The sequence below is a fragment of the Castellaniella sp. genome, assembly GCF_041675725.1.
In the GTDB taxonomy this organism is placed as follows: Bacteria; Pseudomonadota; Gammaproteobacteria; order Burkholderiales; family Burkholderiaceae_B; genus Castellaniella.
Window position 1 is genome coordinate 1 of sequence record NZ_JBAYTI010000006.1, and the last position, 56307, is coordinate 56307.

53 protein-coding genes (1 of these 53 only partly in view) are annotated in these 56307 nt (G+C 64.9%); 31 read left to right on the forward strand and 22 right to left on the reverse strand.

Translation table 11 applies throughout. The features are described from left to right. From WCZ84_RS01990 to recO, 7 genes are all read left to right on the forward strand, one after another. On the forward strand, nt 1-1017 hold a 1017-nt coding region (locus WCZ84_RS01990; protein ID WP_372684580.1), incomplete at its 5' end, for a MucB/RseB C-terminal domain-containing protein. Between the two features lie 24 nt (nt 1018-1041). Further along, on the forward strand, nt 1042-2514 hold the full coding sequence (locus WCZ84_RS01995; protein ID WP_372684581.1) for a DegQ family serine endoprotease: 1473 nt from the start codon (nt 1042-1044) through the stop codon (nt 2512-2514). A gap of 99 nt (nt 2515-2613) precedes the next feature. After that, entirely contained in the window at nt 2614-4407 is a 1794-nt protein-coding gene (gene lepA, locus WCZ84_RS02000) for a translation elongation factor 4 (protein ID WP_372684582.1), read from the forward strand. Next, nucleotides 4404-5291: a signal peptidase I gene (gene lepB, locus WCZ84_RS02005; RefSeq protein ID WP_372684583.1), complete on the forward strand. Its 888-nt coding sequence runs from the start codon at nt 4404-4406 to the stop codon at nt 5289-5291. Before lepA ends, lepB begins: the two co-directional genes overlap by 4 nt. Beyond that, nucleotides 5291-6040 carry a ribonuclease III gene (rnc, locus tag WCZ84_RS02010; protein ID WP_372684584.1) on the forward strand — a complete coding sequence of 250 codons (750 nt, stop codon included), beginning with the start codon at nt 5291-5293 and terminating at the stop codon, nt 6038-6040. The genes lepB and rnc overlap by 1 nt, the downstream gene beginning before the upstream one ends. Beyond that, nucleotides 6033-6926, forward strand: coding sequence for a GTPase Era (gene era, locus WCZ84_RS02015; RefSeq protein WP_372684585.1), 894 nt, complete (start codon nt 6033-6035; stop codon nt 6924-6926). The genes rnc and era overlap by 8 nt, the downstream gene beginning before the upstream one ends. Continuing rightward, nucleotides 6919-7518 (forward strand): DNA repair protein RecO, encoded by a 600-nt coding sequence (gene recO / locus WCZ84_RS02020; protein ID WP_372684586.1) that lies wholly within the window; start codon nt 6919-6921, stop codon nt 7516-7518. The genes era and recO overlap by 8 nt, the downstream gene beginning before the upstream one ends. A gap of 6 nt (nt 7519-7524) precedes the next feature. Here the strand turns inward: recO and WCZ84_RS02025 are convergent, their stop codons facing one another. From WCZ84_RS02025 to WCZ84_RS02035, 3 genes are all read right to left on the reverse strand, one after another. Further along, complete coding sequence (locus WCZ84_RS02025) at nt 7525-8226, reverse strand: Bax inhibitor-1/YccA family protein (RefSeq protein WP_372684587.1); 702 nt, start codon at nt 8224-8226, stop codon at nt 7525-7527. A gap of 126 nt (nt 8227-8352) precedes the next feature. Continuing rightward, nucleotides 8353-8790: a DNA polymerase III subunit chi gene (locus WCZ84_RS02030; protein ID WP_372684588.1), complete on the reverse strand. Its 438-nt coding sequence runs from the start codon at nt 8788-8790 to the stop codon at nt 8353-8355. Beyond that, nucleotides 8787-10277: a leucyl aminopeptidase gene (locus tag WCZ84_RS02035; RefSeq protein ID WP_372684589.1), complete on the reverse strand. Its 1491-nt coding sequence runs from the start codon at nt 10275-10277 to the stop codon at nt 8787-8789. Before WCZ84_RS02035 ends, WCZ84_RS02030 begins: the two co-directional genes overlap by 4 nt. 79 nt (nt 10278-10356) lie before the next feature. Between WCZ84_RS02035 and lptF the strand changes: the two genes are divergently transcribed. Continuing rightward, nucleotides 10357-11466: an LPS export ABC transporter permease LptF gene (gene lptF / locus WCZ84_RS02040; protein WP_372684590.1), complete on the forward strand. Its 1110-nt coding sequence runs from the start codon at nt 10357-10359 to the stop codon at nt 11464-11466. Here the strand turns inward: lptF and WCZ84_RS02045 are convergent. Next, the gene (locus tag WCZ84_RS02045) at nt 11360-12376 is read right to left on the reverse strand and encodes a LysR family transcriptional regulator (RefSeq protein WP_372684591.1); all 1017 of its coding nucleotides are present in this window, start codon (nt 12374-12376) and stop codon (nt 11360-11362) included. The two genes, lptF and WCZ84_RS02045, sit on opposite strands and share 107 nt — an antisense overlap. A gap of 116 nt (nt 12377-12492) precedes the next feature. Between WCZ84_RS02045 and WCZ84_RS02050 the strand changes: the two genes are divergently transcribed. Further along, entirely contained in the window at nt 12493-13986 is a 1494-nt protein-coding gene (locus WCZ84_RS02050) for a CoA-acylating methylmalonate-semialdehyde dehydrogenase (protein ID WP_372684592.1), read from the forward strand. A gap of 139 nt (nt 13987-14125) precedes the next feature. Beyond that, entirely contained in the window at nt 14126-15076 is a 951-nt protein-coding gene (locus WCZ84_RS02055; RefSeq protein WP_372684593.1) for a CysB family HTH-type transcriptional regulator, read from the forward strand. On the opposite strand, the gene WCZ84_RS02060 is transcribed toward WCZ84_RS02055, so the two are convergent. Then, the gene (locus WCZ84_RS02060; RefSeq protein WP_372684594.1) at nt 15073-15699 is read right to left on the reverse strand and encodes a C40 family peptidase; all 627 of its coding nucleotides are present in this window, start codon (nt 15697-15699) and stop codon (nt 15073-15075) included. The genes WCZ84_RS02055 and WCZ84_RS02060 overlap by 4 nt on opposite strands. 196 nt (nt 15700-15895) lie before the next feature. On the opposite strand from WCZ84_RS02060, the gene WCZ84_RS02065 reads away from it, so the two are divergent. After that, nucleotides 15896-17782, forward strand: coding sequence for a propionate--CoA ligase (locus WCZ84_RS02065; protein WP_372684595.1), 1887 nt, complete (start codon nt 15896-15898; stop codon nt 17780-17782). A gap of 119 nt (nt 17783-17901) precedes the next feature. After that, nucleotides 17902-19881 (forward strand): acetate--CoA ligase, encoded by a 1980-nt coding sequence (gene acs, locus WCZ84_RS02070; RefSeq protein WP_372684596.1) that lies wholly within the window; start codon nt 17902-17904, stop codon nt 19879-19881. 69 nt (nt 19882-19950) lie between these two features. Here acs and WCZ84_RS02075 read toward each other — a convergent pair whose 3' ends face one another. After that, nucleotides 19951-21597, reverse strand: a complete 1647-nt coding sequence (locus WCZ84_RS02075; protein ID WP_372684597.1) for a 4Fe-4S dicluster domain-containing protein — start codon at nt 21595-21597, stop codon at nt 19951-19953. A 124-nt stretch (nt 21598-21721) separates the two neighbouring features. Between WCZ84_RS02075 and WCZ84_RS02080 the strand changes: the two genes are divergently transcribed. From WCZ84_RS02080 to ftsB, 8 genes are all read left to right on the forward strand, one after another. Further along, complete coding sequence (locus WCZ84_RS02080) at nt 21722-22156, forward strand: acyl-CoA thioesterase (RefSeq protein WP_372684598.1); 435 nt, start codon at nt 21722-21724, stop codon at nt 22154-22156. 54 nt (nt 22157-22210) lie between these two features. Continuing rightward, nucleotides 22211-22909 (forward strand): CoA transferase subunit A, encoded by a 699-nt coding sequence (locus tag WCZ84_RS02085; protein WP_372684599.1) that lies wholly within the window; start codon nt 22211-22213, stop codon nt 22907-22909. A 14-nt stretch (nt 22910-22923) separates the two neighbouring features. Next, a complete protein-coding gene (locus tag WCZ84_RS02090; RefSeq protein ID WP_372684600.1) occupies nt 22924-23580 on the forward strand; it encodes a CoA transferase subunit B in 657 nt (218 codons plus the stop codon). 27 nt (nt 23581-23607) lie between these two features. Further along, entirely contained in the window at nt 23608-25401 is a 1794-nt protein-coding gene (locus tag WCZ84_RS02095; protein WP_372684601.1) for a M24 family metallopeptidase, read from the forward strand. Between the two features lie 42 nt (nt 25402-25443). Then, the gene (locus WCZ84_RS02100; protein WP_372684602.1) at nt 25444-27108 is read left to right on the forward strand and encodes a CTP synthase; all 1665 of its coding nucleotides are present in this window, start codon (nt 25444-25446) and stop codon (nt 27106-27108) included. Further along, nucleotides 27105-27956 carry a 3-deoxy-8-phosphooctulonate synthase gene (gene kdsA, locus WCZ84_RS02105; protein ID WP_372684603.1) on the forward strand — a complete coding sequence of 284 codons (852 nt, stop codon included), beginning with the start codon at nt 27105-27107 and terminating at the stop codon, nt 27954-27956. The genes WCZ84_RS02100 and kdsA overlap by 4 nt, the downstream gene beginning before the upstream one ends. Before the next feature lie 93 nt (nt 27957-28049). After that, the gene (gene eno / locus WCZ84_RS02110) at nt 28050-29336 is read left to right on the forward strand and encodes a phosphopyruvate hydratase (protein WP_372684604.1); all 1287 of its coding nucleotides are present in this window, start codon (nt 28050-28052) and stop codon (nt 29334-29336) included. A gap of 20 nt (nt 29337-29356) precedes the next feature. Next, nucleotides 29357-29647, forward strand: coding sequence for a cell division protein FtsB (gene ftsB, locus WCZ84_RS02115; RefSeq protein WP_372684605.1), 291 nt, complete (start codon nt 29357-29359; stop codon nt 29645-29647). A 103-nt stretch (nt 29648-29750) separates the two neighbouring features. Here ftsB and WCZ84_RS02120 read toward each other — a convergent pair whose 3' ends face one another. The 13 genes from WCZ84_RS02120 to WCZ84_RS02180 all read right to left on the reverse strand — a co-directional run bounded on the left by WCZ84_RS02120 (nt 29751) and on the right by WCZ84_RS02180 (nt 42065). Continuing rightward, on the reverse strand, nt 29751-30716 hold the full coding sequence (locus WCZ84_RS02120; RefSeq protein ID WP_372684606.1) for a TadE/TadG family type IV pilus assembly protein: 966 nt from the start codon (nt 30714-30716) through the stop codon (nt 29751-29753). Nucleotides 30717-30865: 149 nt separating this feature from the next. Further along, nucleotides 30866-31789, reverse strand: coding sequence for an Hsp33 family molecular chaperone HslO (locus tag WCZ84_RS02125; RefSeq protein ID WP_372684607.1), 924 nt, complete (start codon nt 31787-31789; stop codon nt 30866-30868). Then, nucleotides 31786-32334 carry an RDD family protein gene (locus WCZ84_RS02130; RefSeq protein WP_372684608.1) on the reverse strand — a complete coding sequence of 183 codons (549 nt, stop codon included), beginning with the start codon at nt 32332-32334 and terminating at the stop codon, nt 31786-31788. The genes WCZ84_RS02125 and WCZ84_RS02130 overlap by 4 nt, the downstream gene beginning before the upstream one ends. 79 nt (nt 32335-32413) lie before the next feature. Further along, nucleotides 32414-32602 (reverse strand): hypothetical protein, encoded by a 189-nt coding sequence (locus tag WCZ84_RS02135; RefSeq protein ID WP_372684609.1) that lies wholly within the window; start codon nt 32600-32602, stop codon nt 32414-32416. A 102-nt stretch (nt 32603-32704) separates the two neighbouring features. Then, nucleotides 32705-34171: a THUMP domain-containing protein gene (locus tag WCZ84_RS02140; protein ID WP_372684610.1), complete on the reverse strand. Its 1467-nt coding sequence runs from the start codon at nt 34169-34171 to the stop codon at nt 32705-32707. Nucleotides 34172-34175: 4 nt separating this feature from the next. Next, nucleotides 34176-34592 carry a CopD family protein gene (locus tag WCZ84_RS02145; protein WP_372684611.1) on the reverse strand — a complete coding sequence of 139 codons (417 nt, stop codon included), beginning with the start codon at nt 34590-34592 and terminating at the stop codon, nt 34176-34178. A gap of 3 nt (nt 34593-34595) precedes the next feature. Then, nucleotides 34596-35864, reverse strand: a complete 1269-nt coding sequence (locus WCZ84_RS02150; protein WP_372684612.1) for a glutamate-5-semialdehyde dehydrogenase — start codon at nt 35862-35864, stop codon at nt 34596-34598. Continuing rightward, the gene (holA, locus tag WCZ84_RS02155) at nt 35861-36934 is read right to left on the reverse strand and encodes a DNA polymerase III subunit delta (protein ID WP_372684613.1); all 1074 of its coding nucleotides are present in this window, start codon (nt 36932-36934) and stop codon (nt 35861-35863) included. Before holA ends, WCZ84_RS02150 begins: the two co-directional genes overlap by 4 nt. Before the next feature lie 4 nt (nt 36935-36938). Further along, complete coding sequence (gene lptE, locus WCZ84_RS02160) at nt 36939-37544, reverse strand: LPS assembly lipoprotein LptE (RefSeq protein WP_372684614.1); 606 nt, start codon at nt 37542-37544, stop codon at nt 36939-36941. 4 nt (nt 37545-37548) lie between these two features. After that, on the reverse strand, nt 37549-40203 hold the full coding sequence (leuS, locus tag WCZ84_RS02165) for a leucine--tRNA ligase (RefSeq protein WP_372684615.1): 2655 nt from the start codon (nt 40201-40203) through the stop codon (nt 37549-37551). 141 nt (nt 40204-40344) lie between these two features. Then, the gene (rpmG, locus tag WCZ84_RS02170) at nt 40345-40512 is read right to left on the reverse strand and encodes a 50S ribosomal protein L33 (protein ID WP_003810296.1); all 168 of its coding nucleotides are present in this window, start codon (nt 40510-40512) and stop codon (nt 40345-40347) included. 23 nt (nt 40513-40535) lie between these two features. Continuing rightward, nucleotides 40536-40772 carry a 50S ribosomal protein L28 gene (gene rpmB, locus WCZ84_RS02175; protein ID WP_372684616.1) on the reverse strand — a complete coding sequence of 79 codons (237 nt, stop codon included), beginning with the start codon at nt 40770-40772 and terminating at the stop codon, nt 40536-40538. Nucleotides 40773-40838: 66 nt separating this feature from the next. Next, a complete protein-coding gene (locus WCZ84_RS02180) occupies nt 40839-42065 on the reverse strand; it encodes a Bcr/CflA family multidrug efflux MFS transporter (RefSeq protein ID WP_372684617.1) in 1227 nt (408 codons plus the stop codon). A 179-nt stretch (nt 42066-42244) separates the two neighbouring features. On the opposite strand from WCZ84_RS02180, the gene WCZ84_RS02185 reads away from it, so the two are divergent. The 4 genes from WCZ84_RS02185 (at nt 42245) to WCZ84_RS02200 (ending at nt 46951) form a co-directional block, all read left to right on the forward strand. Continuing rightward, the gene (locus WCZ84_RS02185; protein WP_372684637.1) at nt 42245-43444 is read left to right on the forward strand and encodes a class I SAM-dependent methyltransferase; all 1200 of its coding nucleotides are present in this window, start codon (nt 42245-42247) and stop codon (nt 43442-43444) included. Between the two features lie 413 nt (nt 43445-43857). Further along, nucleotides 43858-44811: an ABC transporter substrate-binding protein gene (locus WCZ84_RS02190; RefSeq protein WP_372684638.1), complete on the forward strand. Its 954-nt coding sequence runs from the start codon at nt 43858-43860 to the stop codon at nt 44809-44811. Between the two features lie 9 nt (nt 44812-44820). After that, nucleotides 44821-45675: an ABC transporter permease gene (locus tag WCZ84_RS02195; protein ID WP_372684618.1), complete on the forward strand. Its 855-nt coding sequence runs from the start codon at nt 44821-44823 to the stop codon at nt 45673-45675. 1 nt (nt 45676) lies between these two features. Next, on the forward strand, nt 45677-46951 hold the full coding sequence (locus tag WCZ84_RS02200; protein WP_372684619.1) for a glycine betaine/L-proline ABC transporter ATP-binding protein: 1275 nt from the start codon (nt 45677-45679) through the stop codon (nt 46949-46951). Between the two features lie 66 nt (nt 46952-47017). On the opposite strand, the gene WCZ84_RS02205 is transcribed toward WCZ84_RS02200, so the two are convergent. The 3 genes from WCZ84_RS02205 to radC form a co-directional block, all read right to left on the reverse strand. After that, nucleotides 47018-48769: a glycosyltransferase gene (locus tag WCZ84_RS02205; protein WP_372684620.1), complete on the reverse strand. Its 1752-nt coding sequence runs from the start codon at nt 48767-48769 to the stop codon at nt 47018-47020. 146 nt (nt 48770-48915) lie between these two features. Next, entirely contained in the window at nt 48916-49176 is a 261-nt protein-coding gene (locus tag WCZ84_RS02210; RefSeq protein WP_372684621.1) for a type B 50S ribosomal protein L31, read from the reverse strand. A 38-nt stretch (nt 49177-49214) separates the two neighbouring features. After that, a complete protein-coding gene (radC, locus tag WCZ84_RS02215) occupies nt 49215-49892 on the reverse strand; it encodes a DNA repair protein RadC (protein WP_372684622.1) in 678 nt (225 codons plus the stop codon). Between the two features lie 47 nt (nt 49893-49939). Here radC and WCZ84_RS02220 point away from each other — a divergent pair, with 47 nt between their 5' ends. The 7 genes from WCZ84_RS02220 to WCZ84_RS02250 all read left to right on the forward strand — a co-directional run. After that, nucleotides 49940-50413 (forward strand): peptidylprolyl isomerase, encoded by a 474-nt coding sequence (locus WCZ84_RS02220; protein WP_372684639.1) that lies wholly within the window; start codon nt 49940-49942, stop codon nt 50411-50413. Beyond that, on the forward strand, nt 50410-51393 hold the full coding sequence (ispH, locus tag WCZ84_RS02225; protein WP_372684623.1) for a 4-hydroxy-3-methylbut-2-enyl diphosphate reductase: 984 nt from the start codon (nt 50410-50412) through the stop codon (nt 51391-51393). Before WCZ84_RS02220 ends, ispH begins: the two co-directional genes overlap by 4 nt. Then, on the forward strand, nt 51390-52787 hold the full coding sequence (locus tag WCZ84_RS02230; RefSeq protein WP_372684624.1) for a YdgA family protein: 1398 nt from the start codon (nt 51390-51392) through the stop codon (nt 52785-52787). Before ispH ends, WCZ84_RS02230 begins: the two co-directional genes overlap by 4 nt. A gap of 27 nt (nt 52788-52814) precedes the next feature. Next, entirely contained in the window at nt 52815-53225 is a 411-nt protein-coding gene (locus tag WCZ84_RS02235; RefSeq protein WP_372684625.1) for an HIT family protein, read from the forward strand. A gap of 425 nt (nt 53226-53650) precedes the next feature. Further along, nucleotides 53651-55012: a substrate-binding protein gene (locus WCZ84_RS02240; RefSeq protein WP_372684626.1), complete on the forward strand. Its 1362-nt coding sequence runs from the start codon at nt 53651-53653 to the stop codon at nt 55010-55012. A gap of 78 nt (nt 55013-55090) precedes the next feature. Next, entirely contained in the window at nt 55091-55957 is an 867-nt protein-coding gene (locus WCZ84_RS02245; protein ID WP_372684627.1) for a branched-chain amino acid ABC transporter permease, read from the forward strand. Continuing rightward, nucleotides 55954-56307, forward strand: the 5' portion of a protein-coding gene (locus WCZ84_RS02250) for an ATP-binding cassette domain-containing protein (protein WP_372684628.1). The gene runs 1542 nt beyond the window's last position; the window shows 354 of its 1896 coding nt (coding positions 1-354); the start codon lies at nt 55954-55956; the stop codon falls past the right edge of the window. Before WCZ84_RS02245 ends, WCZ84_RS02250 begins: the two co-directional genes overlap by 4 nt.

Genomic DNA, 56307 nt, shown 5'->3' on the forward strand with positions numbered 1-56307 from the left:
CGACCCCATGGGGCGTCGCTGATGCTGGGTATCTTTTGGGTTCGTCGTCTGGGGATGCTGTTTTGGCTCGGCAGCCTGGTGCCGCTCGCGGCGGCCCAGGATACCCTGCCGGCCGATCATCCATACAGCGCCCTCGTCCAGATCCAGAACGCCGCGCGCACCCTCGATTATTCGGGCATCACGGTCTACCAGCAGGGCCGCAGCCTGCAGGCTGCGCTGCTGGTGCACTGGGTCGACGGTTCGGGCGAGCGCGAGCGCTTCGAAACACTGGATGGCCTGCCGCGCGAATGCCTGCGCGAGAACCGCAAAGAACAGTGCCTGTACCCGGACCAGCGCCTGGTGATTCGCCGCACGGTGGGTCCCGATCATTTTCCGGCGCTGCTGCAGGCGGATCCGGGCCTGATCGCGCAGCATTATGAATGGCGCCCGGCCCTGGGCACGTATCGGGTCGCCGGGCGCGATTGCATGGTGTCCGAACTGGCGGCGCGCGACACCCTGCGCTACAGCTACCGGCTGTGCACCGATCTCGAAAATCACCTGCTGCTCAAGACGCAGACGTTCGACGAACATGGCCACCTGATCGACCAGATGGCCTTCAGCCGGCTCAAGCTCAGCCCGGACGTCGGGCCCGCAGACATGGCCTCCCGGTATGATGCCAAGGATTGGGCCGTGCGCGAGGAAAACAGCCGCAGCGTCGACCTGCTGGGCGAGGGCTGGCGCTTTGCGCTGCCGCCCGGCTTCAGGCCCCAGGCCGAGATCACGTACCAGGTGGGCCCCGAGCAGGCGGTGAATCAGCTGGTCATATCCGACGGGCTGGCCGCTATTTCCATTTTTATTGAAACCTTTGACGCCCAAAGGGATCAAAACCTCCAGGAAGGCAGTTTGCGCCAGGGCGCCATCAACATCTACCGCACGCGCCTGGCGGCATACTGGCTCACGGCCATGGGCGAAGTACCGGCGCAAACGGTGCACGACGTGGTTCATGCAGCCCAGTACACCCCCGGAACTGCCCGTTGATCATTCCATTGCAAGGAGAATCGCATGATTCTGTCTTTTTCAGGTAAACCACGCTCATCCGCACTGGCCCGATGGGCGGCCGGTACGGCCGCCAGCCTGGCCCTGGCGCTGAGCGTGCCCGTCGGGCTGGCTCATGCCCAGGACCACGCAGTGCAAGTGGCGCTGCCCGACTTCACCCAGATCATCGCCGAAACCGAAGGCTCGGTGGTCAACATCCGGACCACGGAAACCATTCCGGTGCGGGGCGGCGCGCGGGGTCCGGGGGGCGATCCTTCCGACCTGTTTCGCTGGTTCTTCGGCCCCGACTTCAATCCGCCCGGCTTTGGCCAGACGCCCCGCGCGCCCGGCCAGCCCCAACAGCCGCGCGAGCGCACGGTGCCGCGCGGCATCGGCTCGGGCTTCATCATCTCCAAAGACGGCTACGTCCTGACCAACAATCACGTGGTCAACAACGCCAATGACATCTTCGTCACCATGACCGACGGCACCGAGTACAAGGCCAAGGTGGTCGGTACGGATGCGCGCACCGACATCGCCTTGCTGAAGATCGATGCAAACGACCTGAAACCCCTGCCTATCGGGGATTCGGATGATCTCAAGAAAGGTCAGTGGGTGTTGGCGATCGGCTCGCCCTTTGGCCTGGATTCGACCGTCACGGCCGGCATCATCAGCGCCATCAACCGGGATACCGGCGACTACCTGCCGTTCATCCAGACCGACGTCGCGGTCAATCCGGGCAATTCGGGCGGGCCGCTGATCAACCTGGAGGGCCAGGTCGTGGGCATCAATTCGCAGATCGTCTCGCGCAGCGGCGGCTTCATGGGGATTTCACTGGCCATTCCCATCGACGAGGCCTTGCGCGTGGTCGATCAGCTCAAGGCGCATGGCAAGGTGACCCGTGGCCGTATCGGCGTGCAGATCACCGAGGTCGCGGATGACGTGGCCAAGGCGCTGGGCCTGGACAAGGCGAAAGGGGCCATGGTCAGCAGTGTGGACCCCGATGGGCCTGCGGCCAAGGCCGGCGTGCATGCCGGCGACGTGATCCTGAACTTCCACGGTCACGATATCGATCACATGGCCGATTTGCCGCGCCTGGTGGGGGCCACGCAGCCCGACACCAAGACCTCGCTCAAGGTCTGGCGCAAGGGCAAGGTGGTCGAGCTCAAGGTCAAGGTGGGTGAACTCACCGAAGAGCAGTCCAGCCGGTTCAGCCAGGACGAAGGCCCCACGACGGACAGCACGGTAGACCGCCTGGGCCTGCGCGTGCAGCCGGTGCCCGACGGCGATGCGCCGGGTGTGCTGGTAGACGTGTCCGAAGGGGCGGCGGCCGAATCCGGCATCGAGCCGGGGGATATCATCCTGCGCATCAACGACACCGACATCCGCAGCCCCAAGCAATATGCCGAGGTCGTGGGCAAGCTCGATGAATCGCGCCCGGTCGTGGTTCTGGTCAGCCGCGACCAGCAATCCCAGTGGGTGATCGTCAAGCCCGAATGAGTCCGGTACGATCCTGCGACCAAAACGGCTAAAATGTAAGACGAACGAGAAGGGGGCGCCCGCGGCGTTCCCTTCTCTTTTTTCTTTTTTGAGTCACGTATGGACCACATCCGCAATTTTTCCATCATTGCGCACATCGACCACGGCAAGTCCACCCTGGCCGATCGCCTGATCCAGCGTTGCGGGGGTCTGCAAGATCGCGAGATGTCTTCGCAGGTGCTCGATTCGATGGACATCGAGCGCGAGCGCGGCATCACCATCAAGGCGCAGACGGCCGCGCTGCAGTATCAGGCTGCCGACGGCCGGCGCTACCACCTGAACCTCATCGACACCCCAGGCCACGTCGACTTCTCCTACGAGGTCAGCCGCTCGCTGTCCGCCTGCGAGGGCGCCTTGCTGGTGGTCGATTCGACGCAGGGGGTCGAAGCCCAGACTGTCGCAAATTGTTACACCGCCATCGATCTCGGGGTCGAGGTGGTGCCGGTGATCAACAAAATGGATCTCCCGTCGGCCGACCCCGAGGCGGCGGCGTCCGAAATCGAAGACGTCATCGGCCTGGACGCCTCGGGTGCCATCCGGGCCAGCGCCAAGACGGGGCAGGGGATCGACGACATCCTCGAAGCCATCGTGCAGCGCATCCCGGCACCGCAAGGGGATCCCGGGGGCGCCCTGCAGGCGCTGATCATCGATTCCTGGTTCGACAATTACGTGGGCGTGGTGATGCTGGTGCGCATCGTCAACGGGGTTCTGCGCCCCCGCGACAAAATCCTGCTGATGGCCACCGGCGCCACGCATCTGTGCGAACAGCTGGGTGTGTTCACGCCCAAATCCGAGCCCCGGGAGCAGCTGTCCGCAGGGCAGGTGGGCTTTGTGATCGCCGGGATCAAAGAGCTCGAGCACGCCAAGGTGGGCGACACGATCACCCTGGCGGCCAAGCCGGCTGCGCAGGCCCTGCCGGGCTTCAAAGAGGTCAAGCCCCAGGTCTTCGCCGGCGTGTATCCGGTCGAGTCCAGCGCGTATGACCAGCTGCGCGATTCACTCGAAAAGCTCAAGCTCAACGACGCCTCGCTGCTGTTCGAGCCCGAAGTCTCCCAGGCCCTGGGCTTTGGCTTTCGTTGCGGCTTTCTGGGCCTGCTGCACATGGACATCGTGCAAGAGCGCCTCGAGCGCGAGTTCGACATGGACATCATCACCACCGCGCCGTCGGTGGTCTACGAAGTCCTGGTGCGCGACGGTTCGGTGGTGATGGTCGACAGCCCGGCCCGCATGCCCGAACTGGGGCACATCGTCGAGATCCGCGAGCCCATCATGACCGTCACCCTGTTCATGCCGCAGGAATACGTGGGGCCGGTGATGTCTCTGTGCAACAATCGCCGCGGCGTGCAGCTGAATCTCAGCTACCATGGGCGGCAGGTGCACCTTGCCTACGAGATCCCGCTGGCCGAGATCGTGCTCGATTTCTTCGATCGCCTCAAGTCGGTATCGCGTGGGTACGCATCCATGGATTACGAATTCAAAGAATATCGCGTCGCCGATGTCGTGCGCGTCGATCTGCTCATCAACGGCGAACGGGTCGATGCGTTGTCCATGATCGTGCATCGGGCCAATGCGCGCCCGCGTGGCCGCGAAGTGGTCACCCGCATGCGCGGCCTGATTCCCCGGCAGATGTTCGACATCGCCATCCAGGCGGCCATCGGCGCCGAAGTGGTGGCCCGTGAAAACGTCAAGGCCCTGCGCAAGAACGTGCTGGCCAAGTGTTACGGGGGCGACATCTCGCGCAAGAAGAAACTGCTCGAAAAACAAAAGGCGGGCAAGAAACGCATGAAACAGGTGGGCAACGTGGAAATCCCCCAAGAGGCCTTTCTGGCCGTTTTGCAGGTCGACGACAAATGAACTGGGACTTCGCTCTGCTGCTGTTCGTGGCCTTGCTGGTCACGGGCGCCGTGTGGCTGCTCGACCGGCTGGTGCTGCGGGCCCGAAGACAGCAGCGGGCCGAGGCCGCCGCGCAGGCGTGCCGCAACAATGCGGCGGGCCTGGAGCCCGCCGCACTCGAGGCCGAATGCAGGCAGGTGCGCGAGCGCGTGGGCAAGGCGCCCTGGTGGGTCGAATACGCCATCAGCTTCTTTCCGGTGATCCTGTTCGTCTTCGTGCTGCGCTCATTCGTGGTCGAGCCGTTTCGCATCCCGTCGGGTTCCATGCTGCCCACACTCGAAAACGGCGACCTGATCCTGGTCAACAAGTATGAATACGGCATTCGCCTGCCGGTGCTCAACCGCAAGATCATCGACCTGGGCTCGCCGCAGCGCGGCGACGTCGTCGTGTTCCGCTATCCGGTCGACCCGGCGGTGGATTACATCAAGCGGGTGGTGGGCCTGCCGGGCGACGTGGTCGAGTACCGTCACAAGCAGCTGTATCTCAACGGTTCGCCCGTACCACGCACCCGGGATGGCGACTACTACGAGCCAGACCGTGCCAACTATGTGGCCCAGTATCTCGAGCAGCTCGGTACGGTGTCGCACCGCATCCTGCTCAACCCCCAGGCCCCTCAGGGCCTCATGCCGATCACGCGCTTCCCGGATTTTTCCGACTGCTCGTACCAGGCGGGGGGGGTGCGTTGCACGGTGCCGCCAGGGCATTACTTCGTCATGGGCGATAACCGCGACAACAGCCTCGACAGCCGCTACTGGGGGTTCGTGCCAGACCGCAATCTGGTGGGCCGGGCGTTCTTCATCTGGATGAACTTCGGTGCGCCCAGCCGCATCGGCAGGTTCCACTGATGGCCACCCTGCGGCGCCTGCAAGACGCTCTGGATTACCAGTTCCATGAGCCGGCACTGCTGGTTCAGGCGCTGACCCACCGCAGCCACGGCCGGCCCCACAATGAACGGCTCGAATTCCTGGGCGATTCGGTTCTCAACTTCGTTGTCTCCACGCTGCTGTTTGCCGAGCACGCGCGCATGGACGAAGGGGCCTTGTCGCGGGTGCGCGCGAATCTGGTCAAAGAAGCCAGCTTGGCCGGGATCGCGCTGTCGCTGGGGTTGCCGGACCATCTGCGCCTGGGCGAGGGCGAGCTCAAGAGCGGCGGCTTCAGGCGTCCGTCGATCCTGGCCGATGCGCTCGAAGCCATCCTGGGGGCGATTTATCTCGATGGGGGCTATCCGGCGGCGGCCCACACGATCGAGCACCTGTACCGGCCCATCCTGTCGCAGGTCGACCTGCGCGATGCCGGCAAGGATGCCAAGACCCAGCTGCAGGAACTGGTGCAGGGCAGCGGCCACCCCTTGCCGGTCTACGATGTGCTCACAACCCACGGCGCTGCGCATGATCAGGTGTTTGAAGTGGCGTGCCGTGTAGAATCGCTGGGTGTGCACAAGCAGGCATCGGGGCACAGCCGGCGCAGCGCCGAGCAGGCCGCGGCCGCCCTGGCGCTGGCCGAGCTGCGCACGCGCGGGCTTTTGCGCGGGGCATCGGGGCGGCGCAAGAAAACCGCAGCGTCCAATTCTCATCCGCCTTCTTCTCATGACTGACACCGTACCGTTTCGCTGTGGTTTCGTTGCCCTGGTCGGGCGGCCCAACGTGGGCAAGTCCACCCTGGGCAATGCGCTGGTGGGCGCCAAGCTGTCCATCGTATCGCGCAAGGCACAGACCACCCGGCATCGGATCAACGGGGTGCTGACGCGGGGCGCGGATCAGTTCATTTTCGTGGATACCCCGGGGTTCCAGACCCGTCACGGCGGTGCGATGAACCGCATGATGAACCGCGTGGTCACACAGGCATTGGCAGAGGTCGACGTCGTGGTGCACGTGGTGGAAGCGGGCAAATGGTCGGCGGGCGACGCGGCGCTTTTACCCCTGTTGCCTGCCGGTCGGCCGGTGATTCTGGCCGTGAACAAAGTCGATGCCCTGAAAGACAGGAACGCACTGTTCCCTTATGTCGAAAAACGCATGCAGGCCTATCCCTATGCTGCTGTCGTGCCGGTCAGCGCATTGCGCGCGATCCAGCTCGAGCCGCTGCTCGATGAAATTGCGGTGCACCTGCCGTTGGCCGAGCACTTGTTCGAGGCCGACGCCCTGACCGATCGGCCAGTGCGCTTTCTGGTGGCCGAGCTGATTCGCGAGAAGATTTTTCGCCTGGTGGGCGATGAGCTCCCCTACGGCTGCACGGTCATTATCGAGCAGTGGGAAGAAAATGAAACCGGGGTGCGGGTGTCGGCCTGCGTGGTGGTCGAACGTGAAAGCCACCGGCCGATCCTGTTGGGGGCCGGCGGGCAGCACATGAAGCGCATTGCGACCGAAGCCCGCCAGGACATCGTGCGCCTGCTCGAAAAACCCGTGTTCCTGGATGTCCACATCAAGGTCCGCAAGGGCTGGTCGGCACGCGAATCGACCCTGCGCGAACTGGGTTATGACTAAAGGGCGCGGCCCGCGCATCTACGACGCTTCGGCTCACGTGCTGCATGCCAGCGCGTGGCGCGAGACGTCGCTGATCATACAGGCCTTCACGCGCGACCACGGCCGGCTGGCGCTGGTGGCCAAGGGGGCCAAGCGGCCCTATTCGGCACTGCGGCCGGTTCTGGTATGTTTTCAGCCGCTGTGGCTATCGTGGTCCGGCAGCGCCGAGGTCCGCACGCTGACCCGGGCCGAATCCGGCCCGGTGCGCCTGCTGGACGGTCGCGCCCTGATGTCGGCCTGGTACTTGAACGAGCTCATCCTGCGGCTGCTGCCGCGCGATGACGCCTATCCGCTGGTGTACGATGCCTATGCCGGTGCGCTCGATGCCCTGGCGCAGCCGTTGGCTCCAGCGGCTGCGCATCCGGCGGCCTTGCGCCGTTTCGAATGGGTACTGCTCGAGCAGGCGGGCTATGGGGTCGAGGGCCCCATGCCGGATTTCACGGATTCGCGCGCTGCCGCCATGGTGCGCCGGCAATTGCGAGAACGCCTCGAGCCATTGCTCGAGGCGCCCTTGCGTACGCGGCGGGTGCTGCTGGAATTGCAGCACTACTGAAAAGCATCAATCGCGGCTGCCGCCGAAGATGCCCAGGAGCATCAGCAGATTGACGAAAATGTTGTAGAGATCGAGATACACCGCGAGGGTGGCCGAGATGTAGTTGGTTTCGCCCCCGCGCACGACGCGCTGCAGGTCGACCAGCAGAAAGGCCGAGAAAATGCCGATGGCCAGGACCGACAGCGTGAGGGTCAGAGCCGCGATCTGCAAGAAGATGTTGGCGAGCATGGCCACGATCAGCAGCACCACGCCCACGAACAGGAACTTCTGCCAGTGGGAGAAATCCCGCTTGGTGGTGGTGGCCACGGCGGCCATGGTGCCGAACACGGCTGCGGTACCCCCGAACGCCAGCATGATCAGCTGGGCGCCATTGCCCATGCCCAGCACGAAGCCCAGCATGCGCGACAGCATGAGACCCATGAAAAAGGTGAAGCCCAGCAGCAGGGCGACCCCCAGCGAGCTGTTCTTGTTGCGCTCGACCAGGAACATGAGCCCGAAGGCGCCGATCAGAAAGACCAGTGCGCTGGTGCCCGGGCTTTCGCTCATGAGCTGGTTCATGCCGGAGGACAGGCCGATGGCCGCCCCGAGCACCGTGGGAATGAGCGACAGGGCCAACAACCAGTAGGTGTTGCGCAGCACGCGGTTGCGGGCCACCTGCGTGGCGGATGACGTGCCGGTACCTGGTAGAGTTTGACGGAAGTCGGACATAGCGGTTTCCTGATAAAGGCCCAGTCAACGCGACTGGGCAGACAGATATGTGAATCTTACAACAAGCTGAATGTGCAAGTCCACGTATGGAGTTGATTATTTTGACTGGAGTTGTCGCGGAAAGTTTCAATGGGGCCGGGCGGCCAGCGCGTGGCTGCGCAGTTCATGGCCCTGCTGGCGGTATTGCTGCCAGCGCGCGCGTGCGGCCTGCCGGTCGTCCGGGTGTTCGGAGACGATTTCGAGAATGCGGGCAAACTGCCCCGCATGGGGCGGGCAGTGCAGATCCAGGTTGAGCAGCCAGCCGCAGGATGCCAGGCTGGCCAGATCGGCGGGCTGGTCGACGAGGATCACCGGCGCGTGCGCAAGCAGTGGGTCGTGGGCGCGCACGTGCGGGATGAAACTGGCCGGCTCGAAGGACCACAGCAACGCGTCATAGCGCTGTAGCCGGCGGGCATCGGTGCACCAGACTGCGACACGATGCCCGGCCTGCACGTGGCGCGCCGTGGTATGGCAGGCCATGTGCAGGCGGTGGTGCGCGCCGTGGGCGAAGTCTACGCGGCTCATGCGCCGGACTGCCCCAGCAGGTATTGCACCAGCAGGGGGACCGGCCGGCCCGTCGCCTCTTTTTGCTTGCCTTCGAGCCAGGCCGTGCCGGCGATGTCGAGATGGGCCCAGGTGAACGCTTTGGTGAAGCGCGACAGGAAGCAGGCCGCGGTGACGGATCCGGCGGCCCGCCCGCCGATGTTGGCCATGTCGGCAAAGTTGGACTTGAGCTGCTTCTGGTATTCGGCGCCCAGGGGCAGGCGCCAGGCAGGGTCGAGGGCCTGGCGGCCGGCGGCCAGCAGGTGCTCGGCCAGGGTATCGTCCGTCGAGAACAGGCCGCTGTTGACGTGGCCCAGCGCAATCACGCAGGCCCCCGTCAGGGTGGCGATATCAATGACAGCGGCGGGCTTGAAGCGCTCGGCGTAGGTCAGGGCGTCGCAGAGGATCAACCGCCCTTCGGCATCCGTATTGAGGATTTCGATCGTTTGCCCCGACAGGCTGGTGACGATGTCGCCTGGCTTGTTGGCCGTACCGCTGGGCAGGTTTTCGCAACTGGGAATGAGGCCGATGACTTCGCGCGGCAGGTCGAGCTCGGCGACCGCGCGCAGCGTACCCAGCACGCTGGCGGCCCCGCACATGTCGAATTTCATTTCGTCCATGGCGGCCGCCGGCTTGATGGATATGCCCCCGGCATCGAAGGTGACGCCCTTGCCCACCAGGACGATGGGGGCCGCGGCGCTGGGTTGACTGGGGGTGTGCCGCAGGACGATGAAGGCAGGGGGTTCGGCCGAACCGCGCGCCACCGACAGGAACGAGCCCATCTTGAGGGCTTCGATTTTTTTCTGGTCGAGGACCTCGGCCTTCAGGGTTTTGAACTGCCGGGCCAGCTGGCGCGCCGTCTCGCCCAGGTAAGTGGGCGTGCAGATGTTGGGCGGCAAGTCGCCCAGCTGGCGCGCGAGATTGACCCCGGCCCCGACCGCCGCCCCCTGGGCCAGGGCCGTGCGCGCGGCCCCTGCCTGGCTGCGCGGGCCATGCACGATGAACTGCTGCAGCTGGACCGCCGGTTTGGGCTCGCTGAATGTGGCGTCGTACTGGTAGCAGGCGGCCGACACGGCCTGGGCCGCCGCGCGCACGCAGTCGGCGAAGCCGGCATCGACGCAGGGCAGGGTGCACAGGGTAGAGACGGCGTGAGACAGCCCGGCCCGCACGCACAGGCCCGCAAAGACTTCGTGGGCTTGGCGGACGGTGGCCGCTTCGAGCGTGTCCGCCTCGCCCAGACCGAGTAAAATGATGCGTTCCGCCGCCACCCCGGCAGGGGCATGGATGACCAGGCTCTCGCCCGCGGCTGCCTTGAACTCGGCCTGCACGATGTGCCCCAGGGTGCCCTGGGTGGCCTGGTCGAGTGCCTGGGCGTCCGGGCTCAGCTGCCCCCCCTTGAATACGCCGACCGCCAGAGCCTGGGTCTTGACAGTATGCAGGGTGGTGGTGCTGCTTGTGCTAAATTTCATCAGTTTTCCTCTGTGTTCCGGGTGAAGACAAGATTCCGATACGGTTCATCACGATACGGTTCATTATTCCGCATTTTCCATGTCCTTGTTCAAGCGTGCCGTCGTATCCGAAATCGTCAGCCACGGGGGGATCGTCTTTTCAACCCTGTTGGTGGTCTGGCTCAGCGTTCTCATTGTGCGCCTGCTGGGCGAAGCGGCCAATGGCGACATCGGGGCCAATGTCGTGCTGGGCCTGGCGGCCTTCTCCAGCATTACCGCGCTGCCGGTGATCCTGTCCGTGTCGCTGTTCGTCGCCGTACTCACCACGGTCACGCGCAGCTACCGGGAGTCTGAGATGGCCGTCTGGTTTGCCAGCGGCCTGTCGCTGCGGCAGTGGCTGCAGCCCATCATGTGGTTCGCCGTGCCGGTGGCGCTGGTGGTGGCGGCGCTGACCCTGTCTGCCTCGCCGTGGGCCTACGGCCAGATCGCCGAGTATCGCCAGCGTTTCGAGCAGCGCTCGGACCTGTCGCGCGTGGCCTCGGGCCAATTCATAGAAACCGACGAAGGGCGTCGGGTCTTTTTTGCCGAACCGCCCGAGCGCCCCGATGACGAGCTCGGGCGCATCGTCGCGCGGGTGGCCGATCCCGAATGGTTGAGCGTGGTGGTGGCCGACAGCGCGGCAATCCGGGCCGAAGACAACGGGGATCGCTTCCTGGTGTTGGGCCCCGGGCATCGTTATGACTTCAAAGAGGGCTCCTCCGAAATGCGCCTGCTCGATTTCGAGCGCTACGGCGTGCGCATCGAAAGCCGCAGCGATCCGGCCACCCTCGAGGCCGCCCGGCAGAAAGCCCTGCAGCAGATCAAGGCCCGGCCAACAGCCGATCTGATCCGCCAGGCCGACAGCGAATCCCTGTCCCAGCTGATGTGGCGGCTGTCGCTGCCTCTGGCGGCCCTCAATCTGGCGTTGATCGCGCTGCCGCTGGGGGCAGTCAACCCGCGTCTGGGGCGTTCGGGCGACCTGCTGCTGGCCGGGCTGCTGGCCTTGCTGTACATGAATCTGATCAATCTGTCGCGCAGCTGGATCGATGATGGCGTCTTGCCGTTCAGCATTGGCCTGTGGTTGGTGCACGGGGTATTTCTGGCCCTGGGGATGGGCCTGTTGTGGTGGCGCACGCGGCTGCGCCGGCCTCGCGCGCCGGCGCCGGCATGAGCAAGGTGCCCGAGTATCCCAGCAGCAGGCTGTGGTTCAGGCTCACCGCCTGCTTCAGGTGGTTCCACAAGGCCATGACCCTGCGCGTGTGACGCAGGTCTTCGTGGCAGTACATCCAGAAGCTGCGCGAGATGTGGATCTCGTCCTCCAGTACGGGCTGCAGGCGTGGGTCCTGCGCAGCCAGAAAACAAGGCAAAATGGCCAGGCCCTGGCCGCCCAGGCTGGCGTGATACTGGGCCAGGATGCTGGTGCTGCGGAAGGTCACCCGCGAGGCCTGCACGAGATCGTCGAGATAGCGCAGGCGGTCGCTGAACAGCAGTTCGTCGACATAGCCAATGAAGGTATGGCGGCCCAGGTCGCCATGCTGCCGGATGGCGGCATGGCGGGCCAGGTAGTCCCGGCTGGCATACAGCTTCAGGGTATAGTCGGTCAGCTTGGTGCACAGATAGGGGCCGCGCTGGGGGCGTTCCAGGGCGATGGCGATGTCGGCCTCGCGTTTCGACAGGCTGATGAAACGGGGTACCGGCAGGATGTCCAGCGTCATGTCCGGGTGCCTGCGCTGGAAATCTACCAGCAGCGGTGTCAGAATGATACTGCCGAAGCCTTCGGTCGAGCCGATGCGTACGTGGCCCGACAAGCTCTGCGCGGCGCCGCTCAGGGTCTCTTGTGCGGCCAGCAGGGCGCTTTCCACCGGTTCGGCATAGGCCAGCAGGCGCTGGCCGTCTTCGGTCAGGGTAAAGCCGCTGGCGCGGGATTTTTCAAACAAGGTCACGCCCAGCGCCTGCTCCAGGAGGCGAATACGGCGGGTCACCGTGCTGTGCTGTACGCCCAACCGCTGGGCGGCCGCGCTGGCCCGCTGGGTGCGGGCCACCTCGATGAAGTACCGTATGGCATCCCAGTCGTGGATCATCGGTGGACCTTTGTGCATTGATTGTCAATGAATGTGCAAATATTTTGATGGCAATATGTTTTTTACACAACTAAACTGGACTGCTTGACGCAGACACTTTATTTCAGGAGAACACCATGAGCGACATCCCACGCGTCCCACTGCTGATCGGCGGTGAGCTGGTCCAATCCCAAACCACGCAATGGCGTGATGTCATCAACCCCGCCACCCAAGAGGTGGTTGCCCGGGTGCCGTTCGCCACTCCCGAAGAAGTCGAGCGTGCCGTGGCCAACTCGCGCGAGGCCTTTGCCACGTGGCGCATGGTCAGCCAGGCCAAGCGCCGTCAGATCATGACCGATCTGGCCCAACTGCTGCGCGAGAACACCACCAAAATCGCCGAAGTCCTGTCGCGCGAACATGGCAAGACCCTGCCCGATGCCGAAGGCGAAGTAGCGCGTGGCCTCGAAGGGGTCGAGCACGCGGTCTCGGCCAACACCCTGCAGCTGGGCGACTACGCCGAGAACGCCGCCACCGGCATCGACGTCTACAGCGTACTGCAGCCGCTGGGCGTGTGCGCGGGCATCACCGCCTTCAATTTCCCGGTCATGCTGCCGTGCTGGATGTTCCCGATCGCCGTCACCATGGGCAATACCTTCGTCTACAAACCGTCCGAGCAAGACCCCAGCGCGTCCATGATGGTGGCCGAGCTCGCCCTGCAGGCCGGCCTGCCGCCCGGGGTGCTCAATGTCGTGCATGGCGGCCCGGACGTCGCCAATGCCCTGTGCGATCATCCCGACATCAAGGCGGTTTCCTTCATCGGTTCCACCCGGGTGGGCACCGAGATCTACCGCCGCTCGTCCAACGCCGGCAAGCGGTGCCAGGCCATGATGGGCGCCAAGAATCACAGCGTGGTCATGCCCGACGCCGATCGCGAAGCCGCGCTCAACTCCATGCTCGGCGCCGCCTTTGGCGCCGCGGGCGAGCGCTGCATGGCGATTTCGGTCCTGGTGCTGGTGGGCGAAGCCCAAAAATGGCTGCCCGACTTCGTCGAGCGGGCCCGCAAGCTCAAGGTGAATATCGGTACGGACCGTTCCGCCGATCTGGGGCCGATCATCTCGCCGTCCGCCAAGGCGCGTATCGAAGGGCTCATCCAGAAAGGGGTCGATGAAGGGGCCGAGCTCCTGCTCGACGGCCGCGGCATCACGGTGCCAGGCTACGAAAAAGGCAATTTTGTCGGGCCCACCATCTTCAGCAAGGTGAAGCACGGCATGACTATCTACAACGAAGAGATCTTCGGCCCGGTGCTGTCCGTGGTGCTGGTCGATACGCTCGAAGAGGCAGTCGAATTCATCAATGCCAACCCCAATGGCAACGGCACGTCCATCTTCACGCAAGACGGCGGCCATGCCCGGTATTTCCAGAACCATGTCGACGTCGGCCAGGTGGGTATCAACATTCCCATTCCGGTCCCGGTCGCCTGGTTCAGCTTCACGGGCTCGCGGGCGTCCAAGCTGGGCGACCTGGGCCCCAATGGTCGCCAGTCGATTTATTTCTGGACCCAAACCAAGACCATCACGGCCCGCTGGGCCGCGCACCCGCGTGAAGTCAACACCACCATCGCCATGAAGTAATCACAGGCTGCACCGCATGCGGTGCAGCCATGCGTCTGCGGGGCGGCCGTGCATCAGGCGGGCCGCCCCACTGCTGTCATTTCCTGATGTAATATTGGGCCTGTCCTATATTCCTTTCTCATGGAAGTTCACGCCCTCGATGAATCTGCAGCAATTTCGTTTCGTGCGCGAGACCATCCGGCGCAATTTCAATCTCACCGAGGCCGCGCGGGCGTTGTATACATCACAGCCAGGGGTGTCCAAGGCCATCATCGAGTTCGAGGAAGAACTGGGCGTGAAGATCTTCGAGCGCCATGGCAAGCGCCTCAAGGGGCTGACCAAGCCCGGCGTGGCCGTCTGGGGGGTCATCGACCGCATCATGCGCGAAGTCGACAACCTGAAGAAAGTCAGCGATGAGTTCGCCCGCCACGACGAAGGGGCGCTGGTCATCGCCTGCACCCATACACAGGCCCGATACCTGCTGCCGCGTGTGATACCGGCTTTCAGGGCTCGCTTTCCCAAAGTGCACGTGTCCCTGGCCGAGGGTAATCCAGAGCACCTGGCCCGGCTGGTGTTGCAGGACCAGGCCGACCTGGCCATTGCCACCGAGACACTGGCGCAGACGGCGGGCCTGGTGGCGCTGCCGGTGTATACCTGGGAGCACACCCTGGTCGTACCCCCGGACCACCCGCTCACCAGCCTGACATCCAGCGCTGCACGGCAGCTGTCGCTCGAGCACCTCGCCCGGTATCCCATCGTCACCTACGACCGCGCCTTCTCGGGGCGCAGGGCCATTGACCAGGCCTTCGAGCAGGCCGGGATCAGCCCCGACATCGTGCTCGAGGCCATCGATGCCGATGTGGTCAAGACCTATGCCGACATTGGTCTGGGCATTGGCATCATCGCCGGGGTGGCATTCGATCCGCGCCGCGATAAGACGTTGGTGGGCCTGCCCGCCGGCCATTTGTTCGGCACGCACACGACCAGCGTGGCCATACGGCGCAACGCCTTTCTGCGAGACTTTGTCTATGTGCTGCTCGAGATGCTGGCCCCCGAACTGACGCGCCCGGTGGTGGCAGAGGCGATCGGCCAGCCGGTGGCGCCCCGCTAGCGGCTGGCCGTGGCCGAGCCGGCTTGCGCCGAGCTGGCTTGCAGGCGGCGTGCGCCGTTATAGCGTTTGCGCCAGTACGCCATATCCATGCTCTCGACGCGGATCTCTGCGCCACTGCGGGGCGCATGCACGAATTTCTGGTCGCCCAGGTAAATGCCCACGTGCGAAAACCGGCGCCCCAGCGTATTGAAGAACACCAGATCGCCGCGCCGCAGCTCGTCGCGCTTGACGGACGTGCCCAGCCGGGCCTGCTGGCTGGCTATTCGGGGCAGCTTGAGGCCCAGTGATTTTTCGGCTGCATAGGCGACCAGCCCACTGCAGTCGAACCCCTTGTTCGGCCCATTGCCCCCGTAGCGGTATTTGACCCCGAGGAACTTGAGTGCCGTGCCCGCCATGGTGTGTGGCGCTGGCGTGAGGCCTGGCTGGCCCCTGGCGGCATCCATGCGCTCGATGCCGAGCGGCGGATCGGTTTCCAGCCAGGCGCCAAGGGGGTCGGAGCGCGCCACGAGCGTGGAGCGCGGGCTATCGAGGAGATCGTCGATGGAATCGGTGCGGGCCGTTTGCTGCGTTTGCGTGGCGCAGCCCGCCAGCAGGACCAGTGTGGCGCCCACCAGTGCGCGCATTGGCCAATGGCCAACCAATGGCAAGGGAAGGGCGTGTGCAGGTCGATGGGGCGGCGGCATGATGGGAAAGCGGGTGGGGCGGCGTATCCGTGCGAGTGTAGAAGATCGTGGCGATCGAGTAAAGTCTGCCCATGCGGCCTGTCGTAGGTGTAGCATCAGGGGGCAGCATCTGGCCCACTCGACCATGGAGACATCAATGCAGAAGATCCGAGAGTTTCATCGCCAATCCATTCAGGATCGCGAAGGTTTCTGGGCCCGCGAAGCCCGGCGCATCCACTGGGAAACCCCCTGGTCCAAAGTACTCGATGACTCACGTCCGCCGTTTGCGCGCTGGTTTGTCGGGGGGCGCACCAACCTGTGCTACAACGCGGTCGATCGCTGGCTGGACACCCAGGGAGACCAGCCCGCGCTCATCTGGGTGTCCACGGAAATCGATCAGGAAATCGTCTACACACGGGCCGAACTGGCCCGCGAAGTTCAGGCGGCGGCCGCCATCCTGCAGAGCCTGGGGGTGGTTCAGGGAGACCGGGTGCTGATCTACCTGCCCATGATCCCCCAGGCCGCTTTTTTCATGCTGGCGTGCGCCCGGTTGGGGGCCATTCACTCCGTCGTGTTCGGCGGCTTTGCGGCGTACAACCTCGGGCAGCGTATCGATGATGCGCAACCCAAGGTCGTGATCTCCACCGACGCCGGCTCGCGGGGGGGCCGGCCGATCGCCTACAAACCGCTGCTGGATCAGGCCCTGAGCCAGTCGACGCACCAGCCGGCGCACGTGGTGCTGGTGGATCGGGGGCTGGTGCCCATGTCGCTGCAGGCGGGTCGCGACCTGGATTACGCGACCCTGCGCGCGCGCCACCTGGATGTCCAGGTGCCGGTGGTGTGGCTCGAGTCCAATGAGCCCAGCTACATTCTGTACACGTCGGGCACCACCGGCAACCCCAAAGGGGTGCAGCGCGACGTGGGGGGCCACGCCGTGGCCCTGTGCGCCTCGATGGAGTACATCTTCGGCGGCAAGCCGGGCGACGTCTATTTTTCGAGCAGCGACATCGGCTGGGTGGTGGGGCACTCCTACGTGGTGTACGGGCCTTTGCTCAACGGCCAGGCAACCGTCATGTATGAAGGCACGCCGATACGGCCGGATGCCGCGATTCTGTGGCGCATCGTCGAGACCTACCGCGTCAATGCGCTGTTTTCGGCGCCGACCGCCATCCGGGTACTGAAAAAACACGACCCTGCACTGCTCAAGCGCCACGATCTCTCCAGCCTCGATCGCATCTACCTGGCGGGCGAGCCGCTCGACGAACTCACTGGTCAGTGGCTATCCGAAGCGCTGGGCAAGCCGGTGATCGACAACTACTGGCAAACCGAAACCGGCTGGCCGATCCTCTCTGCGCAACCCGGGGTAGAAGAAGTCCCGACCCGGTATGGCAGCCCCACTGTCCCGGTTTATGGCTTCGACGTGCGCGTGGTCAACGAAACCACCGGGCTCGCCTGCGGCCCCAACGAGAAGGGGGTGGTCGCCATCGAACCCCCCCTGCCGCCCGGGGCGATGACCACGATCTGGCGCGATGACGAGCGCTTCGTGAAGACGTATTTCGAATCGTTTCCGGGGCGCCTGACCTACTCCACATCCGACTGGGGGCGCGTGGATGAAGACGGCTATTGGTTCATACTCGGGCGCACCGATGACGTGATCAATGTCGCCGGGCATCGCCTGGGCACGCGCGAGATCGAAGAATCGGTCAATACGCATCCGGCGGTGGCCGAATCGGCGGTGGTCGGGGTGGCGGATTCGGTCAAGGGTCAGCAGGCCATGGGCTTTGCCGTCTTGCGGGACGCGGCCCTGCTGGATCAGCCCGATAGCCGCGCGCGCCTCGAGGCCGAAATCAAGGCGGTGATCGAGCAGCGCAACGGGGCCGTGGCCCGGCCGTCGCGCATCCTGTTCGTCAACAGCCTGCCCAAGACGCGTTCGGGCAAGGTGCTGCGGCGGGCCATCGTGGCCCTGTGCGAGGGCCGCGACCCGGGGGATCTCACCGCCATCGAGGATCCGTCGTCGCTCGAACAGATTCGTGGGGTGCTCTAAGCCGTCTAAGCCGAGGGTCCGAACCCGCTGTCAGGGTCGAGTAAGAAACATGCAGTACGTTAGGCATACGGACGCCAAGCGTGCTTGAACACCACACATCACATTCAAAGGAGCGAGTCATGACCACGGAGATTGAGTCGATATTAGTGGAAAATCGGGTTTTTTCGCCTCCGGCCGACCTGATGTCCCAGGCCAATGTGTCTGGCATGCGGGGCTACAAGGCCTTGTGCGACGAGGCCGATCGTGATCCAGAAGCATTCTGGGCGCGGCTGGGTCGCGAAAACCTGGTTTGGGACACGCCGTTCAATCAGGTGATCGATGCATCCAATGCGCCGTTCTACCGTTTTTTCCCAGACGGCGAACTCAATATCTCGGCCAACTGCCTCGACCGGCACATGGGTACGCCGGTCGAAAATCACACGGCGCTCATCTTCGAGGCCGACGACGGGCAGGTCTCGCGGGTCACCTACAAGGAACTGCTGGTTCGCGTATCGCGGCTGGCCAATGCCATCAAGGCGCTGGGCTACGCAAAGGGCGATCGTGCCGTGATCTACATGCCCATGTCCATCGAAGCGGTCGTGGCCATGCAGGCCTGCGCGCGCCTGGGGGTGATCCATTCGGTCGTGTTTGGCGGTTTTTCATCGAAAAGCATTCACGAACGGGTGGTCGACGTGGGCGCGACCCTGGTAATCACCGCGGATGCCCAGATTCGGGGCGGCCGCACCATCGCACTCAAAAATGCGGTGGATGAAGCCCTGGCCATGGGGGGCTGCGAGGCGGTGCGCAAGGTCATCACCTACCGGCGGGCGGGCTCTGACATCGGCTGGCATGCCGATCGCGACCTCTGGTGGCACGACGTCATCCAGGGCCAGTCCGACCAGTGCCCCCCGGTCACCGTCGAGGCCGACCATCCGCTGTTCATTTTGTACACCTCCGGGTCCACGGGCAAGCCCAAAGGGGTGCAGCACTCCAGCGCCGGCTACTTGCTCTGGTCGCTCATGACCATGAAATGGACGTTCGATGCCAAGCCCGACGATGTCTTCTGGTGCACCGCCGACGTCGGCTGGGTCACTGGGCATTCGTACGTCACCTACGGTCCGCTGGCCGCCGGCGTCACGCAGGTCGTGTTCGAGGGGGTGCCCACCTATCCGGATGCGGCCCGATTCTGGAAGATGATCCAGGCCCACAAGGTTTCCGTGTTCTACACGGCGCCCACGGCCATCCGCTCGCTCATCAAGCTGTCGGAGGCCGATCCGGCCGTACATCCCAGATCCTTCGACCTGAGCTCTCTGCGCATCATCGGCTCGGTGGGCGAGCCCATCAATCCCGAAGCCTGGGTCTGGTATTACAACAACGTCGGGGCCGGGCGCTGCCCGGTCATCGACACCTGGTGGCAGACGGAAACCGGTGCGCACATGATCACGCCGCTGCCAGGTGTCACACCGCTCAAGCCGGGTTCCTGCACGCTGCCCTTGCCGGGCATCGATGCCGCGGTGGTCGACGAAACCGGCCAGGAGGTCGAGCGGGGCAAGGGGGGGTTCCTGGTCATACGCAAGCCCTGGCCCGCCATGATCCGCACGGTCTGGGGGGATCCGGAACGTTTCAAGAAAACGTATTTCCCGCCCGAAATGAAAGGCTGGTATCTGGCCGGAGACGGCGCCCAGCGCGACAAGGACGGCTACTTCTGGATCATGGGGCGCATCGATGACGTGCTCAACGTGTCAGGGCACCGCCTGGGCACCATGGAGGTCGAGTCCGCGCTCGTCGCCCACGAGATGGTCGCCGAGGCGGCCGTCGTGGGCCGGCCCGACGAGACCACGGGCGAGGCCATTGTCGCCTTCGTGGTGCTCAATGGGCCGTTGCCGCAGGGCGACCAGGCAGCGGACATGGCCCAGCAGCTGCGCGACTGGGTCGCCCGGGAAATCGGCCCGATTGCCAAGCCCCGCGAGATCCGCTTCGGCGAAAACCTGCCCAAGACGCGCTCGGGCAAGATCATGCGCCGCCTGCTGCGCGTGGTGGCCAAGGGCGAGCCCATCACGCAAGACGTCTCTACGCTGGAAAACCCGGGCATTCTCGAGCAGCTGGCCCAGGCGTGCTGACGACGCGGCCACCCGCGCGGTGCGCCCCTGCCCAGGCGGCGGGCGGCGCGCGCCGGTGGCGTGTGGTGGCTACATGCCGTTGTAGACCGGGCCTTCGCCCCCCTGCGGGGTGACCCAGACGATATTCTGGGTGGGGTCCTTGATGTCGCAGGTCTTGCAGTGGACGCAGTTCTGCGCGTTGATCTGCAGGCGGTCTTCGCCGGTTTCGGTCTTGACGAATTCGTAGACGCCGGCGGGGCAGAAGCGGGCTTCGGGGCCGCCATATTTGGCCAGGTTGATCCGCACCGGTACCGTGTCGTCCTTGAGCGTCAGGTGCACGGGCTCGTCTTCTTCGTGGTGCGTGTTCGACAGGTAGACCGAACTGAGCCGATCGAAGGTAAGCACGCCATCGGGTTTGGGATAATCGATGCGCGCACATTGCGCCGCGGGCTGCAGGCAGGCGTGATCCGGCTTGTGGCGGTGCAGTGTCCAGGGGATGCGGCCCTTGAGCAGCCATTGCTCGATGCCGGTCATGAGCGTGCCCACGGTACGCCCTTTCTTGAACCACTGCTTGAAGTTGCGCGATTTGTTGAGTTCGGCGCGCAGCCAGGAGGCCTCGAACGCCGCCGGGTACGCGGTGAGTTCATCGTGGCTGCGGCCGGCCACCAGGGCATCGAAGGCGGCTTCGGCGGCCAGCGCCCCCGATTTGATGGCCGAGTGGCTGCCCTTGATGCGCGATGCGTTGAGCATGCCGGCTTCACAGCCGACCAGCACGCCGCCCGGGAAGCACAGCTTGGGAATGGACAGCAGCCCGCCCGCCGTGAGCGAGCGGGCGCCATACTGCACGCGCTTGCCGCCTTCGAACGTGGGGCGTATGGCGGGGTGGGTCTTGTAGCGCTGGAATTCGTCGAATGGCGACAGCCACGGGTTGGCGTAATCGAGCCCGACCACCAGGCCGACCGCGACTAGGTTGTCGTTCAGGTGGTACAGGAACGAACCGCCATAGGTGTCGGAGTCGAGGGGCCAGCCGGCGGTGTGCATGACCAGCCCGGGGCGGGATTTTTCGGCGGGCACTTCCCAGAGTTCTTTGATGCCGATGGCGTAGCTTTGCGGGTCGCGGCCTGCATCGAGGCGGAAGCGCTCGATCAGCTGGCGCCCCAGGTGACCGCGCGAGCCTTCGGCAAAGATGGTGTAGCGGGCGAGGAGTTCCATGCCCGGCTGATAGGCGGCGGTATGGCTGCCGTCGCGGGCAACGCCCATGTCGCCCGTGAGCACGCCGCGCACCGCGCCGTTTTCGGCATACAGGATCTGGGCCGCGGCAAAGCCGGGAAAGACGTCCACCCCCAGGGCTTCGGCCTGTTCGCCCAGCCAGGCCGTCACGTGCCCCAGGCGCACCACATAGTTGCCGTGGTTCTTGAAGCAGTCCGGCATCAGCCAGGCCGGTGTGGAACGCGCCCCGGTTTCGCTCAGGAACAGAAAACGGTCTTCGGATACCGGCAGGTTCAGGGGCGCGCCCCGGGCCTGCCAATCGGGCAACAGTTCGGTCAGCCCCTGCGGGTCCATCACGCAACCCGAGAGAATATGGGCGCCGATCTCGGACGCTTTTTCGAGTACGCAGACGCTGATTTCCTGGTCACGCTCGGTGGCCAGCTGCTTGAGACGGATGGCCGCCGACAGGCCGGCCGGCCCGCCACCGACGATGACGACGTCATATTCCATCGATTCGCGTTCGGTCATGAGTGCAAGGCTCCTATGGCTCATGGGGCAGGGTCGCCCCTGCAGTGTGCAATCCATTGTATTGCACATCGTTATACTTCAGTTTTGCGGGCGGTTCGGGCCCGGGCGAACACAAAGGTGGCAGATGACGACATCAAACGCTGATCACGCGCCGTACGACAAGGCATTCGAAATCACCATGGACGTGCGCTGGGGCGACCTGGACTCCATGCGCCACGTCAACAATGCGATGTATTTCCGTTATTTCGAAGAGTCCCGCGTACGGCTTTTCGAGAGCCTGGGCCGCAATACCTCACAAGAGGGTTTTGCCGTTCTGGCGCATGTCTCATGTGATTTTCTTGAACCGCTGATGTATCCTGCCTGTATCACGGTGGGCATGAAATGCCTGCGTATCGGCCGCAGCAGCCTCCGGTTGCAGAGCTGGATCGCACGGGCGGACGACCCGGATATCCTGTATGCGCGGGGCGAGAGCGTGGTCGTCAACGCCGATGACGCCGGCCACCCGATACCCTGGTCGGACGCGGATCGCGCCGCCCTGCAGCAGTGTTTCGTGGCATGATGTCCGCAGGCAGCATGCCAGGGTCGATGTATCTTCATCTCGAAGGGAAAACGTATGGATAAAGTGTATTCGAGTGCCGCCGACGCATTGCGTGGCGTGGTGGCCGACAACCAGATGATCGCCGTGGGCGGGTTTGGCCTGTGCGGCATCCCCGAAGCCCTGATTGCGGCCTTGCGCGATTCGGGCGTGCAGAATCTCACCTGCGTGAGCAACAACGCCGGTGTAGACGACTTCGGCCTGGGCCTGCTGCTGGCCACGCGCCAGATCAAGAAAATGATCGCCTCGTACGTGGGTGAAAACAAAGAGTTCGAGCGCCAGTATCTGGCGGGCGAGCTCGAGCTCGAATTCACGCCCCAGGGCACGCTGGCCGAAAAGCTGCGTGCGGGGGGCTGCGGCATTCCGGCGTTCTACACGGCCACCGGGGTGGGTACCGTGGTGGCCGAGGGCAAGGAAACCCACGAATTCGACGGCAAGACCTATCTGCTCGAGCGCTCCATCGTGCCTGACGTCTCGTTGGTCAAGGCCCAGAAGGCGGATCGCAGCGGCAACCTGATATTTCGCCGTACGGCGCGCAACTTCAATCCCAACGTCGCCATGGCCGGGCGCATCACCATCGCCGAAGTCGAGGAAGTCGTACCGGTGGGTGCGCTCGACCCCGACGACATCCATCTGCCCGGCATTTTCGTGCACCGTATCGTGCTCAATGCGCATCCCGAAAAGCGTATAGAGCAACGCACCATTCGCAGCAAGTAAGGAGGTTCTTCACCATGGCATGGGATCGTGAACAAATGGCTGCACGGGCAGCCCGGGAGCTGCAGGACGGCTTCTACGTCAACCTGGGCATCGGCTTGCCCACCAAGGTGGCCAACTACGTGCCCGACGGCATGGAGGTCTGGCTGCAGTCCGAAAACGGGTTGTTGGGCATCGGCCCCTTCCCCACCGAAGACGAGGTCGATGCCGATCTCATCAATGCCGGCAAGCAGACCGTCACCACGCTGCCGGGTTCATCCATTTTTGCCTCGGCCGATTCCTTCGGCATGATTCGCGGCGGCAAGATCAACCTGGCCATCCTGGGGGCCATGCAGGTGTCCGAAAAAGGTGACCTGGCCAACTGGATGATTCCGGGCAAAATGATCAAGGGCATGGGCGGCGCCATGGACCTGGTCGCCGGGGTCGGCAGGGTCGTGGTGCTCATGGAGCACGTGGCCGTCAACAAGAAAGATGGCTCGGAAAGCCACAAACTGCTGTCCGAATGTACCTTGCCGCTCACTGGGGTGGGGGTGGTCGATCTGATCATCACCGATCTGGGGGTCATGGAGGTCACGGACGATGGCTTGCGCCTCACCGAACTGGCGCCCGGCGTCACGGTCGACGAAATCCAGGCCAAGACGTCGGCCAAGCTGGATGTCTCTGCGGTTGCCTGACCCCCTCGTCCAGTGACTGGAACCCTCATGCCAGACGCGCCTGGCGCCCGTCTCCAGGCCCTGCGTGCGTATTTGCACGCAGCGGCACTGCAGGCGTGCCTGATTCCCACGTCCGATCCACACCTGTCCGAGTACCTCCCGGATCATTGGGCGGCGCGGGCGTGGCTGTCGGGCTTCGATGGCTCGGCCGGCAGCCTGCTGGTCACCGCTCAGTTCGCCGGTCTCTGGACCGACAGCCGGTACTGGGTGCAGGCCGAGCGGCAGCTGCAGGGCTCCGGTATCACGCTCATGCGCGCCGGCGCGCCGGATGTGCCGGATCCCCTGGCTTGGGCGCAGGGTCATCTGCAGGCGGGAGACCGCCTGGCGATCGATGGCCGGGTGCTGGACCACGCCGCCGCGGTGCGGTGGCAGGCCGGGCTGCAGGCGTGTGGCATGGTCCTGGTGCTGGATCAGGATCCAGTCGCTTCCTTGTGGCCTGCGCGCCCGGCGTTGCCCCAGGCCCCGGTCTACGAGCACCGGCCGCCGCACGCCTGCCGGACTCGGGGCGACAATCTCGCGGCGGTCCGCGACGCCATGCGCGCAGCGGGCGCCCGGTGGCACTTGATTTCCACGCTCGACGACGTCGCCTGGCTGTTGAACTTGCGCGGCGCCGATGTCGAGTACAACCCGGTGTTCATGGCGCACGTGTTGGTCGGGCCCGATGAGACCCGGCTCTATGTGGCGCCCGGCAAGGTCGGCCCCGAACTGGCCGCACGTCTGGCCGCCGACAGGGTGGCGCTGCGCCCTTACGATGCCCTGGCGCAGGACCTCTCGGCCATTGCGCCAGGCGAATCCCTGCTGGTCGATCCGGCGCGCGTCACCGAGGGTACGCTGATGGCCGCGCAGGCCTTGCGGCGGGTCGAGGCACTCAACCCCAGCCAGCGGTTCAAGGCGGTCAAGAATGCGGCCGAGGCCGAGCAGATCCGCCACACCATGGTGCAGGATGGGGTGGCGCTCTGCGAGTTCTTTGCGTGGTTCGAAGCCGCCCTGGCGGCGGGCGAGTCCATCACCGAGCTCGACGTCGATACGCGCATCACGGCGGCCCGCAGCCGTCGCCCGGATTTCGTCAGCCCCAGTTTTGCAACCATTGCGGGTTTCAATGCCAACGGTGCCATGCCACACTACCGGGCCACCGAGGCCTCCCATGCGCGCATCGAAGGGCAGGGCCTGCTGCTGATCGACTCCGGTGGACAATATCTGGGCGGCACCACCGACATCACCCGGGTGGTGCCGGTGGGGCAGCCCACGCCGGCGCAGTGCACAGACTACACCCGCGTGCTGCAGGCCCACATCGCGCTGGCCCGTTGCGTGTTCCCGGTCGATACGCCTGCGGCCGTGCTCGATGCGGTGGCCCGCATGCCGTTGTGGCGCCATGGCCTCGATTATGGCCACGGGACCGGGCATGGCGTGGGGTATTTTCTCAACGTCCATGAAGGCCCGCAGGCGATCTCGGTGCGCGCCCACGCGCGCGCGCACCAGGGGATGCAGGCCGGCATGCTCACCTCAAACGAGCCAGGGCTGTATCGCGACGGTCGCTGGGGCATCCGCATCGAAAATCTCGTGCTGGCCGTGGCATCCGAGCCAGGCGAATTCGGGGCGTTCCTGGCTTTCGAAACCGTTACCCTGTGCCCCATCGACACGCGTTGCATTGCGCGCGACCTGCTCTGCGCCGATGAACTGGCGTGGCTCAATGCCTACCATGCGCAGGTGCGCGACCGCCTGTTGCCACAGCTCCAGGGGGCGGCACGCGCCTGGCTGCTGGCCCGAACCGAGCGGTTATAATCCCAGTTTCCCGCTCCTGCCCGATTCTTTCGGGTGTTTCTCATGACCAAATACGTATTCGTTACCGGTGGGGTGGTGTCCTCGCTGGGCAAGGGCATTGCCGCCGCGTCCCTGGCTGCGATACTCGAGTCGCGTGGCCTGCGCGTCACCATGCTCAAGCTCGATCCCTACATCAATGTGGATCCCGGTACCATGAGCCCGTTTCAGCATGGCGAGGTCTTCGTCACCGAGGACGGGGCCGAGACAGACCTCGATCTCGGCCACTACGAGCGTTTCGTATCGGCGCGCATGCACAAGGTGAACAACTTCACCACGGGCCAGATCTACGAATCGGTCTTGCGCAAGGAACGGCGCGGCGACTACCTGGGCAAGACGGTCCAGGTCATTCCGCACATCACCAACGAAATCCAGGACTTCATCGTCCGGGGCGCCCAGGCGGCCTACGAAGGGCAGGCAGACATCGCCATCGTTGAAATCGGCGGCACCGTGGGCGACATCGAATCCCTGCCTTTCCTCGAGGCCGTGCGCCAGATGAGCCTGCGCCTGGGGCGCAACCAGTGTGCCTTCGTGCACCTGACCCTGGTGCCCTACATCGCCTCGGCGGGCGAACTCAAAACCAAGCCGACACAGCACTCGGTACAGAAGCTGCGTGAAATCGGCATTTATCCCAACGCCTTGCTGTGCCGCGCCGACCGTCCGGTGCCCGACGACGAGCGTGCCAAGATCTCCCTGTTTTCCAATGTGCCGCTCGATGCGGTGATTTCCGTCTGGGATGCCGATTCGATCTACAAGATCCCGGCCATGCTGCACAGCCAGGGGCTCGACAGCCTGGTCTGCGATGCGCTCGCCATCACGCCGCCGCCCGCGGATCTCACGCTCTGGGACCGCCTGGTCGAAGACCTGGAAAACCCCGAACACGACGTCACCGTCGGCATGGTGGGCAAGTACGTCGATCTCACCGAGTCCTACAAGTCGCTCACCGAAGCACTGGTGCATGCCGGCATCCATACCCGCACGCGGGTGCATGTAGAGTACCTGGATTCCGAAGAAATCGAAGCCCACGGCACGGCTTCGCTGGTGGGGCTCGATGCGATCCTGGTTCCGGGCGGGTTCGGCAAGCGCGGCACCGAGGGGAAAATCCGCGCCATCCAGTACGCCCGCGAACAGGGCATCCCCTTCCTGGGCATCTGCCTGGGCATGCAGCTGGCGGTGATCGAGTTTGCCCGCCACGTGGCGGGCCTGGGGGGCGCCAACAGCACCGAATTCGATCCCTCCGCGGCGCATCCGGTGGTGGCCCTGATCACCGAATGGCAGGATCGTGAAGGGGCCATCGAACGCCGCGATGCGGGTTCCGACCTGGGCGGCACCATGCGCAAGGGGGCCCAGCGCTGCCCGGTCAAGCCCGGTACGCGGGCACACGAGATCTACGGCGACGAGGTCAACGAACGGCATCGGCACCGCTACGAAGTCAATAACGTCTATGTGCACCGGCTCGAAGAGGCCGGGTTGGTCATCAGCGCCCGAACCCCCACGGAAAACCTGCCTGAAATCATGGAACTACCCAGCCATCCCTGGTTCATGGGCGTGCAGTTCCACCCCGAATTCACCTCCACGCCGCGCGATGGGCACCCCTTGTTTGCCAGCTATGTGCGGGCCGCGCTGGCCTATCAAGAACACGTATCCGAAAAAACCGCGGGGGCCGCATGAAGCTATGTGGCTTCCAGGCCGGGCTCGACCAGCCCCTGTTCGTGATTGCGGGTCCGTGCGTGATCGAATCGCGCGAGCTGGCCTTCGAGACGGCGGGTGCCCTGCAGGAAATCACGCGGGCGCTGGGCATCCCGTTCATTTACAAAAGTTCGTTCGACAAGGCCAACCGCAGTTCCGGGCGTTCGTTCCGCGGCCTGGGCATGGATCAGGGCCTGGCGATCCTGGATGATGTCCGGTCCCGTCTGGGTGTTCCCATCCTGACCGACGTGCACGAAACCGGCCAGGTGCGCGAAGTCGCAGCGGTGGTCGACGTGCTGCAGACCCCCGCCTTCCTGTGCCGCCAGACAGATTTCATCCAGGCCTGTGCCGCCACGCTCAAGCCGGTCAATATCAAGAAGGGCCAGTTCCTGGCTCCCGAAGACATGCTCCAGGTGGTCGCCAAGGCGCGTGATGCCGCACGCGAGGCCGGTGGCGATGGCCAGAACATCCTGGTGTGCGAGCGGGGTGCGTCCTTTGGGTATCACAACCTGGTATCCGATATGCGGTCCCTGGCCATCATGCGCCAGACGGGCTGCCCGGTGGTGTTCGATGCCACCCACTCGGTCCAGCTGCCCGGCGGGCAGGGCACCCACTCGGGGGGGCAGCGCGAATTCGTGCCGGTCCTGGCGCGCGCGGCGGTGGCGGCGGGGGTGTCGGGGGTCTTTATGGAAACCCACCCAAATCCCGATCAGGCCCTGTCGGACGGCCCCAACGCCGTACCGCTGGGCCAGATGCGTGCCCTGCTGCAGGTGCTGCAGGCACTGGATCGCTGCGTCAAGCAGGATGGCGCGCTGCAGCAATCGCTTTGAACCCGGCCCAGGCGGGGGTTGGGTGCATTACTGTCCCGGGTACAATGAATCGGTTCAACCCCCGTTTTCCATCACTGGCAGGAAAGTCACACCATGAGTGCAATCGTAGACATCATAGGGCGCGAAATCCTTGATTCGCGCGGCAATCCCACCGTCGAGTGCGACGTCTTGCTCGAATCAGGCGCCATGGGTCGTGCGGCAGTGCCTTCCGGAGCCTCCACGGGCGTGCACGAAGCCGTAGAGCTGCGTGATGGCGACCCGGCCCGCTATCTGGGCAAAGGCGTATTGCGTGCCGTAGAACACTTGAATACCGAAATCTCCGAGGCCCTGATCGGCCTGGATGCCCAAGAGCAAACCTTCATCGATCATGTGCTGGTCGATCTCGATGGCACCGAAGGCAAAAGCAGGCTGGGGGCCAACGCCTTGCTGGCGGCCAGCATGGCGGTTGCCAAGGCGGCGGCCGACGACGCCGGGCTGTCGCTGTATCGCTACTTTGGCGGCAGTGGCCCCATGCAGATGCCGGTGCCCATGATGAACGTGATCAATGGCGGGGCGCACGCCAACAACACGCTCGATCTGCAAGAGTTCATGATCCTGCCGGTGGGGGCCGGCAGCTTTCGCGAGGCCCTGCGCATGGGGGCGGAAATCTTCCACGCCCTCAAAAAAATCATTGCCGCGCAAGGCATGTCCACCGCGGTAGGCGACGAAGGCGGGTTTGCACCCAACGTCGCCAACCACGAAGCCGCGATCGAGCTGATTCTCAACGCTGTGGATGCAGCCGGCTACGAAGCCGGCTCGCAGGTGCTGCTTGCGCTGGATTGCGCCAGCTCCGAGTTCTACCGCGATGGCCAGTATCATCTGGCCGGCGAGGGCGGCCTGTCGCTGAGTTCAGCCGATTTCGCCAACCTGCTGGCGTCCTGGTGCGACAAGTACCCTATCGTTTCCATCGAAGACGGCATGGCCGAAGAAGACTGGGACGGCTGGCAGCTGCTGACCGAGCAGCTCGGGCGCAAGGTGCAGCTGGTGGGCGATGACTTGTTCGTTACCAACACCAAGATGCTCGAGCGCGGCATCCGCCAGGGGGTGGCCAACTCCATACTCGTCAAGATCAACCAGATCGGTACGCTGAGCGAGACCTTCGCGGCCATCGAAATGGCCAAGCGCGCCCGGTATACCGCAGTGATCTCGCACCGGTCGGGTGAAACCGAAGACGCGACCATCGCCGACATCGCCGTCGCCACCAATGCCATGCAGATCAAAACGGGCTCTCTGTCGCGCTCAGACCGCATGGCCAAGTACAACCAATTGCTGCGCATCGAAGAAGAGCTGGCCGACGTGGCGTCGTATCCAGGGACATCGGCTTTCTATAACCTGCGCTGACGCATACCGCGGGTGCCCCCATGCGCCTGTTGTGCCTGATCCTGCTGTTGTTGCTGCTGGTCATCCAGTACCCGCTCTGGTGGGGCAAGGGCGGCTGGCTGGATCTGCGCGATCTCCAGGCGCGGCTGGCCGCACAGACGGAAACCAATGAAGCCCTTCAGGCCCGCAACAATGCGTTGCGGGCCGAAGTCAATGACCTGGCCGACGGCACCTCGGCCATCGAGGAACGGGCCCGCGGCGAGCTGAACATGGTGCGCCCCGGCGAGTACTACGTACAGATCGTGCCGGCGCCCCCGCCGCCCGCCCGCTGATCTTCCAGCTCCAGAGGCTGACCTTCCAGTTCCAGATTTCTTGCCGGCCGGCCGCTGCCCCTATGGCGGCGGCCGCTGCGGCAAGGGCCGCGGCCCATGCGGCTCATGGCGCGGGCACGCATGAATCGTCGGGTACTGGCGGCGCGGACTCTTCCGGGGGGCCTGGCCGCGTGCCATCGGCGGCGGTATCGACGCCCGGCGGCCCGCCGCCCGGGGAACCCGGTGCGGCGGGGAGGGCGTCTTCGGCTGGGGGGGTATCGGCAGCCCCTTCGCCCTGCCCGTCTGGCCGTGTGCTGGCAGGAGCGGGTGTGGAAAAGCCGTCATATGGATTGGGCTGCGCCGGTCCGGCGGCGGCTGCCGGGTGTGCGGGCGTGGCGGTGCCGTGGCTGATGCGCCCGTCGGCCAGATCCGGCCATTGGGCCGGGTGGCTGTGCATGGCCAGCCGTATGTGGCGGCGAAAGGGCAGGTAGCCCGCCGCCATCCAGCGCGCCTGAAGCGGGTCGGACGCCCAGGGGGCCAGCGTACGCAGCAAGGCGCCCGTGCCGGGCAGTAGGGGGCGTTGGGGCCAGTCTAGTGTCATGGCCAGGGTATTGGCCTCGAAGATGGTCTGGCCAGACACGGGCCCCCGCCCCTGCGGCCAGCCTTGCCGGACGTATCGGGCCTGCTGCAAGGCCTGGTGATCGTTGTTGATCAAGGCGAGCCCGGATGGCATGTGGGGCACGCGCAACCGGGGGTCGGCATGGTCGCGGAAGGCGGCACGGGCGGGCTGGGTGATGCGGATGTGCCAGGCCACGCCCAACGTGGATTCATGTTCATGCAGGATTCGCCGCAGGCTGCGGGGGTCTGGCCAAGCCATGCGCAGGCCGGATTCGAACGAATCGGCGATGATCTGCGGGCGCGCATGCTGCGTAGCCCCCGAGCGGGCCGCCTGCATCAAGGCGTGCCCCAGGATCTGGCGCAGGCTGAACCAGTGCGCCAGCTCGACACTGCCCAGCCCCAGCATCAGGGTGGGGACAGCGACCAGCAGGAAACCGACGGCGCCTGCGCCACCTGAGCGGGGGCGCGGCATCGTGCATCTGGATGGGCGGCGGCGGGGTGGCGGTTTGGATGCTGGCATGCCTGCCAGTGTGCCGGACCGGCGTACCGTCATGCCAGCGCGACAAGCCGCCATGGACGATTCCGTCACGGCGGCCGGTTCGCCGGGCCGCGGGTTCGGGCCTAATGCAGGGTATCTGAACCGGGCATGGGGATGGGGTCGTGTGGTTCGAGAAACAGGGCTGCGCAATCCACGGCATCGAAATCGTAGCCCTTGCCGCAGAAATTGCAATGAATCTGTACCCGGCCTTCTTCGGCCAGGATGGCGTTGACTTCGTCGGCACCCAGATTGCGCAGCATGTGCGCCACCCGCTCGCGCGAGCAGCTGCAATGCCATTGAACAGGCTGGGCGGGATACGCGAGCAGGTCTTCCTGCCAGAAAAGCCGGCGGATCCATTGCGCGGCGGGCAGGCCGGTGAGCTCTTCGGTCTTCAGGGTGTCGGCCAGCGTGGTGCAGTGTGCCCAGGTGGTGGCATCGGTTCTTTCGCCGGCTGGATGGTTCTCATCGGCGGGCATGCGCTGCAGCAGCAGCCCTGCGCACCCTTGGCGGTCGGCCGCCAGCCAGAGCCGCGTCTCGAGCTGTTCCGAGTGGCGCATATAGTGCTCGAGCACTTGGGCCACCGACTGGCCTTCGAGAGGGACGATCCCTTGATAGGGCGGGGTGCCCGGCTTGCGGCCTTCCGGGTCGATCATGACGACGAAACGGCCCTGGCCGTCGGCGTTGAGCAGCGCCTGCAGGTCTGGTGTGTCGGGCAGGGCGAGGTCGTCATCCACTTGTGCGGTGGCGCGCAGCTCGAGTGCCGAGGTGCACTCGACCATGATCAGCCGCACGGGGCCGTTGCCCTGCAGTTGCAGCACGACGGAACCATCGAACTTGATGCTGCCGGCCAGCAGTACGCAGGCGGCTGCCAGTTCGCCCAGCAGCGCCACGACGGCATCCGAGAGATGCTGGTGAGCCAGGCCCGTCTGCCAGGCGGGGCCCAGTTGCAGGGTCTGGATGCGGGTGCTGCGATCTGCAGTCAGGTATTTGGTGAGTGCGTCGTTCATGATGTGGGCGGAACCTTGGGTTGGCCATGAGGCATCTGGGGCCCTGGGCGGGGTTGGGCCAGCAATTCGGTGCCCAGGATACGGTCGTGCAGGAATTGGCCGCGGGGATCGAACCAGGTCCAGATGAACAAGGAAAATGGCGCCAGCACGATCAGCATGTCGATTGCGCTGGATTGGAGGGCCGCGGACAGGCGCGCAACCAGCCAGGCGCTGAGCAGGGGCAGGGGCCAGAGCAGCAGATAGCGCAGCAGCAGGCGGGTAAAGCCGGGTGTTTGGCCGTTTGGATCGGCCAGCCGGATGCCCCAGGTTTTCATGGGCAGGGTCTGACCATTGCGTCGCCAGCTGACCAGGAAATAGAGGCCGATGGCCACAAACAGAAAAATCTGGCGCTCGGGGCGCCACATGAGGCCATGACGGCTTTGCGTCAGGGTATCGAGCAGATAACCGGCCAGAAAGACGACGCCGAACAGCAGGATGCCTTCATAGATCATGCAGGCAAAACGGCGCCGGCGGCTGGCGGGGGGAGGACGGGTGGCCTGGTTCATGGCGGCTTTATATGGGTGCACCCCCCATTATCGCAAAAGGCCGCTGCAAGGGCGGCCTTTCTAGTCTTTTCGGCGCGGCTCAGTGGGCCGTGCGAACCGAGCCCTGCGTGGGCGCTTCCGGTGCCTTGAAGAAGTGCAGCACTTTCAGGAACAGCTGCTTGATGCGCTCATCCAGCCAGTATGTCTGGTAGGCGTCGATGGCTTCCTGCAGCAGTTGGCGTTCAAGTGCGTCCGTCAGGCGGATATCGGAGTTGTACATCTTTTTCATTGCAAGCCTCTTTGCGTGAAAAGAGCGTTTCGCTCAGGGTTAACCCTAATTATAGGGAAAACCCTAAGTAATAGCAAGCTCAGAGGCCGGGCGAACGCCCATTCAGGCCGTGTCGTCCTTGTCGCGATCGGCGTGTGAAACCAGGTCGAACTGGAACAGGCGGCACTCGATTGCACCGTTGTACAGGGGATGGCGCCGTCGGGCCTTGAGGCGCAGGCGACCAGGCAGCGTCCGGTCGTCGCTGATGATGTTCAGCTGCCAGCCGCCATAATGCTGCTTGAGCCAGCTCGCCCAGGCGGCCCAGAGCACGTCGGCATCGGCCAGACCAAGACGCTCGCCGTAGGGCGGGTTGGTCACGATCCAGCCCCGTTCCGCCGGAGGCGGCACCTCGCGCACGTCGGAGACTTCGAAGCGGATGCTGTCGGGCGCCAGATGGGCGCGCTGCACGTTGGCCCGGGCGGCGTCGATGGCGGCGGGGTCGTGGTCGGTTCCAACCAGGGGCTGGGCCAGCCGGGTGGCGATGCGGCTGCGTGCGTCGTCTTTGATGTCGCGCCACAGGTGGGCGTCATGATCGCGCAGCCGCTCGAATGCGAAGGGCCGCCAGATCCCCGGCGGCACCCCCAGGGCCATCCAGGCCGCTTCGATGAGGATCGTGCCGCTGCCGCAGAAAGGGTCCAGCAGGGCAGCGTCGGTTGGCCAGCCCGAGAGCATGAGCAAGCCGGCCGCCAGGTTCTCGCGCAGCGGGGCGGCGCCCTTGTCGAGCCGCCAGCCGCGCTTGAACAGCGACTCGCCCGAAAGGTCGAGATACAGCGTGGCCTGGCGGGCATCCAGGAACAGGTGCACGCGGGCATCGGGGCGCACCGTGTCGATGTCGGGGCGCGCGCCTTCGCGCTCGCGCAGGCGGTCGCAGATCCCGTCCTTGGCGCGCAGGTTGCAGTACTGCAGGCTGCGCATCGGGCTGCGCACGGCCGAGGTATCCACCCGCAGGGTGTGTTCCGGACCGAACCAGCGTTCCCATGGGGTGGCCCGCGCCAGGCTCAGGATGTCGTCCTCGTTGTACACAGGGGCCTGTGCCACCTGCACCAGAATGCGCGTGGCCAGGCGGGAATGCAGGTTCGCCCTGAGCAGATCGGGCCAGGCGGCTTCGAAATGGCAGCCGGCCCGACCGGCGGCCACGGCGGCCAGGCCGAGCGTGCCGAGCTCCTGGGCCAGGCTGTGCTCAAGCCCCTGCGGACACGGCGCGAAGGCTTTGAAGGTTTCTTGCGGCCGGGCCAGGCGCTGCCGGTGGTGGCCGCCTGCCGGCCTGTCGTGCGGGCGGGTCGCCGGGCGAGCCACCGGGCGGTGAGGCGGGTCGGGCTCGGGCCGGGCGGCGGGTCGGGCCGTGGCTTTTTCTACAGGGGCGGCCGGGGTGGACACCCCGGTGGCGCCGACGCCCGCCCGCCGTGCCCGTTCTTGGCGCGCGGCCTGGTGGGCCCGCGCACCCGATCGCTGGCGCGGTGCCGGTTTGTCGGTGTCGGCTGCCGCGGGCGTGGTTTTCAGGCGCAGTGTGGTTTTCTTGGATTGTGCCATGGCATCAGAATGGCTTGACGACGACCAGGATCAGCACCAGCAGCAGGATGAGGACCGGGATTTCGTTGAAGACGCGGTAGAACCGGTGGGCATGGCGGTTCGCCCGTTGGGTGAAGGCCAGCAGGTAGTGGCGGCAGGCCAGGTGGTAGACGATCAGCAGCAGCACCAGCAGCAGCTTGGCATGCATCCAGCCCTGGCCCTGGCCCAGCCCGTAGCCGAGCCAGAGATAGAGCCCGAATGCGAGGGCCAGTGCCGCCAGGGGCGTCATGAAGCGATACAGGCGCCGGGCCATGCCCAGCAGGGTGTCATAGGTGGCCGGGTCCTGAGCCTGCGCCAGGTTGACGTACAGGCGTGGCAGGTAAAACAGCCCGGCAAACCAGGCGATCACGAACAGGAGGTGCAGCACTTTGACCCAGAGCATGTTTCAGCCCCGCAGCTGGCCATCGCCATTGAGCACCCATTTCTGTATCGTCAGGCCTTCCAGGCCCACCGGGCCGCGGGCATGCAGGCGGTTGGTGGAGATGCCGATTTCTGCCCCGAGGCCGTATTCCTGGCCGTCCGCGAAGCAGGTGGGCAGGTTGACGTAGACCGAGCTCGAGTCGACTTCGCGCTGGAAGCGTTCGGCGGCGGCCAGGTCCTGGGTGACGATGGACTCGGTGTGTTCGGAGCTATAGCGTGCGATGTGGTCCAGGGCCTGGTCCAGCGAATCCACCACCCGCACGGCCAGGATCGGCGCCAGGTATTCAGTGGCCCAGTCTGCTTCGGTGGCGGGCACGCTGCCGGGCAGCAGCGGCAGGGCACGCGGGCAGGCGCGCAGCTCGACGCCGGCTTCGGCAAAGCGCTGCGCAGCCCTGGGCAGCCAGTCGTTGGCGATGTCGGCATGCACCAGCAGGGTTTCCATGGCGCCGCAGATCCCGCAGCGGTATGTTTTGGCATTGAGGGCGATATCGAGTGCCTGGTCCAGCCGGGCCGCGCGATCGACGTACAGATGGCAGTTGCCGTCCAGGTGCTTGATCAGCGGGATCTTGGATTCGGCGGCCAGGCGTGCGATCAGCCCCTTGCCGCCGCGCGGAATGATGACGTCGATGGACTCGGTCAACGTGATCATTTCGCCCACTGCGGCGCGGTCGGTGGTCTCGACCACCTGGACGGCGTGTTCGGGCAGGCCGGTTTCCTGCAGGCTCTGCTGGATCAGCCGGCCCAGCGCGCGGTTCGAATGGAAGGCTTCGCTGCCGCCGCGCAGGATGGCGGCGTTGCCGGATTTCAGGCACAGGGCGGCGGCGTCGACGGTGACGTTCGGGCGGGATTCGTAAATGATGCCGATCACCCCCAATGGCACGCGCATGCGGGCCACGCGCATGCCATTGGGGCGCACCGTGGTGGCACTGAGGCTGCCGATCGGATCGGGCATATCGGCCAGCTGTCGCAGCCCCTGCGCCATGGATTGCAGGGCTTTGTCGGACAGCCGCAGGCGGTCTACCAGCGGTGCATCCAGGCCTTTTTCGATGGCTGCATCGAGGTCGCGGCGGTTTTCTTCCTGCAGCCAGGACGATTGTTCATGAATGCGTCGGGCGAGCGCGAGCAGGACCGCGGATCGGGCAGCGCCCGATGTGACGCGCAGCCGTCGGGATGCCGCACGGGCCTGCTGGCCCAGCTGGCGTAGGGGGGTGGCGGTGGAAGTAGCGGTATTCATGGCAGTGAGATCGGTTGATCGGGAGGCGGTTTCCCGGCCGTGGCCACGCGCAGGACCAGGCGGGCGAGTTCGTCCCAGGGGTCGGGCAGGCACGCCGCAACGGGCACGCCCTTGATGTGTCGGTCGATTTCGTGGGCCTGGCCCAGCGCCAGGGGCCAGAGACGGGCCGGACAGCGCTGCAGGGCCTGGCGCAGGTGCTGCTCGCGGGCCCCGAAGACCCGTTGCGCCCGCAGTGCGCCGCCCCTTTGCGCGGCAGGCAGATTGGCCAGCATGCCGAGGATGCGCAGGTCTTCGCCCAGGCCCCAGAGCACGGGCAGGTGGGCCATGCCTTCGGCTTTCAGGCCGGCCAGGACCCGCAGGGCGCGTTGTGGCTCGCCCACCAGCACGGCGGCGCGCAAGTCTTGTGGGTCGTGGCGCGAGACGTCCAGCACCGCCGCCTGCACCTGTTCGAGGCTAAGGGCACCGGGCGGGTACAGCAGCCCCAGTTTCTCGATCTCTTGGTGGGCGGCGAGCAGGTTGCCTTCGACTTGCCCGGCGAGCCACGCCTGGGTGGCCGCATCGATGGCCTGCTGTTGCCGTGCCAGCCGCTGGGCGATCCAGCCGGGCAGGTCCGGGCGCGCGACCCCCGGAATGGCCACCCAGGTGGCCTGTTTTTTCAGGTGCTGGACCCATTTGCTTTTTTGGGTGGCCCAATCCAGCTGGGGCAAGCGCAGCAAGATGAAGGCATCCGGCAACTGGCCGGCCGCCGCCTGGTCGGCCAGCCGTTGCAGCATGTCGGCGCCGGCCTTGCCCGGTTTGCCCGACGGCAGGCTGATTTCCACTAGGCGCAGGTCGCCGAACAGCGACGTGTTGCACGCAGCCGCCAGCACGGCAGACCAGTCGCTGCGGGCGTCCATGACCAGATGGCTGCGTTCGCTGCAACCCAGCTGGGTGGCCAGTGCACGCAGCGCATCGGCGGCTTCATTGACCAGCAGGATCTCATCGCCCGCCAGGACGCAGTACGCGGGCAGGGCCGCGTCTCGCTCGGCCTGCCGGAGCACTTGTGCGATGCTGGATGCACGGGGGGCCATGGTTTCAGCGGCTGGCTGGCGCCGCGCCCAGGGACGGATCGCCGCGGGTATCCTGCCCGGCGTGCTCGGCCCTTTCGGTGGATCGCGCATACGCGGCACGCACTTCGGGCGAACTGATGCGGCTCATGATGCGATGGATCAGCAGGTCGCGCATATCGTTGAAATTGCGATGTATTTCGCTTTCCTTGGCCTGCACGACGCTTTCGCTGTAGGGGAGTTCGCGCAGGCTCTCGAGTGTGGTGGGTTCGAGCAGGGTCTCGCCGTGGCGGTCGACCAGCTCGAACGTGAAGGTGAGCCTGAGCTCGTACTCTTCGATGCGGCCGTCGGCATCCAGCGAGAGCTGGCGCAAGTGCTCGCTGTCGTCGGTCTGGAGCAGGGAGACGTCGGCTTCGCTGCGTTGGGCGACGATGCGGGTGGATGGCGAGTTGGCCTGGATCGCCCGTTGCAGGCGGGCGCCGAACTGGGTGTTCAGGTTGATGTTGGTGTACAGCGAATCGAAGGGCAGCGGCGTGGCCCCGCGGATGTGAAAACCACAGGCTGCCAGAAACAGCGTCAGTGCGGCTGCAGCCAGCAGGCGCCCCATGGTGCGTAGAACGGTCGGTTGGATCATGTCGTCAGCCCACTACGTTGACCAGCCGGCCGGGCACCACCACCACCCGCCTGACTGGCCGTCCTTCAAGGAAACGGCCCACAGCCTCGTGGGCCCGCGCACTGGCCTCGATGGCTGAAGGATCGGCTTGCTGCGGCACGCTGAGCTGGCCGCGTACCTTGCCGTTGATCTGCAGGACCAGCTCGATGGTCTCTGCCAGCAAGGCATTTTCATCCACGGTGGGCCACGGCGCATCGAGCAGGTCGCCCAGCCGATCCGCGAACCCCAGTTCGCGCCACAATTGCCAGGTGACGTGCGGCACCACGGGGTAGAGCACGCGCAGCAGAATGGACAGCGCGTCCGCTACGGCCAGGGCATCGGCCTGCTCGTGGGTGGCCGTGTCGAGCGCATTGAGCATCTTCATGGCCGTGGACACCACGGTGTTGTACTGGATGCGTTGGTAGTCGTAGTCGGCCTGGCGCAGCAGGCCGTGAACCTGCCGGCGCAACCGGGCCCCAGCCGGGTTGCACTGCTCGAAACCGCCTTCGGCGGGGCGCTGGCCCCGTACCGCGGACTGGTGCGCATGGCCAAAGGCCCAAAGCCGGCGCAGGAAGCGGTGGGCGCCATCGACACCGGAGTCGGACCACTCGAGCGTCTGCTCGGGCGGGCTGGCGAACATCACGAACAGGCGCGCCGTATCGGCACCGAAGGTATCGATGAGCATCTGTGGATCCACGCCGTTGTTCTTCGACTTGGACATGGTGCCGATGCCTTCGTACTCGATCGGCGAGCCGTCGGTCTTCAGGCGGGCGCCCACGATGGCGCCCTTGTCATTGGTGACCGGCTCGACTTGTTCCGGCCAGAAGTATTCGATGCCGCCGCGCGCATTGCGCCGTGAATAGACATGATTGAGCACCATGCCCTGGCATAGCAGACGGGTGAAGGGTTCGGAGAACTTCACCAGACCCAGGTCGCGCATCACGCGCGTCCAGAAGCGCGCATACAGCAAGTGCATGACGGCGTGCTCGATGCCGCCGATGTATTGGTCCATCGGCATCCAGTAGTCATTGCGGGCATCGACCATGGCGTGATCGTTGCCGGGCGAAGCGTAGCGCATGAAATACCAGGATGAATCCACGAACGTGTCCATGGTATCGGTTTCACGCCGCGCAGGTTGGCCGCAGGAGGGGCAGGCACAGGCCAGGAACGCCTCGTCTTTGGCCAGCGGGTTGCCTGTGCCATCGGGCACCAGGTGCTCTGGCAGTACGACCGGGAGGTCTTTTTCGGGCACGGGAACAGGACCGCAGTCGGGGCAGTGGATGATGGGAATGGGGGTGCCCCAGTAGCGTTGGCGTGAAATGCCCCAATCGCGCAGGCGCCATGTCGTGCGGGCCTCGCCCAGCCCGAGCGCCTGGAGGTCGGTGGCCACGGCCTGGATGGCCTGTGCGGTGCTCAGGCCGTCGTATTTGCCTGACTGGATGGCGTGGCCGATGTCTTTGTCGGCATACCAGTCGTGCCAGGTATCGGCCGCGTATTCTTGCCCGGGGGCTTCGATGACCTGGCGAATGGGCAGCCCGTATTTGCGGGCGAAGGCGAAGTCACGTTCGTCGTGTGCCGGGACCCCCATGACCGCCCCGTCGCCATAGCTCATGAGGACGTAATTGCCGACCCACAGGGGCACGGGCGCCTGCGTCAGCGGATGAATCACGTTCAGGCCCGTGGGCATGCCTTCTTTTTCGCGCGTGGCGAGCTCGGCCTCGGTGGTGCCCCCCTGGCGGCAGGCTTCGATGAACTTGGCCAGTTCGGGCGAGTGGCGTGCGGCCTCGATGGCCAGGGGATGTTCGGGTGCCACCGCACAGAATGTTACGCCCATGATGGTATCGGCCCGTGTCGTGAACACGTACATCCGCCCGTCCTGGATCAGGGCGCCATCGGCATCGTGGATGTCGTGGCGAAAGGCGAAACGCACCCCATCGCTGCGCCCCAGCCAGTTTTCCTGCATCAGGCGCACGCGTTCGGGCCAGCCGCTCATGCGTTCGTCTTCGAGCGCGTCGAGCAGTTCTTGCGCGTAGTCGGTGATGCGCAGGTAGTAGCCTGGGATTTCACGCTTCTCGACCAGCGCGCCCGAGCGCCAGCCGCGGCCGTCGATGACTTGCTCGTTGGCCAGCACGGTCTGGTCGACCGGGTCCCAGTTCACCGTCTGGGTCTTGCGGTAGGCAATGCCTTTCTCGAGCATTTTCAGGAACAGCCATTGATTCCATTTGTAGTACGCCGGGTCGCAGGCGCACATCTCGCGCGACCAGTCGATGGCCAGGCCCATGGCCTGCATCTGGCCCTTCATGGTGGCGATGTTCGAGTACGTCCATCGGGCGGGCGGCACGCCGGATTTCATGGCGGCGTTCTCGGCTGGCATGCCAAAGGCGTCCCAGCCCATGGGCATGAGTACGTTGTAGCCGCGCATGCGCAACTGGCGGGCCATCATGTCGTTGATGGTGTAGTTGCGCACGTGCCCCATGTGCAGTTTGCCGCTGGGATAGGGCAACATCGAACAGGCATAGAACTTGGGCTTGGGAGAGCCATCGGGCGCTGTGGCGTATTCGGTGACACGGTAGACGTCGCCCGCGCGCCAGTGTGCCTGGGCATCGGATTCGACCTGGGTCGGAAGATAGCGTTCCTGCATGTTCGTTGGCTGGTAGAAAGAAGACAGATAGGAGACAAGCCCTCAATTATAGGAGGCCGTGGTGCAAAAAAGAGCCCGGCTCGATTTCCGTCGGAGGAAATCGAGCCGGGCCCCGGAATGCGACGCCGCGCGATACGGCAATTACTTGAGCTTGGTTTCCTTGTAATCGACGTGTTTGCGCGCGACGGGATCGAATTTCTTGATCAGCATTTTTTCGGGCATGTTGCGCTTGTTCTTGGTGGTCGTGTAGAAATGCCCGGTGCCAGCCGTGGATTCGAGCTTGATCTTCTCGCGAATACCTTTTGCCATGATGTACTCCTGGAGGGGGCCCTTTAGGCCAGTTCGCCGCGGGCGCGCAAGTCGGCCAGCACGGCATCGATGCCGACCTTGTCGATAGTGCGCAGCGCCTTGGTGGACACGCGCAGGCGCACCCAGCGGTTTTCGGATTCGACCCAGAACCGGCGTGATTGCAGGTTGGGCAGGAAACGCCGTTTGGTCTTGTTGTTGGCATGAGAAACGTTATTGCCCACCATCGGGCCCTTGCCGGTCACTTGGCATACGCGTGCCATGGCCTCACCTTTCTTTAGTGTCTATACGGGAAAGCCTTGCATTCTACTTTGAAATAAGGCGCTAGATCAAGTCTCGGGGGCGTCGTCGTCAGGGTTACCGCTGCGCAGGCGCATGGCAAAGCGCCCCGACAGCCAGGACAGCGTGGCGCATACGGTCAGTGCGGTGGCCAGAGGCAACGGGGTCTGGGCGTGCCAGATGCTGACGCCATAGCCGGCCAGGGCGCCGCTGAACATTTGCAGCGAGCCCATGAGCGCCGAGGCCGTGCCCAGCCGCGGGCCCTGCTCGGCGAGGCCCAGCGCGGTGGCATTGGGCACCACGAAGCCCTGGCTGGCCATGAATCCCATCAGGCACAGCATCAGCCAGACCAGGTTGATCAGGTCGAGCAGGGTGAGGCCCAGCGCGCAGGTGGTCATCAGCACCAGGAAGAACTGTGCCCGCCGGAGCAGCTGCCGGGGGGTGCGGCGCTCGAGCAGGCGCGCGCTGATTTGCGAGGCCAGGATGAGCGAGGTGGCGTTCAGCCCGAACAGCAGGCCGAACCAGCGTGGATCGACGCCGTAGATTGCGATGAAGACGTGTGGCGATGCCGCGATGTACGCGAACATGCCCGCCGAGCCCAGGCCGCCGGCCAGGCTGTAGCCCATGAAGCCCCGATGGCGCAGCAGGTGTGTGAAGTTGCGTGCGATGGCGCCCACGGCCAGTGGGCTGCGGGCCGCGGGCGGCAGCGATTCGCGCATGAAAGGGATGACGATGGCCAGCAGGGCCAGCCCCATGAGCACCATGATGTAGAAGACGGCGCGCCACGAACCCAGCGTGACCGCCTGGCCGCCCATCAGCGGGGCCAGGATCGGCATGACGCCCATCACCAGCATCAGCAGCGAGAGCGCCTGGGCCGCCGCGCGCGTATCCAGGTGGTCGCGGATGACCGCCCGTGGGATCACCATGCCCGCGGCGCCGCCGAACGCCTGCACGACCCGCCAGAAGAGCAGCGCCTCGATGTCGTGGCTGAGCGCGCAGGCCAGCGAGGCCAGCGTGAACAGGATCAAGCCGCCGATCAGCGGTCGCTTGCGCCCGAAGCGGTCCGCCAGCGGGCCGTAGACCAGCTGGGCCAGTGCAAGGCCCAGCAGATAGCTGGCCAGGGTGCGTTCGACCAGACCCTGCGGAACCCGCAAGTCTTGCGCGATGGCGCCGAAGGCGGGCAGGTACATGTCGATGGCCAGGGGCCCCAGGGCTGCCAGGGCCCCCATGAGGATCAGCCAGGGTGGCACGGCAAATGCGGAAGATCGGCGGCTCATGAGCGCGTCAGACGAGGCAGAAGGCGCTACTATAACAAGATGTTTTCTGGCGCCAGGCCGCCGGTGCACTCAGGGCCCGGACACGGCCGTTCGTCCAACTACCACAAGAGGAGGTTCTTTTGGCAGCGCTCACGTCCCTGATCGAAAATAAACTGGCATCCCTGCCAGTCAGCGTATCCATGCAGATGCCCGATGGCAAGAAACTGGGGCCGGCCGATGCGGCGATCCGCCTGCAGGTCCATGATTCTGCCGTGCTCGCGCACGTCGCAGCGGGCGAGGTGGGTGTGCTGGGTGAAGACTACGTCGAAGGGCGGTTCGATTTCGAAGGCTCGATGCGCGACATGATGCAGCTGGCGGCCGGTATTTTGCCGGGTTCGCCCATCGATGCCGCCGAGAAAGGCTGGTTCACGAACCTGGTGCGCCGGCTCGTCTCGGTGTGGCGGCACTCCATCGACCGCGATGCCCGCCAGATCGAGTTCCACTATGACCTGTCCGATGACTTCTACGGCTTGTGGCTGGATCCGCGCCGGGTGTATTCATGCGCCTATTATCGCGAGCCCGACTACACCCTGGCGCAGGCCCAAGAGGCCAAGCTCGACCATATCTGCCGCAAGCTGGCCCTGAAGCCGGGCGAGCGCTTTCTCGACGTCGGCGGTGGCTGGGGCGGCCTCATGTTGTGGGCGGCCGAGCACTACGACGTCGACGTCACCGGCATTACGCTCTCGCGCAACCAGCACGCCTACGTCAACGGGCTGATCGAGCAAAAAGGGCTGGGTGGGCGGGTGCGCTTCGAACTGCTCGACTACCGCAAGCTGGACGAGTCCCGTCCGTACGACAAGATCGCGTCCGTGGGCATGTTCGAGCACGTGGGCCGGGCCCAGCTCACCGCCTATTTTGGCAAGCTGCTGCGTCTGGTTCGCCCCGGCGGGCTGATCATGAATCACGGCATCACGGCCGGCGGGCTGAGCAACAGCGAACTGGGCGCCGGCATGGGCGACTTCATCGAAAAATACATCTTTCCGGGCGGCGAGCTCTCGCACATCCATTTCGTGATGCAGACGCTGGCCGAGGCCGGCCTCGAGGCCGTGGACGTCGAAAATCTGCGGCCCCACTACGCGCGCACGCTGTGGGCCTGGAGCGATGCCCTCGAAGCGCGCCTGCCCGAGGCCCGGGCGACCCTCAGCTCGCCCCAGGGCGAGCGTTCCCTGCGTGCGTACCGCATGTATCTGGCCGGTTGTGCCATGGGTTTCGAGCATGGCTGGATTGCACTGCATCAGGTCCTTGCCCAGCCGCAGGCCGGGGGGCGCCCCGACGAGCTCGACTACCCCGAGGGCCAGGCCTACCCCTGGCGCCGGGGCTATATTTATCAGCGCGATTGAGCCGTTTCGTCAGGCTGTCCAGAAGGGTCCTCCGGGGCCCTTTTCGTATCGCGCGAATGTCGCCGGAAATAGGGGTTTTTCGCCATCCGGTTTCATTTTCTGGCATCTTGCGTGTAAAATGGCCGCTTTGCTGTAGAAAAGCGTTGCCTTGGCCGTGGCCGTAATTTCACGTGTCATGCCTGTTCCCGATGTGCCTTGCGGCACTGGCAATGCTGGTATGTATTGGCGGCTCCTGCAGCCGTTTTCCGCACACCCTCCCCCAAGCTATGGCGCCGGCCCCGGTTGATCCGGGTCGACGTCTCCGTAACCCAAAGGAGGCTTCAATGTCCAAATCCCATTCTCCCCTCTCATCCAGCCGGCTGTCGCGCTCGGTTCTGGGCGCGGCCTTTGCGGCCACGTTGGCTGGCCTGTCCATGGCGCCCGTTGCGGCACAGGCGGCTGATGCCGTGCAGTGCGAGCTCGACCGACCCATGCGTTTTGGCGGCATGAACTGGGAATCCAACCTGGTGCTCGTCGAGGTCGAGCGCTTCATCGTCGAGCACGGCTACGGCTGCGATACCGAAGTCCTGCCCACCGAGACCTTGCCGGCGCTGGCCGCCCTCGAGCGGGGCGATCTCGACATCAATACCGAATTCTGGCTCAACAGCGTGCTCGAACCCTGGACCAAGGCGCAGGCCACCGGCAAGGTCAAGCGCATCGGCGACATCTACATGGGGGGCGAGGCCTGGTTCATCCCGAAGTACACGGCAGAACGCCTGCCCGATCTCAAAAAAGCCGCCGATCTACCCAAATACTGGGAAGAATTCAAGGATCCCGAGATGCCCACCAAGGGTCGCTTCTATGGCTGCCCGGCCGGCTGGGGCTGCGAGATCGTCAACACCAATCTGTTCAAGTCGCTGGGCCTGGGCGATACCTTCACCCTGTTTTCGCCCGGTACGGGTGCCACCCAGAAGGCGGCGCTCACGGCGGCCTACAACCGGGGCGAAAACGTAGTGTTCTATTACTGGTTCCCGACGCCTGTCGTGGGTTCCATGGATCTGGTGAAGCTCGAACTGCCGCCCTACGACGCCGAGAAGCAGAAATGCCTCACAGATCCGGACTGCGCGGATCCACAACCCACCGATTATCCGCAAAATCCGGTGTTTACCGCGGTCAGCACGCCATTCTACGAAACAGCGCCCAAGCTGGTCGACTTCCTCTCCAAGGTCTCGGTGCCGCTGGACGACATGGGTGAGGCGATGGCCTACATGGACGAACACGAGGCCGAACCCGACGAGGTCGCCGACTGGTTCCTGAAGAACAAGCAGGCCGTCTGGACCGAGTGGCTGCCAGCCGACGTTGCCGAGCGGGTCAAGGCGGCTCTGTAAGGGTCCGCCATGTTTCCCGAACTGATCTCGGCCCGAGATCTGCAGCGGCCCATTGACGCGTTCGTCAATGGGCTGGTCATGGAGTACTCGGACGTGCTCCGGGCCCTGACGCAACCGCTGCTCGATCTGCTCATCTGGGCCGACAATCTGCTGCGCCAGTCTCCTTGGTGGGCCATCATTCTCGTCGTCATGGGGGTGGCCTGGGTGGCCAGCCGGCAATGGCGTTTCAGCCTGGCGATGGGCGCGCTGCTCGCGGCCCTGGGGGCCATCGGCCTCTGGGAGGCCTCCATGCAGACCCTGTCGCTCATGCTGGTCGCGGTCGCGTTTTCAGTGTTGCTGGGCATTCCCATAGGGATCGCGATGGCCAGCTTCCGCTGGGTGCGTTCGGCCATGCTGCCGGTGCTCGACGTCATGCAGACCATGCCGAGCTTCGTCTATCTGATCCCGGTGGTGATGCTCTTCAATCTGGGCAAGCTGGCGGCGCTGTTCGCAACCGTCATCTACGCGGTGCCGCCCGTCATCCGGCTCACGGACCTGGGCATCCGGCTGGTCGATCCCGAGGTCCTCGAGGCTTCGCGTGCCTTTGGCGCCAGCCGCACGCGCCAGCTCTTCGGGGTGCAGCTGCCCCTGGCGCTGCCGAACATCATGGCGGGCATCAACCAGACCACGATGATGGCGCTGGCCATGGTGGTGATCGCCTCCATGATCGGGGTGCGCGGGCTGGGCTACGAGGTCCTGCAGGGCATCAACCGCCTGCAGGTCGGGCGGGGCCTGCTGGCCGGGCTGGGGATCGTCGTGCTGGCGATCATCTTCGACCGGATCACCCAGAAATTCGGCCAGCGCCAACAGATGCGCGGAGCCTGACATGGACAAGATCGAAGTCCGCCATATTTATAAGATCTTCGGCCCGCATCCGCAGCGCTGGCTGCCGGCCGTGCGCGACGGCATGTCCAAGGAAGAGCTGCTCGAGCGCAGCGGGCACACGCTGGGCCTGCGCGACATCTCGCTGTCCATTGCGGCGGGCGGGATCCATGTCATCATGGGGTTGTCGGGCTCGGGCAAGTCTACCCTGATCCGGCATTTCAACCGCCTGATCGACCCCAGCGCCGGCCAGATCCTGGTCGACGGGGTCGATGTCATGGGCTTGAAGCGCCGCGAGCTCGAGGCCTTTCGCCAGCAGAAAATGAGCATGGTGTTCCAGCGCTTTGGCCTGCTGCCGCATCGCACCGTGCTCGATAACGCGGCTTATGGGCTTGCGGTGCAGGGCATGCGGCGTGCCGAGCGCAACGAACGGGCCTTGCACTGGCTTGAACAGGTCGGCCTGTCCGGCTTCGAAGGCCAGTACCCCCATCAGCTGTCGGGCGGCATGCAACAGCGTGTCGGTCTGGCCCGCGCCCTGGCCACGGATGCTGAAATCCTGCTGATGGACGAGGCCTTTTCGGCGCTCGACCCGCTGATACGCCACGAAATGCAAGACCAGCTTTTGGCGCTGCAGGCGCGGCTGAACAAGACCATTGTCTTCATCACCCACGATCTGGACGAGGCCCTGCGGCTGGGCAACCGGATCGCCATTCTGAAGGATGGCGAGCTCATCCAGGACGGCACGCCCGAAGACATCCTGCTGTCGCCCGCCAACGACTACATCGAATCGTTCCTGCAGGACGTCAATCGGGGCAAGGTACTGAATGCGTCGCATGCCGTAAACGAGCGCCCGCTGACCCTGACCATGCGCACCTATCCGGCGCACGCGCTGGAACGTCTGGCGGCGCGCGGCTACGACTACGCCGCGGTGCTCGATGGCAAGCGCCTGGCGGGCGTGCTGATGCGCGGCGACGCCGAGCGCGCGGTCAACGACGGGGGGCGCGATATTTCACGCTACCTGACCGATATGGCGTCGGTACCGGCGTCCGAGGGTCTGGATCAGGTGTTGGCGCGTCTACTGTGCACGCCTGCGCCGCTGGCTGTCACGGATGACCAGGGCGAGTTTGTCGGGGTCCTGTCGCGCAGCAAGGTGGTCGAGCTGGTGACCACCCGATCCAATGGTGATCACAGCGACGCGATGGACGATGCGCCCGCCGAAGCGGCCGTTTCGGGTAGCGAGCAGAGCCGCACCGACAACCGCAGCGGCCAGGCCGCCTGATCTCTGGCTGATCTCTGGCGGCCCCGTCTCCGGCGCGCTGCCCTGGGCAAGGGGTGCCGGGCGGCGTCAGTCGTGCAGGCGCAACAGGCGGAACATCTCGTGGCGGTCAGGGCCGCGCCGGCCCTGCCAGAGCGCGGGTAGATCCGCCCACAGCACCGTGCCGCGGCGCAGGTCGTCGGGATCCAGCTGCTGGAGCAACAGCGCGCAGCGCCCATCAAAACTGAATTCCAGCCGATCGAACACATAGAAAGAGGCACGCTGGCCGCCGCCGAGCTCCTGGGAACGCACGCATTCACCTTCTCGCCGGTGCTGCTGCAGGGCATCGGCCAACGAGGCCGAGACGTCGCGATAGCTGCGTGCGTAGTCCAGGGCCGGCATCCACAGGGTGGCGAGCAGCAGCCAGGTGGCAATCAGCCCACCGGCAGACAGGGCCGTGCCGCGCCACAGACCTGCAGGGCGGCTGCGTAAGCGCCAACGCACCAGCGCCAGCCAGGCGAGCGTGCCCAGCAGCGCTAAGATTGTGGCGGGCCAGGCCACGTGGACATGCAGGCCGCGGGTCTGGCGCGCGATGTTGGCGGCGATCTGCATGGGCCAGCCGGTTTGCAGGGCGATCCAGCCCAGCCACACCGTGGCGGCGGTCAGCGTGAAGCACATGATGGCAAACCAGTCGAGCGTGTTGACCACCCCGCGGCGCAATGTGGGCAGGGCCAGCACCGCAAGGATCGCCGAGGGGACGGCCAGCGTGGCGTATTCTGGCTCAAATGGCTGATGCGTGAAGATCAGCACGCCCAGGCCCCCGGCAAGAAAGCCAGCGGGAATGCGCACGTGCGCGGCGCCCAGCCATTTGCGCCAGCGCCACAGGGCGAGCAGGGCCAGCGGCCAGGTGGGCCACAGGAACCAGGGCAGATCGCGCAGCAGGCTGATGAGCGCCGAAGCCTGCGGCCAGCCGAATGCTTGCGTATTCCATTGCAGCCAGCTCTGGAACCAGAGCGGGCTGGCATGTTGGGCCGGTATCCACCAGGCGGCAACCAGGATCGCCGCCAGCAGGCCGGCCGGCAGCAGCCAGCGCCGGCGTGGCCACAGTTCGCTGCCCGGTACGAAAATCAAGCCCAGGGCAGCCAGCATGGGGGCGAGCCCGGGTCCGCCACGGGCCAGGAACCCGGCGGCCAGCGCGACGCCCAGCGACAAGGCACCCGACAGGGGATGATCGAGCATGCGTGCCACGGCGTACAGGGCCAGGGCCTGGATGGCGATCAGGGCAGGCACTTCGGATGTCTCGTGCATGCGCCAGATGATGCCCACGGTGGCGACGATGAGCAGCAAGGCGGCATCGGCCAGCATGCGGCCATAGTCGTGCGGATGGGGCTCGCCGCCAAAGGGCAGGGCCAGGGGCAGGGCTTCGGGGCGTCGGCCCAGCAGGTACGTGCCGTACCACACGGTGCCCGAGAGCATGCCGAACCACAGCAGGTTGGGCAGACGCGAGGCCATGATCTGCGCATCGAGCGGTGACGAGGTGAACCAGCTGAATAGAGGCTCGAAAGCTTGAATGCTGAGGGCGCCCACCCAAGTCGCCAGCGGGCCGCTGCGCGCCGCGGCCAGATCACCGACGTGTGGCAGCATCCAGGCGTGCGCCTGGCCCGAGAGAGCGGTCAGCATGGTGGCCAGGCCAGTGACGTCGTCTGTTTTCCAGGGATCGCGATAAAACAGGCCCGCCAGGATGTAGACCAGGCCGACGACCACCAGGAACAGGCGCGGCAGCTTGACGGCGGCAGTAGCCGTCAGGCGCGCAGGTGTGGAGCGGGGGGGTTTGGCAAGCACCGTAAGGCCCGGGATGTCTCGACTCTAGCGCCATCATATACAAGATTGCCTGCATGCAGCCCGCGCCGTGGCGCGGCCGGGGCGCTGAAAAGAGCAAACCCCGCCGGATGCGGCGGGGCTTGCACGGGCGATGCGGGCAGCGTGGCCTATTTCTTGAGAGTGCCGGCCGTACGGGCGAAGCGCGCGCGGAATTTTTCGACCCGCCCGGTTTCGACGATGCGGGTCTGGGCCCCCGTGTAGAAAGGGTGCGACTCTGAGGTGACGTCACACTTGAACAAAGGATACGTCTTGCCGTCGATTTCGGTGGTTTCACGCGAATTCAGCGCCGAACGCGAAATGAACTGGTTGCCGGTCTGCAGGTCAAGAAACACGACCTCGCGGTATTCGGGGTGGATGCCTTCTTTCATGGGGAAATCCGTAAATGGCGGTAAACCAATTATTTTACTTATACTTGGCCCCGTTCCGCAAGCGACACCACCTCGTGGGCGCCGACGACCAGGTGATCCAGCAGCCGCACGTCGACCAGGGCGAGCGCCTGCTTGAGTTGCCGGGTCAGGGCGATGTCGGCCGGGCTGGGCTCGGCCACGCCCGACGGATGGTTGTGCGCCAGGATCAATGCGGCGGCGTGGTGTTGAAGCGCGGCCTTGACCACTTCGCGCGGGTAGATAGAGGCATGCGACAGGGTGCCGCGGGCGAGTTCCGCGCATTCGATGAGCTGCAGGCGCGTGTCCAGGAACAGGGCGATGCAGTGTTCGACGCGTAAATGGGCCAGCCGTAGGGTGCAGAATTGCTTGACGCGTTCGGGTTGGCTGAGCGCCCGGCCGGTGCGCAAAGGCTCTTCGATGGCGCGGCGGCTGAGCTCTTGCACGGCGACGAGTTCGCACGTTTTGGCGTTGCCCAGGCCCGGATAGGCGAGCAGTGCGTCGGGTTCGGCCGACAGCAGGCGCCGCAACCCGCCAAAATGGCTGACCAGATCGCGGCCCATTTCGATGGCGTTGCGCCCGCGCGTGCCCGTACGCAGCAGGATCGCCAGCAGCTCGGGTGTGGTCAGAACCTGCGCGCCGTGCCGCAGCAGGCGTTCGCGGGGACGTTCACAAGAGGGGGATTCGGGAGTATATGGCATGATAGGCCCTAAAATCATGATATGTTTCACAAGTACGCCACGGTGCTATTTTGACTGCTTCCAACCCTTTGCAGCCTGTTCAAGCTGACTCTTATGTCACGCTGCACTACCGATTCGAACTGTTGACCGGGCCGGCAGCCGGCACGGTGTTCGTCGACACGTTCCTCGATCGGCCCGCGACCCTGCAGATGGGGGTGGGGCAGTGGGCGCCGGGGCTCGAGGCCCTGTTGCTGGGGCGGGCAGAAGGCGAGCAGTTCATGATCGACGTACCCGCGGTGCAGGCCTACGGTGAGCGCAACCCCGAACTCCTGCAGTGGCTGTCGCGCGACGAAATGGTCCGCAATGCGCCGCCCGATACAGAATTCGAGGCAGGCGACATGGTGGAGTTCGTCGCGCCGGGCGGGGGCCGTTATTCGGGGGTGCTCAAGACCCTGGACGGCGATTCGGCCCTGTTCGACTTCAATCATCCTTTGGCCGGCATCGATTTGCAGGTCGAAATCAAGATCCTGGGGGTATTATGAATTCAAGCCATCCTGCGGCCGATACCGCGACGCTGCAGGGCGAAGCCGAAATCCTGCTGGCGCAGCCGCGTGGTTTCTGCGCCGGGGTCGACCGGGCCATCGAGATCGTCGAGCGCGCCCTCGAAATCCACGGTGCGCCCATCTACGTGCGCCACGAAATCGTGCACAATCGTTATGTGGTCGACGACCTGCGCTCGCGGGGCGCCGTCTTCATCGACGAGCTCGAGGACGCACCGGCCGGCGCCATCGTCATCTTTTCGGCTCATGGGGTCTCCCGGGCCGTGCGCGCCGAGGCTGAGCAGCGCCAACAGCGCATCTTCGACGCCACCTGTCCGCTGGTGACCAAGGTGCACGTCGAGGTGGCGCGCATGCGCAAGGAAGGCCGCGAGGTGATCATGATCGGCCACAAGGGGCACCCCGAGGTCGAGGGGACGCTGGGGCAAGCCGATACGGGTATGTACTTGGTCGAGACGGTCCAGGACGTGCTGGCGCTGCGCGTCCAGAGGCCGGATTTCGTCGGTTTCGTCACGCAGACCACCTTGTCGCTCGATGATGCGGCCGAGATCGCGCAGGCGCTGCGCGACCGCTTCCCGGGGATTGCGGAGCCCAAGAAAAGCGACATCTGCTATGCCACCCAGAATCGCCAGGATGCCGTGCGCATCATGGCGCCGCAATGCGATCTGGTCCTGGTGGTGGGCAGCCCGAACAGTTCCAATTCCAATCGCCTGCGCGAGGTGGCCGAGCGCAAGGGCGTAACCGCCTACCTGCTCGACGACCCCGACATGATCGATCCCGAATGGCTGCGCCGTGCCCGGCGGGTTGGGGTTACGGCGGGGGCCTCGGCCCCCGAGGTCCTGGTGCAGCAGGTCATCGATCGGCTGCGCGAGCTGGGGGCTCGCTCGGTGCGGCCGCTCGAAGGCGTGCACGAGCAGATCTCGTTTCCGCTGCCACGCGAGCTCTCGCGCAAGCTCTCGCCATGATGCGCTCGGCACGCTGGATACTGCGCATCGCCGCCGTTTTTTTGCTGGCGTATGGCGGCGTTTCCTGGTGGGCCGGGCAGCAGGCCGAGGCCCTGTTGCGGGCCTGGGTAGACGAGGCCAACCAGCAGTGGCAGCTCGAATCCACCCCCTTGCGGGGCGCCCCGGCGCTGTCCATCGAGGCCTACGAGCGTGGGGTGTTCACTTCGGATCTGCGCTTGCGGTTCGAATACCCGGATGCCGGGACCACGCGGGTTTTTGCCTTGCAGGATCACCTGCAGCATGGGCCGTGGCCATGGCAGGCGCTGCAGCAAGGCCACTGGGCGCCCTTGGCCGCCTACAGCGTGCTCGAGCCCGTGCCCGGTGCCGCCTGGCAGGCGTGGTTCGATGCCATGCCCGCCGGGGTGCGCCCCTGGCACCTGCGGGCCCGTATCGGTTTTGGTGGTAGCCTGCACGCCATCTGGCACTTCGAACCGGCCAAACTGCCAGATGCCGGCTTCTCGTTCGATGGCGCCCAAGTGCAGGTCGAACGGGATGCCGGTCAGCGCGAGATCCGCCTGGCGGCCGACATCCCGCATCTGAGTCTGGACGATGCCGAGGCACAGGTGGCGCTCGAAGTGCGCGGGCTGAGCTACCAGAGCCGGCTGATCCTGGCGGATGCCGCGCACCAGCAGGCCCATCAGGTCCTGCAGATGGCGCACGTTCTGGTGGTGGCCGATGATCTGCCCGGGCTGTCATTCATGCAATCCGAGCTGTCCATGGACACGGCCCGTACGGGGCAGTTGGTGGACACCCGCCTGGACTGGGATCTGGGCCGCATGCAGCTGCGCCAGCACGATCTCGGCCGTATCCGCGTACGCGGCTCGGTCGAACACCTCGACGTGCGGGCCTGGGATGCCCTGACGGCTGCCCTGGCCGAATTGCCCGAAGGGGATCCACAAGACTGGTCGGATGCCGAGCGCCAGAAGATGCTGTCGCTGCTCAGGCCGGTGTTTGCCACCAGTCCGGTGCTGGCGCTCGATTCCTGGCAATGGGATACGCCCGAAGGCGCATCCGAGGCGGCTGTGCGGGTCGGCTTGCAGCCATTGGACGAGGCGCCCGAGCCCGACCCGGCGTCCGGCGTGCGGCTGGTGTCGCTGCAGCTGGGGGTGTCCCGGCCCATGGTCCTGTACCTGGTGCGTCAGTTCCAGGATGATCAGCCGCAGTCGGCCGTGGCGCTCGCCGGCCTGTTGTTCGACCAGATGGCAGCGCGCCTGCAGCGCCAGGGGCTCGTGCGGCTGGCTGACGGGCTGGTCAAAGTCGACTACCATTTCGAACAGGGCCAATCCGTGCTCAATGGCCGGCCGCTCAGCCCGGCAGAGCTTCAGCAGCGGCTCGAACATTGGGCGGGTGGGTGATCCTCATGCTTTTGCGGAGATGCTTGCATGGAAACGACCGTATTCACGCGCATTCTGGCGGGCGATATCCCCGCCGCCATGGTTTATCGGGGCCGCCGCATTTTCGCCTTCATGGATGCCGGGCAGCTGAATCCCGGCCACGTACTGGTTGCGCCGTGCGAGGCCTATCCCACGCTGCTCGACATGGATGAAGACCTGGCCGCCGAGCTCATGCGTGTCACGCATCGCGTAGCGCGAGCGGTACAAAAGGCCTTTCAGCCGCAGGGGCTGACCTTGCTGCAGGCAAACGGGCCGGCAGGATGGCAAACCGTGCCGCATGCGCACATTCACGTCCTGCCCCGCCACGACGATGACGGCGTCGGCCTGGTGTGGCCGCGCAAGAACCCTGAAATGGCGGTACTCGAAGAATACGCCGCTCGGATACAGGTATCCGATTAAACCCCGGTCGCCTGGCGCATATCGAACAGCCCCGCGTGAGCGGGGTTTTTTGTTGCACTGCAGCGGCCGCACATCGGATGAATTGCCTGTTTCCTCTAAGGGAAAATCCTGATCAAAAGATTCGAAAAAATGACGACAGGTTTTCTTTCATTATTTAAATCAACGACATGGATATTCCGATGGGGCGATTGCGGCTGAGGCTGCGAGCCGCCTGAGGGTCATTTTTCCGGCAGATGAAAAATTGCGTAAGTTTTACGTAAGTTTGAAAAAACATCATGACTTCCACGCACGATTTCGGCCGTGCCATGGCGCACCCCCCTGAAAACCACGGGGTGGCCCGGAAGAAAACATTGCACGCGACGCGGCCGGCACGTGGTGCTGGGCACATACCGTGTCCCGCGTCATTCAAACCAGGAGACATATCCATGAAGGACAAAAAGACTGTGGGCCAGGCCCTGCAAACACAGGTCAGGCGTCGTTCCGTGCTCAAGGCCGGCGCGGCTGGGATCGCAGGCAGCGTGTTGCTGCCCGGCACCGCCCGGGTGGCCATGGCACAAGACAAGAAACCCCTGGGCGCATGGCCGGCCGGTTCGGATGGCGATACGGTGTTCGTGGGCTTGACGGTCGACCTGACCGGCCCTTATTCGGCCCAGGGCGCTGAACAGCAAAGGGGTTATGAACTGGCCGTGGATCACCTGAACAGCGGGGATCCCATCCTGCAGAAGATCTCACCCAATCTGAAAAAAGGGATCTTGGGCAAGAACGTCAAGCTGGGTGTGGCCGATGCCGAGACCAAGCCCAATACCGCCGTGCAGGCGGGTACCCGCTATATCCACGACAACAAGGCCATGATGATCTCCGGCAGTACCAGCAGCGCCGTGGCCATTGCCCTGGAAAAGGTCTGCAACCGCGAGCACACCCCCTACTTCACGGCGATTTCCGGTTCGAACGAGACCACGGGCGTGGATTGCCAGCGTTATGGCTTTCGTCCGTGCTACTTCGCCTACATGGCGTGCAAGGCGATCGCGCCGGTCGTTGCCAAGGAATTCGGCAAGGATTGCCGGGCGGCCTACCTGACGCCGGACTACACCTATGGCCATACGACCACCGAATCGATGATCGAATTCACCGAGAAGGAAGGCTGGAAGACGGTCACCAATCAGGTGCATCCGCTGGGTGCCAAAGATTACAGCTCGTATCTGATCAACATCGCCAATACCGATGCCAATGTACTGGTGTGCGTCGCGTACGGGGCCGATGCCGTGAACGCCATCAAGCAGGCCCAGCAGTTTGGCCTGCTCGACAAGATGAAGGTCGTCGTGCCGTATTCGCCCGCGTTCCTGGAAGTCGAATTGGGCTCCGAGCTCATCGAAGGGGTGATCGTGGGGCAGGGCTTCTGGTGGACGATGGAAGACCAGTACCCGATCGCCAAGGATTTCGTCGCGGCCTACGAAAAGAAATTCGGCGGCAAGGCGCGCGATTCGGCTATGTACGGCTACCTGGCCATCATGGCCTGGGCAGCGGCCATCGAGCGCGCCGGCAGCTTCTACCCGCCCGACGTGGTCAAGTCGCTCGAAGACGGCAGCGTACTGGAGATCCCGGTAGGCGCCTTCACCATCCGTCCAGAAGACCATCAGGGCGTGATCAATTTCCCCATCATGCGCGGCAAGAAGAAGTCCGAAATGAAAAATCCGGATGACTGGTACGACATCATCGAGATCGTCGATGGCAAGGAAGTCGTGCCGCCGCTGGGTCTGCTGGGCTGCAAGATGGGCGACTACGTCTGATCGGCGCGCCGGGGGCGGCCCGTTGCGGCGGACCCCCCCCGGGTACAACGTCCGGGACTTTGAAGGAGGCACCCGAGCATGTCATTGTTTTTCTCTCAGCTGTTCAATGGGCTGGCGACCGGCCTGTTGCTCGCGTTGATCAGTACCGGCCTGACCATCATCTACGGCACGCTCGGTGTCATCAATTTCGCCCATGGGGCCCTGTTCGTGGTGGGGGGCTACGCCGGCTACACCGTGTACAGCCTGACCGACTCATTCATTCTGGCCATTGCCGGCGGCTCGGCCGTGGCGCTGGCCGTGGGCCTGGTCATGGAGCGCGGCCTGATGCGCCAATACTACAGCCGCCCGCCCGAAGACCAGATCCTGGTCACGTTCGGCATCAGCATCATTCTGGTCGAGATCGTGCGCGGGCTCTATGGCGGCATCAGCTATTCGGTTGCGCCGCCCGACTGGGGCCAAGGCATTGCCCGCATCGGCTCGCTCATCTACCCGCTGTATCGCCTCGAGACGCTGGGCATCGCCGCGGCCACGCTGTTGCTGCTGTATTTCGTGCTGTATCGCACCAGCCTGGGGCTCATCGTGCGGGCGGGCATCGAGGATGCCCAGATGGTCAATGCGCTGGGCATCAACGTCAAGCGAACCTTTCTGCTGGTGTTTGGGATCGGCGCCATGGCGGCGGGCTTTGCCGGGGTGATCAACTCGCCCATCGTGGCACTGACGCCCGACATGGGGTTCCGCTATCTGGTTGATTCGTTCGTGGTGGTGGTCATCGGGGGGGTGGGCTCGTTTCCCGGCGCCATCATCGGCGGCGTCATTGCCGGCGAGATCCTCAGCCTGACGGCGATGGTCAACCCGCAGTATTCCGAAGTCATGCTGTTCGTGGCCATGGCCCTGGTGCTGGTGCTGCGTCCGCAAGGTCTCATGGGTCAGGAGGGACGCGAATGAACACCACCACTCATCAAACTACGGCGCCCGCCGTCAGCGACACGGCCCGCGCCACAGCCGCACGGCCGCTCCCGTCTGGCAGCGCCTTGCGGCGGCAATGGCCCGAACTGCTGGTGGGGCTGGGCCTGCTGGTCGCGCCGATCGTCCTGCCCCTGCTGGGCATGAGCCCCGACCTGCTGACCCGCATCCTGATCTGGGGCTTGTTCGGGCTGGGCTTCGACCTGCTCTTCGGCTATACGGGCCTGCTGTCTTTTGGCCAGGCCGCATTCTACGGGGTCGGGGGGTTCGTCACCGCGTATCTGCTCACGGACGGTCTGGTATCGAACATGCTGCTGGCGCTGCTCATCGGG

Excerpts from the sequence above, each read along its gene's own strand:
- WCZ84_RS01995 (WP_372684581.1), top strand. The coding sequence starts at position 1,042 with ATGATTCTGTCTTTTTCAGGTAAACCACGCTCATCCGCACTGGCCCGA.
- lepA (WP_372684582.1), top strand. The coding sequence starts at position 2,614 with ATGGACCACATCCGCAATTTTTCCATCATTGCGCACATCGACCACGGC.
- lepB (WP_372684583.1), top strand. The coding sequence starts at position 4,404 with ATGAACTGGGACTTCGCTCTGCTGCTGTTCGTGGCCTTGCTGGTCACG.
- rnc (WP_372684584.1), top strand. The coding sequence starts at position 5,291 with ATGGCCACCCTGCGGCGCCTGCAAGACGCTCTGGATTACCAGTTCCAT.
- era (WP_372684585.1), top strand. The coding sequence starts at position 6,033 with ATGACTGACACCGTACCGTTTCGCTGTGGTTTCGTTGCCCTGGTCGGG.
- recO (WP_372684586.1), top strand. The coding sequence starts at position 6,919 with ATGACTAAAGGGCGCGGCCCGCGCATCTACGACGCTTCGGCTCACGTG.
- WCZ84_RS02025 (WP_372684587.1), bottom strand. The coding sequence starts at position 8,226 with ATGTCCGACTTCCGTCAAACTCTACCAGGTACCGGCACGTCATCCGCC.
- WCZ84_RS02030 (WP_372684588.1), bottom strand. The coding sequence starts at position 8,790 with ATGAGCCGCGTAGACTTCGCCCACGGCGCGCACCACCGCCTGCACATG.
- WCZ84_RS02035 (WP_372684589.1), bottom strand. The coding sequence starts at position 10,277 with ATGAAATTTAGCACAAGCAGCACCACCACCCTGCATACTGTCAAGACC.
- lptF (WP_372684590.1), top strand. The coding sequence starts at position 10,357 with ATGTCCTTGTTCAAGCGTGCCGTCGTATCCGAAATCGTCAGCCACGGG.
- WCZ84_RS02045 (WP_372684591.1), bottom strand. The coding sequence starts at position 12,376 with ATGATCCACGACTGGGATGCCATACGGTACTTCATCGAGGTGGCCCGC.
- WCZ84_RS02050 (WP_372684592.1), top strand. The coding sequence starts at position 12,493 with ATGAGCGACATCCCACGCGTCCCACTGCTGATCGGCGGTGAGCTGGTC.
- WCZ84_RS02055 (WP_372684593.1), top strand. The coding sequence starts at position 14,126 with ATGAATCTGCAGCAATTTCGTTTCGTGCGCGAGACCATCCGGCGCAAT.
- WCZ84_RS02060 (WP_372684594.1), bottom strand. The coding sequence starts at position 15,699 with ATGCGCGCACTGGTGGGCGCCACACTGGTCCTGCTGGCGGGCTGCGCC.
- WCZ84_RS02065 (WP_372684595.1), top strand. The coding sequence starts at position 15,896 with ATGCAGAAGATCCGAGAGTTTCATCGCCAATCCATTCAGGATCGCGAA.
- acs (WP_372684596.1), top strand. The coding sequence starts at position 17,902 with ATGACCACGGAGATTGAGTCGATATTAGTGGAAAATCGGGTTTTTTCG.
- WCZ84_RS02075 (WP_372684597.1), bottom strand. The coding sequence starts at position 21,597 with ATGACCGAACGCGAATCGATGGAATATGACGTCGTCATCGTCGGTGGC.
- WCZ84_RS02080 (WP_372684598.1), top strand. The coding sequence starts at position 21,722 with ATGACGACATCAAACGCTGATCACGCGCCGTACGACAAGGCATTCGAA.
- WCZ84_RS02085 (WP_372684599.1), top strand. The coding sequence starts at position 22,211 with ATGGATAAAGTGTATTCGAGTGCCGCCGACGCATTGCGTGGCGTGGTG.
- WCZ84_RS02090 (WP_372684600.1), top strand. The coding sequence starts at position 22,924 with ATGGCATGGGATCGTGAACAAATGGCTGCACGGGCAGCCCGGGAGCTG.
- WCZ84_RS02095 (WP_372684601.1), top strand. The coding sequence starts at position 23,608 with ATGCCAGACGCGCCTGGCGCCCGTCTCCAGGCCCTGCGTGCGTATTTG.
- WCZ84_RS02100 (WP_372684602.1), top strand. The coding sequence starts at position 25,444 with ATGACCAAATACGTATTCGTTACCGGTGGGGTGGTGTCCTCGCTGGGC.
- kdsA (WP_372684603.1), top strand. The coding sequence starts at position 27,105 with ATGAAGCTATGTGGCTTCCAGGCCGGGCTCGACCAGCCCCTGTTCGTG.
- eno (WP_372684604.1), top strand. The coding sequence starts at position 28,050 with ATGAGTGCAATCGTAGACATCATAGGGCGCGAAATCCTTGATTCGCGC.
- ftsB (WP_372684605.1), top strand. The coding sequence starts at position 29,357 with ATGCGCCTGTTGTGCCTGATCCTGCTGTTGTTGCTGCTGGTCATCCAG.
- WCZ84_RS02120 (WP_372684606.1), bottom strand. The coding sequence starts at position 30,716 with ATGCCGCGCCCCCGCTCAGGTGGCGCAGGCGCCGTCGGTTTCCTGCTG.
- WCZ84_RS02125 (WP_372684607.1), bottom strand. The coding sequence starts at position 31,789 with ATGAACGACGCACTCACCAAATACCTGACTGCAGATCGCAGCACCCGC.
- WCZ84_RS02130 (WP_372684608.1), bottom strand. The coding sequence starts at position 32,334 with ATGAACCAGGCCACCCGTCCTCCCCCCGCCAGCCGCCGGCGCCGTTTT.
- WCZ84_RS02135 (WP_372684609.1), bottom strand. The coding sequence starts at position 32,602 with ATGAAAAAGATGTACAACTCCGATATCCGCCTGACGGACGCACTTGAA.
- WCZ84_RS02140 (WP_372684610.1), bottom strand. The coding sequence starts at position 34,171 with ATGGCACAATCCAAGAAAACCACACTGCGCCTGAAAACCACGCCCGCG.
- WCZ84_RS02145 (WP_372684611.1), bottom strand. The coding sequence starts at position 34,592 with ATGCTCTGGGTCAAAGTGCTGCACCTCCTGTTCGTGATCGCCTGGTTT.
- WCZ84_RS02150 (WP_372684612.1), bottom strand. The coding sequence starts at position 35,864 with ATGAATACCGCTACTTCCACCGCCACCCCCCTACGCCAGCTGGGCCAG.
- holA (WP_372684613.1), bottom strand. The coding sequence starts at position 36,934 with ATGGCCCCCCGTGCATCCAGCATCGCACAAGTGCTCCGGCAGGCCGAG.
- lptE (WP_372684614.1), bottom strand. The coding sequence starts at position 37,544 with ATGATCCAACCGACCGTTCTACGCACCATGGGGCGCCTGCTGGCTGCA.
- leuS (WP_372684615.1), bottom strand. The coding sequence starts at position 40,203 with ATGCAGGAACGCTATCTTCCGACCCAGGTCGAATCCGATGCCCAGGCA.
- rpmG (WP_003810296.1), bottom strand. The coding sequence starts at position 40,512 with ATGGCAAAAGGTATTCGCGAGAAGATCAAGCTCGAATCCACGGCTGGC.
- rpmB (WP_372684616.1), bottom strand. The coding sequence starts at position 40,772 with ATGGCACGCGTATGCCAAGTGACCGGCAAGGGCCCGATGGTGGGCAAT.
- WCZ84_RS02180 (WP_372684617.1), bottom strand. The coding sequence starts at position 42,065 with ATGAGCCGCCGATCTTCCGCATTTGCCGTGCCACCCTGGCTGATCCTC.
- WCZ84_RS02185 (WP_372684637.1), top strand. The coding sequence starts at position 42,245 with ATGCAGATGCCCGATGGCAAGAAACTGGGGCCGGCCGATGCGGCGATC.
- WCZ84_RS02190 (WP_372684638.1), top strand. The coding sequence starts at position 43,858 with ATGGCGCCCGTTGCGGCACAGGCGGCTGATGCCGTGCAGTGCGAGCTC.
- WCZ84_RS02195 (WP_372684618.1), top strand. The coding sequence starts at position 44,821 with ATGTTTCCCGAACTGATCTCGGCCCGAGATCTGCAGCGGCCCATTGAC.
- WCZ84_RS02200 (WP_372684619.1), top strand. The coding sequence starts at position 45,677 with ATGGACAAGATCGAAGTCCGCCATATTTATAAGATCTTCGGCCCGCAT.
- WCZ84_RS02210 (WP_372684621.1), bottom strand. The coding sequence starts at position 49,176 with ATGAAAGAAGGCATCCACCCCGAATACCGCGAGGTCGTGTTTCTTGAC.
- radC (WP_372684622.1), bottom strand. The coding sequence starts at position 49,892 with ATGCCATATACTCCCGAATCCCCCTCTTGTGAACGTCCCCGCGAACGC.
- ispH (WP_372684623.1), top strand. The coding sequence starts at position 50,410 with ATGAATTCAAGCCATCCTGCGGCCGATACCGCGACGCTGCAGGGCGAA.
- WCZ84_RS02230 (WP_372684624.1), top strand. The coding sequence starts at position 51,390 with ATGATGCGCTCGGCACGCTGGATACTGCGCATCGCCGCCGTTTTTTTG.
- WCZ84_RS02235 (WP_372684625.1), top strand. The coding sequence starts at position 52,815 with ATGGAAACGACCGTATTCACGCGCATTCTGGCGGGCGATATCCCCGCC.
- WCZ84_RS02240 (WP_372684626.1), top strand. The coding sequence starts at position 53,651 with ATGAAGGACAAAAAGACTGTGGGCCAGGCCCTGCAAACACAGGTCAGG.
- WCZ84_RS02245 (WP_372684627.1), top strand. The coding sequence starts at position 55,091 with ATGTCATTGTTTTTCTCTCAGCTGTTCAATGGGCTGGCGACCGGCCTG.